This is a genomic window from Amycolatopsis sp. ATCC 39116 (assembly GCF_000231075.2).
GTDB classification, from domain to species: Bacteria; Actinomycetota; Actinomycetes; order Mycobacteriales; family Pseudonocardiaceae; genus Amycolatopsis_E; species Amycolatopsis_E tucumanensis.
Genome location: NZ_AFWY03000025.1, coordinates 53,481 through 97,334, shown reverse-complemented (window position 1 = coordinate 97,334; position 43,854 = coordinate 53,481). Strand labels below are relative to the sequence as shown.

42 protein-coding genes (1 of these 42 cut by a window edge) are annotated in these 43,854 nt (G+C 73.9%); 25 read left to right on the top strand and 17 right to left on the bottom strand.

Annotation, left to right across the window (positions count from 1 at the left end; genetic code table 11):
- Positions 1–200: 200 nt before the first annotated feature.
- Together AMY39116_RS0324015 and ppk2 are read left to right on the top strand one after the other, a co-directional pair.
- Complete coding sequence (locus tag AMY39116_RS0324015) at positions 201–998, top strand: universal stress protein (RefSeq protein WP_020420175.1); 798 nt, start codon at positions 201–203, stop codon at positions 996–998.
- On the top strand, positions 995–1,777 hold the full coding sequence (ppk2, locus tag AMY39116_RS0324010) for a polyphosphate kinase 2 (RefSeq protein WP_039791727.1): 783 nt from the start codon (positions 995–997) through the stop codon (positions 1,775–1,777). Before AMY39116_RS0324015 ends, ppk2 begins: the two co-directional genes overlap by 4 nt.
- A 48-nt stretch (positions 1,778–1,825) precedes the next feature.
- Here ppk2 and AMY39116_RS0324005 read toward each other — a convergent pair whose 3' ends face one another.
- Positions 1,826–2,272, bottom strand: coding sequence for a universal stress protein (locus tag AMY39116_RS0324005; RefSeq protein ID WP_020420173.1), 447 nt, complete (start codon positions 2,270–2,272; stop codon positions 1,826–1,828).
- 151 nt (positions 2,273–2,423) lie between these two features.
- Between AMY39116_RS0324005 and ppsA the strand changes: the two genes are divergently transcribed.
- The 5 genes from ppsA to AMY39116_RS0323980 all read left to right on the top strand — a co-directional run bounded on the left by ppsA (position 2,424) and on the right by AMY39116_RS0323980 (position 10,406).
- Positions 2,424–4,667, top strand: coding sequence for a phosphoenolpyruvate synthase (gene ppsA, locus AMY39116_RS0324000; protein WP_020420172.1), 2,244 nt, complete (start codon positions 2,424–2,426; stop codon positions 4,665–4,667).
- A gap of 114 nt (positions 4,668–4,781) precedes the next feature.
- Positions 4,782–6,188 (top strand): DUF4389 domain-containing protein, encoded by a 1,407-nt coding sequence (locus AMY39116_RS0323995; protein ID WP_020420171.1) that lies wholly within the window; start codon positions 4,782–4,784, stop codon positions 6,186–6,188.
- A 6-nt stretch (positions 6,189–6,194) separates the two neighbouring features.
- On the top strand, positions 6,195–7,571 hold the full coding sequence (locus AMY39116_RS0323990; RefSeq protein WP_020420170.1) for a wax ester/triacylglycerol synthase family O-acyltransferase: 1,377 nt from the start codon (positions 6,195–6,197) through the stop codon (positions 7,569–7,571).
- Positions 7,572–7,656: 85 nt separating this feature from the next.
- The gene (locus tag AMY39116_RS0323985) at positions 7,657–8,127 is read left to right on the top strand and encodes a DUF6069 family protein (RefSeq protein ID WP_051123590.1); all 471 of its coding nucleotides are present in this window, start codon (positions 7,657–7,659) and stop codon (positions 8,125–8,127) included.
- Entirely contained in the window at positions 8,124–10,406 is a 2,283-nt protein-coding gene (locus tag AMY39116_RS0323980) for a heavy metal translocating P-type ATPase (RefSeq protein WP_020420168.1), read from the top strand. The genes AMY39116_RS0323985 and AMY39116_RS0323980 overlap by 4 nt, the downstream gene beginning before the upstream one ends.
- Positions 10,407–10,731: 325 nt before the next feature.
- Here the strand turns inward: AMY39116_RS0323980 and AMY39116_RS0323975 are convergent, their stop codons facing one another.
- The gene (locus AMY39116_RS0323975) at positions 10,732–11,724 is read right to left on the bottom strand and encodes an NAD(P)H nitroreductase (RefSeq protein ID WP_020420167.1); all 993 of its coding nucleotides are present in this window, start codon (positions 11,722–11,724) and stop codon (positions 10,732–10,734) included.
- 137 nt (positions 11,725–11,861) lie between these two features.
- On the opposite strand from AMY39116_RS0323975, the gene AMY39116_RS0323970 reads away from it, so the two are divergent.
- Positions 11,862–12,317: a universal stress protein gene (locus AMY39116_RS0323970; RefSeq protein WP_027936189.1), complete on the top strand. Its 456-nt coding sequence runs from the start codon at positions 11,862–11,864 to the stop codon at positions 12,315–12,317.
- 69 nt (positions 12,318–12,386) lie between these two features.
- Here AMY39116_RS0323970 and AMY39116_RS0323965 read toward each other — a convergent pair whose 3' ends face one another.
- On the bottom strand, positions 12,387–13,061 hold the full coding sequence (locus AMY39116_RS0323965; protein ID WP_020420165.1) for a response regulator transcription factor: 675 nt from the start codon (positions 13,059–13,061) through the stop codon (positions 12,387–12,389).
- Between the two features lie 168 nt (positions 13,062–13,229).
- Between AMY39116_RS0323965 and AMY39116_RS0323960 the strand changes: the two genes are divergently transcribed.
- The 5 genes from AMY39116_RS0323960 to AMY39116_RS0323940 all read left to right on the top strand — a co-directional run bounded on the left by AMY39116_RS0323960 (position 13,230) and on the right by AMY39116_RS0323940 (position 20,558).
- Positions 13,230–13,664 (top strand): pyridoxamine 5'-phosphate oxidase family protein, encoded by a 435-nt coding sequence (locus AMY39116_RS0323960; RefSeq protein ID WP_020420164.1) that lies wholly within the window; start codon positions 13,230–13,232, stop codon positions 13,662–13,664.
- A 358-nt stretch (positions 13,665–14,022) separates the two neighbouring features.
- The gene (locus AMY39116_RS0323955) at positions 14,023–14,628 is read left to right on the top strand and encodes a DoxX family membrane protein (protein WP_020420163.1); all 606 of its coding nucleotides are present in this window, start codon (positions 14,023–14,025) and stop codon (positions 14,626–14,628) included.
- Between the two features lie 16 nt (positions 14,629–14,644).
- Positions 14,645–15,280: a CBS domain-containing protein gene (locus AMY39116_RS0323950; protein WP_027936188.1), complete on the top strand. Its 636-nt coding sequence runs from the start codon at positions 14,645–14,647 to the stop codon at positions 15,278–15,280.
- 146 nt (positions 15,281–15,426) lie between these two features.
- The gene (locus AMY39116_RS0323945; protein ID WP_039791726.1) at positions 15,427–17,976 is read left to right on the top strand and encodes a cation-transporting P-type ATPase; all 2,550 of its coding nucleotides are present in this window, start codon (positions 15,427–15,429) and stop codon (positions 17,974–17,976) included.
- Complete coding sequence (locus AMY39116_RS0323940) at positions 17,973–20,558, top strand: HAD-IC family P-type ATPase (protein ID WP_020420160.1); 2,586 nt, start codon at positions 17,973–17,975, stop codon at positions 20,556–20,558. Before AMY39116_RS0323945 ends, AMY39116_RS0323940 begins: the two co-directional genes overlap by 4 nt.
- A 10-nt stretch (positions 20,559–20,568) precedes the next feature.
- Here AMY39116_RS0323940 and AMY39116_RS43505 read toward each other — a convergent pair whose 3' ends face one another.
- The gene (locus tag AMY39116_RS43505; protein ID WP_202961456.1) at positions 20,569–21,726 is read right to left on the bottom strand and encodes a nitroreductase/quinone reductase family protein; all 1,158 of its coding nucleotides are present in this window, start codon (positions 21,724–21,726) and stop codon (positions 20,569–20,571) included.
- A gap of 241 nt (positions 21,727–21,967) precedes the next feature.
- On the opposite strand from AMY39116_RS43505, the gene AMY39116_RS43500 reads away from it, so the two are divergent.
- The 4 genes from AMY39116_RS43500 (at position 21,968) to AMY39116_RS0323915 (ending at position 26,139) form a co-directional block, all read left to right on the top strand.
- Positions 21,968–22,783, top strand: coding sequence for an alpha/beta fold hydrolase (locus AMY39116_RS43500; RefSeq protein WP_020420159.1), 816 nt, complete (start codon positions 21,968–21,970; stop codon positions 22,781–22,783).
- 82 nt (positions 22,784–22,865) lie between these two features.
- Positions 22,866–23,828, top strand: coding sequence for an ABC transporter ATP-binding protein (locus AMY39116_RS0323925; RefSeq protein ID WP_020420158.1), 963 nt, complete (start codon positions 22,866–22,868; stop codon positions 23,826–23,828).
- A gap of 2 nt (positions 23,829–23,830) precedes the next feature.
- Complete coding sequence (locus AMY39116_RS0323920) at positions 23,831–24,988, top strand: ABC transporter permease (RefSeq protein ID WP_020420157.1); 1,158 nt, start codon at positions 23,831–23,833, stop codon at positions 24,986–24,988.
- Positions 24,985–26,139, top strand: a complete 1,155-nt coding sequence (locus tag AMY39116_RS0323915; protein WP_020420156.1) for an ABC transporter permease — start codon at positions 24,985–24,987, stop codon at positions 26,137–26,139. The genes AMY39116_RS0323920 and AMY39116_RS0323915 overlap by 4 nt, the downstream gene beginning before the upstream one ends.
- A 275-nt stretch (positions 26,140–26,414) precedes the next feature.
- Here the strand turns inward: AMY39116_RS0323915 and AMY39116_RS0323910 are convergent, their stop codons facing one another.
- Positions 26,415–26,720, bottom strand: coding sequence for a winged helix-turn-helix domain-containing protein (locus AMY39116_RS0323910; protein WP_051123592.1), 306 nt, complete (start codon positions 26,718–26,720; stop codon positions 26,415–26,417).
- A 203-nt stretch (positions 26,721–26,923) separates the two neighbouring features.
- Here AMY39116_RS0323910 and AMY39116_RS0323905 point away from each other — a divergent pair, with 203 nt between their 5' ends.
- Both AMY39116_RS0323905 and AMY39116_RS0323900 read left to right on the top strand, forming a co-directional pair.
- The gene (locus tag AMY39116_RS0323905; protein ID WP_020420154.1) at positions 26,924–27,898 is read left to right on the top strand and encodes a TerC family protein; all 975 of its coding nucleotides are present in this window, start codon (positions 26,924–26,926) and stop codon (positions 27,896–27,898) included.
- 104 nt (positions 27,899–28,002) lie between these two features.
- Entirely contained in the window at positions 28,003–29,412 is a 1,410-nt protein-coding gene (locus AMY39116_RS0323900; protein ID WP_020420153.1) for a Gmad2 immunoglobulin-like domain-containing protein, read from the top strand.
- Positions 29,413–29,436: 24 nt separating this feature from the next.
- On the opposite strand, the gene AMY39116_RS0323895 is transcribed toward AMY39116_RS0323900, so the two are convergent.
- The 8 genes from AMY39116_RS0323895 to gap form a co-directional block, all read right to left on the bottom strand.
- Complete coding sequence (locus tag AMY39116_RS0323895) at positions 29,437–30,357, bottom strand: hypothetical protein (protein WP_020420152.1); 921 nt, start codon at positions 30,355–30,357, stop codon at positions 29,437–29,439.
- Positions 30,354–31,775: a glycosyltransferase gene (locus tag AMY39116_RS0323890; protein WP_020420151.1), complete on the bottom strand. Its 1,422-nt coding sequence runs from the start codon at positions 31,773–31,775 to the stop codon at positions 30,354–30,356. Before AMY39116_RS0323890 ends, AMY39116_RS0323895 begins: the two co-directional genes overlap by 4 nt.
- Positions 31,750–33,171: a wax ester/triacylglycerol synthase family O-acyltransferase gene (locus tag AMY39116_RS0323885; protein WP_020420150.1), complete on the bottom strand. Its 1,422-nt coding sequence runs from the start codon at positions 33,169–33,171 to the stop codon at positions 31,750–31,752. The genes AMY39116_RS0323890 and AMY39116_RS0323885 overlap by 26 nt, the downstream gene beginning before the upstream one ends.
- 9 nt (positions 33,172–33,180) lie before the next feature.
- Entirely contained in the window at positions 33,181–33,858 is a 678-nt protein-coding gene (locus AMY39116_RS43495) for a hypothetical protein (RefSeq protein WP_020420149.1), read from the bottom strand.
- A gap of 11 nt (positions 33,859–33,869) precedes the next feature.
- A complete protein-coding gene (gene ftsH / locus AMY39116_RS0323875; RefSeq protein WP_027936186.1) occupies positions 33,870–35,744 on the bottom strand; it encodes an ATP-dependent zinc metalloprotease FtsH in 1,875 nt (624 codons plus the stop codon).
- A 117-nt stretch (positions 35,745–35,861) separates the two neighbouring features.
- Positions 35,862–37,028 carry a site-2 protease family protein gene (locus tag AMY39116_RS0323870; RefSeq protein ID WP_020420147.1) on the bottom strand — a complete coding sequence of 389 codons (1,167 nt, stop codon included), beginning with the start codon at positions 37,026–37,028 and terminating at the stop codon, positions 35,862–35,864.
- Between the two features lie 10 nt (positions 37,029–37,038).
- Positions 37,039–37,605, bottom strand: a complete 567-nt coding sequence (locus AMY39116_RS0323865) for a fructose 1,6-bisphosphatase (protein ID WP_020420146.1) — start codon at positions 37,603–37,605, stop codon at positions 37,039–37,041.
- 13 nt (positions 37,606–37,618) lie between these two features.
- A complete protein-coding gene (gene gap, locus AMY39116_RS0323860) occupies positions 37,619–38,641 on the bottom strand; it encodes a type I glyceraldehyde-3-phosphate dehydrogenase (protein ID WP_020420145.1) in 1,023 nt (340 codons plus the stop codon).
- A 197-nt stretch (positions 38,642–38,838) separates the two neighbouring features.
- On the opposite strand from gap, the gene AMY39116_RS0323855 reads away from it, so the two are divergent.
- Positions 38,839–39,348 carry a hypothetical protein gene (locus tag AMY39116_RS0323855; RefSeq protein WP_051123589.1) on the top strand — a complete coding sequence of 170 codons (510 nt, stop codon included), beginning with the start codon at positions 38,839–38,841 and terminating at the stop codon, positions 39,346–39,348.
- A gap of 60 nt (positions 39,349–39,408) precedes the next feature.
- Here AMY39116_RS0323855 and AMY39116_RS0323850 read toward each other — a convergent pair whose 3' ends face one another.
- A complete protein-coding gene (locus tag AMY39116_RS0323850) occupies positions 39,409–39,672 on the bottom strand; it encodes a 2TM domain-containing protein (protein WP_027936184.1) in 264 nt (87 codons plus the stop codon).
- 177 nt (positions 39,673–39,849) lie between these two features.
- Here AMY39116_RS0323850 and AMY39116_RS0323845 point away from each other — a divergent pair, with 177 nt between their 5' ends.
- Genes AMY39116_RS0323845 through AMY39116_RS0323830 form a run of 4 tightly spaced genes read left to right on the top strand, consistent with a single transcriptional unit; the run spans position 39,850 to position 41,884 of the window.
- Positions 39,850–40,743: a universal stress protein gene (locus AMY39116_RS0323845; RefSeq protein ID WP_020420143.1), complete on the top strand. Its 894-nt coding sequence runs from the start codon at positions 39,850–39,852 to the stop codon at positions 40,741–40,743.
- Positions 40,744–40,755: 12 nt separating this feature from the next.
- The gene (locus AMY39116_RS0323840) at positions 40,756–41,361 is read left to right on the top strand and encodes an HPP family protein (RefSeq protein WP_063710180.1); all 606 of its coding nucleotides are present in this window, start codon (positions 40,756–40,758) and stop codon (positions 41,359–41,361) included.
- Positions 41,362–41,409: 48 nt separating this feature from the next.
- The gene (locus AMY39116_RS0323835; protein WP_020420141.1) at positions 41,410–41,634 is read left to right on the top strand and encodes a hypothetical protein; all 225 of its coding nucleotides are present in this window, start codon (positions 41,410–41,412) and stop codon (positions 41,632–41,634) included.
- Positions 41,624–41,884: a DUF1918 domain-containing protein gene (locus AMY39116_RS0323830; RefSeq protein ID WP_020420140.1), complete on the top strand. Its 261-nt coding sequence runs from the start codon at positions 41,624–41,626 to the stop codon at positions 41,882–41,884. The genes AMY39116_RS0323835 and AMY39116_RS0323830 overlap by 11 nt, the downstream gene beginning before the upstream one ends.
- A 23-nt stretch (positions 41,885–41,907) precedes the next feature.
- On the opposite strand, the gene AMY39116_RS43490 is transcribed toward AMY39116_RS0323830, so the two are convergent.
- From AMY39116_RS43490 to AMY39116_RS0323815, 3 genes are all read right to left on the bottom strand, one after another.
- Positions 41,908–42,222: a hypothetical protein gene (locus AMY39116_RS43490; protein ID WP_020420139.1), complete on the bottom strand. Its 315-nt coding sequence runs from the start codon at positions 42,220–42,222 to the stop codon at positions 41,908–41,910.
- Positions 42,219–42,467, bottom strand: coding sequence for a PLDc N-terminal domain-containing protein (locus AMY39116_RS0323820; protein WP_020420138.1), 249 nt, complete (start codon positions 42,465–42,467; stop codon positions 42,219–42,221). Before AMY39116_RS0323820 ends, AMY39116_RS43490 begins: the two co-directional genes overlap by 4 nt.
- 569 nt (positions 42,468–43,036) lie before the next feature.
- On the bottom strand, positions 43,037–43,591 hold the full coding sequence (locus tag AMY39116_RS0323815; RefSeq protein WP_020420137.1) for a TetR/AcrR family transcriptional regulator C-terminal domain-containing protein: 555 nt from the start codon (positions 43,589–43,591) through the stop codon (positions 43,037–43,039).
- A gap of 112 nt (positions 43,592–43,703) precedes the next feature.
- Here AMY39116_RS0323815 and bioB point away from each other — a divergent pair, with 112 nt between their 5' ends.
- Positions 43,704–43,854 carry the 5' portion of a biotin synthase BioB gene (bioB, locus tag AMY39116_RS0323810; RefSeq protein WP_020420136.1) on the top strand. Its footprint extends 911 nt past the window's final position, so 151 of the gene's 1,062 nt are visible here — the first part of the coding sequence; its start codon is at positions 43,704–43,706; the stop codon falls past the right edge of the window.

Genomic DNA, 43,854 nt, shown 5'->3' with positions numbered 1-43,854 from the left:
CCTGGCCACGCTGTTCCGGGACGAGGGTGAGCCGCACACCTTGCTGCGCCTGGGTTTCGGCTTCACCACGCCCGGCTTGCCGCGACGGCCCGCGGACGAGGTCACCACGGTAATCGAGGAGCCCGGAAGGGCCGAAGGGCTCTCCGGGTGAGGCCGCCCGGCCCTGGCCGCCGCCGGATCCGGCACGCGAGAGTCGGGGCATGGCGCGTGAACAGAAGGCGGTGCTCGCCGGTGTCGACGGTTCGGCCCCGGCGCTGGACGCGGTGCGCTGGGCGGCGCGGGACGCCGCATTGCGGAAGCGGCCGTTGCGGCTGATCCACGTCGGGGAGGACGCGGACTGCCTCGCCGAGGCCGAGACCGCGGCAGCGGCGGTCCCGGACGGGCAGATCCGCGGCGGCGCGCGAACCGGCCACCCCGCGGAACGGCTGATCGAGGAATCGGCCACGGCCGTGGTGGTGGTGCTGGGCTCGCACGGGCTCGGCGGGTTCCCCGGCATGCTGCTCGGATCGGTCGCGGGCGCGCTCGCGGCGCACGCGCACTGCCCGGTCGTCGTGGTGCGCGGCGCTCCGCCCGCGGACGCGCCCGTGGTCGTCGGGATCGACGCCTCGCCCGGCGGCGACGCCGCGCTCGCGTTCGCCCTCGACGAGGCGAACCTGCGCCGCGTGCCGCTGCTCGCGGTGCACACCTGGACCGACATGACGATGGGGGAGACCTGGTCGGTGCTGCCGATGGACGCCGACTACGGCGCCATCGCGGAGGACGAACGCCGTCTGTTGGCCGAGCGGCTCGCCGGGTGGCGGGAGAAGTACCCGGACGTCGACGTGCGCCCGGTGGTGGTGCGCGACCGTCCGGTGCGCGGGCTGCTCGCGGCGGGCCAGGACGCCCAGCTCATCGTGGTGGGCTCCCGTGGGCGCGCCGACTTCGGCGGCGTGGGGCTGGGCTCGACGAGCCAGGCGCTGCTGCACCACGCCCCGTGCCCGGTGGCGGTGGTCCGGTGAGCCTGCGCAAGGACGCCTACCGGCGCGAGCTGGTGCGGCTGCAGGGCGAGCTGGTGAAGATCCAGGAGTGGGTGCGCGCCGAGCGCAGGCGGCTTGTGGTGATCTTCGAGGGCCGGGACGGCGCCGGCAAGGGCAGCACCATCAAGCGGGTCACCGAGTACCTCAACCCGCGGGTGGCGCGCATCGTCGCCCTGCCAAGGCCGGACGAGCGTGAACGCGGCGAGTGGTACTTCCAGCGCTACGTGGCGCAGCTGCCCGCCGCCGGGGAGATCGTGCTGATGGACCGCAGCTGGTACAACCGCGCCGGCGTGGAACGGGTCATGGGGTTCTGCACGACACCGCAGTACCAGCTGTTCCTGCGGCAGTGCCCGATCTTCGAGCGGATGCTCGTCGAGGACGGCCTCCTGCTGCGCAAGTACTGGTTCTCGGTGAGCCAGGACGAGCAGGAGCGCCGCATCCGCGCCCGGCTGGACGACCCGATGCGCCGGTGGAAGCTGTCCCCGGTGGACCTGGACTCGCTGACCCGGTGGGACGACTACTCGCGCGCCAAGGACGACATGCTCGTCCACACCGGCATCGCGGAAGCGCCGTGGCACCTGGTGGACAGCGACGACAAGCGCGCGGCGCGGATCAACATGATCCACCACCTCGTCACCAGCGTCCCGTACACCGAGGTGCCGCCGCCCGCACTGGAGGTCCCGCCGCGGCCGCCGTCGAACTACGTGCGGCCCGCGGCGAACCCGGGCAGTTACGTCCCCGACCACGCGAGCACGCTGTGAGCGCCCAGCGCGGCGGGGACCGTCCTTTCCGGATCGCCGTGCGACGCGCTACTGCGCGGCGTGGGCGGTCATGACGACGACGGGGCAGTGGGCGTGCCGCACCACCTGGGTCGCGACGCTGCCCAGCAGCAGTTCGGTCAGCGGCCGCGCGCCGTGCGAGCCGACCACGAGCAGGTCGGCGTCCGCGGAGGCCTTGTTCAGCTCGGTGGCCGGGTCGCCGCTGAGCACGACCTCCTCCACCTCCGGCGCCCCCGGGCCCCGGGTCTCCTGGACCGTCGAGTGCAGCAGGCCGGCGTAGGCGCTGTCCTCGCCGACGGGGATCCGCCCGTGCGGCTGGATGGCGTAGGACGTGCCGGGCAGCAGTTCGTCGCGGACGCGCACCAGCATCGCGCGCACCCGGTCTCCCGGCCGCGCCTCCTGCAGCGCCCACCGCAGCGCGGCGCGGCTCTGCGCCGAACCGTCCACGCCGACCACGATCGTGCGGGATTCGCTCATCGGACTTCCTCTCTGTCAGTCATGGACAGCGTCGCGCGCGGGGGCGCCGCTCCGGCAGGGCAGAACGGACCGGGTGGCGGGGACTTCCGGCCCTCCCTGCCGTCTGCGCGGCTCCGCCACCGTGGAACGGACGCGAAGAGAGGCGAGGACCATGACTTTCGTACGGGAGCTGTCCGCGATCCGGGCCGACGACGACCTTTCGGCCGGCGGCAAGGGCGCGAACCTGGGTGAGCTCACCGCGGCGGGATTCCCGGTGCCGCGCGGGTTCGTCGTGCTGCGCGAGGGCTACTGGGCGACCACCGAGTACGACGGCGTCCGTGACGAGCTCGCCCACCTGCACGCCGAGGCGCTCGGCCTGGCCGACGACCCCGAGCGGCTCGCCGAGCACTGCGACCGCATGCGGGACTTGGTGCGCAAGGCCACCCTCGACCCGCGGGTCCGCGCCGAGGTGGTCGCCGCCTACGCGCAGCTGGGGCCGGACGCCGTGGTCGCGGTGCGGTCGTCGGCGACCGGGGAGGACGGCGCGGACGCCTCCTTCGCCGGGATGAACGCCAGCTTCACCAACGTCGTCGGCGAGCACGCGCTGCTGGAGCGGCTCACCGACTGCTGGGCCTCGCTGTTTTCCCCGCGTGTGGTCGCCTACCGGGCAGGCCGCGGGTTCACCGGCGAGCCGGCGATCGCGGTCGTGGTGCAGGAGATGGTCCGGGCCGAGCGCGCCGGTGTGGCGTTCACCGCCGACCCGCGCACCGGCGACCGGGGAGTGGTCGTGGTCGAGGCGGTGTTCGGCCAGGGCGAGACGCTGGTGTCGGGCGCGGTGTCCCCGGACACCTACGTCGTCGGCAAGGACGACCTGAAGGTGCGCGAGGTGCGCATCGGCGACAAGACCCACAAGATCGTCCACGGCCCCGACGGCGACACTCGCGTCGAGCTGTCCGCGAGCGCCGCGCACCAGCGCGTGCTCGGCGACGTCACGGTGGTCGGGCTGGCCCGCCTCGCCCGGCGCGTGGAGGAGCACTACGGGCGGCCGCAGGACCTGGAGTGGGCGGTGGACGGCGACCGGACCTGGCTGGTCCAGACGCGGCCCATCACCACGCTGGGCCCGGAGCCGAAGCCCGCCGGGCAGGTGCTGCTGCGCGGTCTGGCCGCGTCGCCCGGCCGGGCGGGTGGCGCGGTGCGCGTGCTGACCCGGCCCGACCAGGGCAAGGCCCTGCGCAGCGGGGAGATCCTCGTCGCGCCGATGACGAACCCGGACTGGGTGCCGACACTGCGCCGCGCGGCGGCGATCGTCACCGACGGCGGCGGGATGACCTGCCACGCCGCGATCGTGGCCCGCGAGCTGGGCGTCCCATGCGTCGTCGGCGCGGGCGGCGCGACGACGCTGCTGACCGACGGCGAGGAGGTGACCGTCGACGGCAGCACCGGGGAGGTCCGCAGCGGCATCACCGCCGCGCCCGCCCGCACGGAGCCCGTCGCGGCCCCCGCGGTGGCCGCCGAGCCCCTCGCCACCCGCCTGTACGTCAACCTCGCGATCGCCGACCAGGCCGAGCGCGTCGCCGCGCTCCCCGTCGACGGGGTCGGCCTGCTGCGCGCGGAGTTCCTGCTCACCAGTGCGCTCGGCGGACGCCACCCCCGGGACCTGCTGGCCCGCGGCGAGGGCGAGTCGTTCGTGACAGCCATGAGCGAGTCGCTGCTGACCATCACCCGCGCGTTCGGCGCCCGCCCGGTCGTCTACCGGGCAACCGACCTGCGCAGCAACGAGTTCCGCGGCCTGACCGGCGGGGAGCGCTACGAGCCCGCCGAGCACAACCCGATGATCGGCTACCGCGGCTGCTTCCGCTACGTGCGCGAGCCGGACCTGTTCGACCTCGAACTGCGGGCGCTGGCGCGGGTGCGGGAGGAGACCCCGAACCTGCACCTGATGATCCCGTTCGTGCGCACGAAGTGGGAGCTGGAGGAGTGCCTGCGCCTGGTCGACGCCAGCCCGCTCGGGCGCTCCCGCGGTCTGCGCCGGTGGGTGATGGCCGAGGTGCCGTCGGTGGTGCACTGGCTCCCCGAGTACGTGGGCCTCGGCATCGACGGTGTCTCCATCGGCAGCAACGACCTGACGCAGCTGGTGCTCGGCGTGGACCGCGATTCGCGGGAGTGCGCCGAGCTGTTCGACGAATCCGACCCGGCGGTGCTGGACGCGATCGGGCGGATCGTGACGACGGCCCGGTCGCTGGGCATCACGTCGTCGCTGTGCGGGCAGGCGCCGTCCAACCGGCCCGAGTTCGCCGACCACCTGGTGCGGCTGGGCATCACGTCGATCTCGGTCAACCCGGACGCCGTGCCCGCCGCCCGGACCGCGATCGCCTCCGCCGAGCGGCGGGTGCTGCTGGAGCGCGCCCGCTCCTGACCACCGCCCGGCGGGGCCGGAATGCCCCGGGACCCGGGACCTTCGTGCCTGGTGACCACGCCACCCCCGCGCGCAGCGTGGGTTTTCGACCGATTCTTCTGCCGGAGGTGTCCGATGGACGTCCGCATGACCTACCCGGTCCGGGTCGAGGGGAACCTCGACGCCGGCCTGTCCCGATGGCTGTGGCTGGTGAAATGGCTGCTGGTCATCCCGCACCTGGTGGTGCTTTCGTTCCTGTGGCTCGCTTTCTTCGTGCTCACCGTGGTCGCGTTTTTCGCGATCCTGGTGACCGGCCGCTACCCGCGCGCGATCTTCGACTTCAACGTCGGCGTGCTGCGCTGGTCGTGGCGGGTGCAGTTCTACTCCTACAGCGCGCTCGGCACCGACGCCTACCCGCCGTTCACGCTCGCCGACGTGCCCGCCTACCCGGCGCGGCTGGAGATCGACTACCCGGAGCGGCTGTCCCGCGGGCTGGTGCTGGTGAAGTGGTGGCTGCTGGCCATCCCGCACTACATCATCGCCGGGTTGTTCGCCGGCGGCGGCACCTGGCTGATCGGGTACACCGACGACGACGGGTTCACCTGGGCGGCCGGCGGCCTGGTCGGCATCCTGGTGCTGGTGGCCGGGATCGTGCTGCTGTTCAGCGGCCGCTACCCGAAGCCGGTCTTCGACTTCGTGCTCGGAATGGACCGCTGGGTGCTGCGGGTCGCCGCGTACGCCGCGCTGATGACCGACGCCTATCCGCCGTTCCGCCTCGACATGGGCGCGCACGACCCGGCGGGGCCGGTCACCGAGCCGTCCTCGCCCGAGCACTGGCAGCCGGCGAACCACCGCTGGACCGGCGGCAAGGTGGCGTCGGTGATCACCGGCGCGGTGCTCGCCCTGACCGCGACGGGCCTGCTCACCGGCGGCAGCACGCTGCTGTGGGCGGACCGCGCGCAGCGGGACTCCGACGGCTACCTGTCGGCCTCGAACAGCCTCAGCGCCACCGGCTACGCCATCGCCACGGAGGACATCGAACTGGCCGGCACGGCCGCCGACTGGAGCGGCATCCAGCGCCTGGTCGGCGACGTGCGGGTGCGGGCGACCGCGGCCGACCCGGCGACCCCGGTGTTCGTCGGCATCGCACCGTCCGCCGCCGCGGCCGGTTTCCTCGCCGGCGCCCAATACGCCACGGTGACCGACTGGTCCACCGACCGGTTCGTCGTGCACCCGGGCAACCGCACCCTGCCGGCGCCGGAAACCGCGGGCATCTGGACGGCGCAGGCGAGCGGCGGCGGAACCCAGACGGTGGTGTGGCCGATGCGCAGCGGCGACTGGACGGTCGTGGTGATGAACGCCGACGGCTCACCCGGGGTGAACGTGGTGGCCGAGATCGGCGCGACGGTTCCCGCGCTCGACGACATCGCCTGGATCGTGATCGGCGTCGGGCTGGCGCTGCTGGCCGGCGGCGTGGCCCTGATCGCGGTGCCGGTGCACCGGGCCGCGCAGCGTCCCGTCAGCGCGCAGACGGAGTCCTGACGCGACGTGGAACGTCTGTCCCCGCTGGATCTCGGCATGCTGTGGCCGGACGACTTCGGCTGGCCGGAGGACATCGGTGTGCTGGCGGTCCTGGACGGGAACCGGACGGCGGGGCGCTTCTCGCTCGACCTCGCACGCGAGGTCGTCGGGAAGCGCCTCCCGCTGGTCCGGCGGATGCGGCAGGTCCTGCGGGTCCCGCGGTTCGGGCTGGGGCCGCCGTACTGGACCGATGCGTCTACAGTGGACCTGGAGTACCACGTCCGGGCGGCCGAGGTGCCTGCCCCGGGTGACGACGAGCAGCTCCTGGTCGCGGTCGAGCGGATCCGGCGGCGCAGGCTGGACCGATCGCGTCCGTTGTGGGAGATGTGGCTGCTGACCGGGCTGGCCGGCGGCCGCACCGGGCTGTTCGTCCGCCTCCACCACACGATCGCCGACGGTGTCGCCGCGGTCGCCCTGCTCGGCGAGTTCTTCGACCCCGGGCCCGAGGTGCGTGCCCTCGCGGCGCCCTGGCCGGTACCGGAGCCGGAGCCGACGGCGGTGCAGTTGCTGGCCGACAACACCCGGCGCCGGTGGCAGGCGGTGCGCCGGGGCGTGTCCGTGCCGGCCCGCCTGCCGGCAACCGTTTCCGCGCTGCGCCAGGCGTGGCCGGCCTTCCGGGAGCTCCTGACCGAGGAACGGGCGCCGCGGACGAGCCTCAACACGCCGATCGGGCCGGGACGGCGGTTCGCGCTCGTCCGCGGCGACCTGCCGCTCGCGAAGCGGATCGGCGCCGCGCACGGCGCGAAGGTCAACGACGTGCTGATGGCGGCGATGTCCGGCGGGCTGCGGGAGCTCCTGCGCGCCCGGGGCGAGCCGGTGGACGCGCTGGCGCTCCGCGCCTACGTGCCGGTGTCCCTGCACCAGGAGCCGCGGGACCGGCTCCGCGGAAACTTCGACGGCATGATGCTGGTGCGGCTGCCCGTCGGCGTGGCCGATCCGGTGCGGCGGCTTGAGATGATCGCCGCCGAGACCACGGAGCGCAAGAAGCACAAGCGTTCCGCGGGCGGCGGCGTGCTCTTCCGCGTCAGCGCGTTGCAGCGCGCGGTCCTGCGCAGGATGGACCGGCAGCGGTGGGCGAACGTCTACGCCGCGAACGTGCCGGGCCCGCCGGAGCCCTTCCACTTCGCCGGCGCGCGCGTGCTCGAGTTGTTCCCGATCGTGCCGCTGATCGGCAACATCACCCTCGGCCTCGGCGCGCTCTCCTACGCGGGGCAGCTGGCGATCACCGTGGTGGGCGACGCCGACGCCTGCCCGGACGTCGAGGTGTTCGCCCGCGGCGCCGAGCAGGCGCTGGAGGCGCTTGCGGGCTCCCGCGGCAGGGACTTTGGTCCGGCCGATCGGTGACGCTCGGCCGCGTCGCGGGGCCGGGCGCACGCGGTTCGCTGGGAGGCGCCGGAAACCGGCATGCGAAATTCCGTGGGAGGCTGACATGAACGAACCTGGAACCGGCGCCACGTCACGGGTGCTCGGGGGGCGCCTGTGGGCCGGTGGCGCGGCGAGCGCGTGCGTCGCCGCACTGGTCGCCGTCGTCGGCATCCTCGTCGCCCGCGGCCTGCTGGACATCCCGGTGCTCGCGCCGCGGCGGGCGGGTACCTGGGGCGGCGCGAGCACCCTGACCTACGCGCTGGTGTCCGCCGCGGTCGCGCTGGCCGCGACCGCGCTGCTGCACCTGCTGCTCCTCACCACCCCGCGGGCCCGCGCCTTCTTCGGGTGGATCATGGTCCTGCTGACCGCCATCGCGGTGGTGGTCCCGCTCGGGCTGTCGGCGGCGCTGGACGCCCGCCTCGCCACCGCGATCCTCAACCTGGCCATCGGGTTGTCGGTCACGGTGACCCTCAGCGGCGTCGCGGGGTCGGCGATCGTCCGCGACACCGCCCCGACGACCTACCCGTACCCGTGACGCGGCGCGAACCGCTGCTGCTCGGCGCGGTCGCCGCGCTGCTGACAGGCGGCGGCCTGGCCTGGCTGCTGGACGCTCCCCGCGTCGCGGACGGGCTGTGGGGCGGCGCCACCGCGGTCGCCCTGGTGCCCACGCTGGTCTGGGTCGCGGCGGACCTGCGGGCCCGTCGCTGGGGCGCCGACGTGCTCGCCGTGCTCGCGCTGGCCGGCACGCTCGCGGTCGGCGAGTACCTGGCCGGCGCCGTCATCGCGGTCATGGTCGCCACCGGCCGGGTCCTGGAGTCGGCCGCGCGGGCCCGCGCCGGGCGTGACCTCTCGGCGCTCCTGCAGCGCAGTCCACGGCAGGCGCGCCTGCGCCGCGACGGGCGGCTCGACACCGTGCCGGTGGACGAGGTCCGCCCCGGCGACCGCGTGGTGGTGCGGCCGGGGGAGATCGTCCCGGTGGACGGGGAACTGCTCGAACCGGGTGTCTTCGACGAATCGGCGCTCACCGGGGAACCGCTCCCGGTCCCGCGGCCTGCCGGTGAGGCCGTCCGCAGCGGCGTGGTGAACGCGGGCGCGGCGACCGACCTGACGGCGCGGTCGAGCGCCGAGCAGAGCACCTACGCCGGTGTGGTCCGGCTCGCCAGGGAGGCCGCGGCGTCGTCCGCGCCGGTCGCCCGGCTCGCGGACCGCATCGCCGTCTGGTTCCTGCCCGCGGCGCTGCTCATCGCCGCCGTCGCGTGGATCGCCACGGGCGACCCGGACCGCGCCGTGGCCGTGCTGGTCACCGCGACCCCGTGCCCGCTGCTCCTCGCGGTCCCGATCGCGATCACCGGCGGCATGTCCAGCGCCTCCCGCGCCGGCGTCGTCGTCAAGGGCGGCGCGGCCCTGGAACTGCTCGGCCGCGCCCGGACCCTGTTGCTGGACAAGACCGGCACGATCACCGAGGGGGCCCCGCAGGTCCTGGACATCGTCTGCGCGCCGGGCACCACCCCAGCCGAGGCGCTCGCGCTGGCGGCCGGCGTGGAGCAGTACTCGCCGCACGTGCTGGCCGGAGCGGTGCTCCGGGCCGCGCGGCGCGCCGGTGTCCAGCCCGCTGCCGCCGAGCAGGTCACGGAAGAGCCCGGCCGGGGCGCCTCCGGCCGGGTCGGCGACAGCGTCGTCCACGTCGGCAAGCCACCGGACGACTCGTTGCCGGAGTGGGCGATGGCCGCGGCTCGGCGCGGCAGGCTCGACCTGGCCACCGTGATCTGGGTGGCGCGCGACGACCGGCTGCTCGCGGCGCTGCTGGTCCGCGACCGGATCCGGCCGGACGCGGCGCGGACGCTGCGGCGGCTGCGCGGCATCGGGCTCGACCGCGTGGTGCTGCTGACCGGCGATCGCGTCGACAACGCGCGCGAGGTGGGTGAGCAGCTGGGCCTGGACGAAGTCCTGGCCGGGGCCAGCCCGGCGGACAAGATCGCCCGCGTCCGCCGTGGCCCCGGGGTGACCGTGATGGTCGGCGACGGCCTCAACGACGCACCCGCCCTCGCCGCGGCCGACGTCGGCATCGCGCTCGGCTCGCGGGGTTCCACCGCCGCGGCGCAGGCCGCGGACGCGGTGATCCTGGACGATCGCATCGACCGGCTGGCGGAGTCGGTGGAGATCGCGCGCCGGGCGCGCAGGTTGGCCGTGCAGAGCGCGGCGGCCGGCACCGCGCTGTCGGCGCTGGCGATGGTCGCCGCCGGGTTCGGGTTGCTGGTCCCGGTCGCCGGTGCCGTGGTGCAGGAAGCCATCGACGTGGTGGTGATCCTGAACGCGCTGCGGGTCGTGTGGTGGCGGCGGCCCAAGCCGGAGCCGGCCACCGACGTCCTGTTGCACCGCTTCGCGCACGAGCACGAGGAACTGCTCCCGGCGCGCGCCGCGGTCCGGCAGGCCGCGGACGCGCTGACACGGGGGGCCGGCCCCGAGGCCGAAGCCGCGGTCCGGCGCGCCCACCGGATGCTCCTCGACCGGCTGCTGCCCCATGAACTGGCCGAGGAGACGCAGCTCTACCCGGCGCTGGCCGGGATGCTCGGTTCCGAGAGCACCGTGCCGATGAGCCGGGGGCACGCCGAGATCACCCGCCTGACCCGGCGCCTGGGACGGCACCTCGCCGAGGCTCCGGATGGGCTGCGCCCCGACCAGATCGACGACCTGCGCGCGACCCTCTACGGCCTGGACGCCGTGCTCACCCTGCACTTCGCCCAGGAGGAGGAGGCGTACTTCTCGCTGGCCGCGCCGGGCGAGTCGTCAGGGGACGGCAAGGCCGGGCGGTAGCGCCGCGCTGCGACGGAAGGGACCGCCGGCCCGTGTGGCCGGCGTTTTCTTGTGTGGCGGGTGTTCATGTGGAGGACCGTTAGCCCGGAGGCGGACCTCACACTGGCCGCGTCGGGTGGGGCGTTAGCGCCGCGCTGCGACGGCAGGGGGACGCCGGCCGTGTGGACTGGCGTCCCTTCGTGGCGGGTGGCGGGGGCTGTTTCGCCCCGGAGGAGCCCCACTTCCAGCTGCCCGGAAACGGCGGGGCGGCAGGAGTGGGGTTTTCCCTCCCCGCACGAGAAGGGCGCCGGCCACGCGGCCGGCGCCCTTCTCGATGGTCGGTTCCTCAGGTGGCGGACTGCGTGCTGAGCGGGGTGACGACCTCGGCCAGCGGGCGGCGCGGTGTGGCGGGCAGCGGGTCGGCGTTGACGGGCGCCCAGCCGACGCGCAGGACCATCTGCGGCATGGTGCCGCCGGTGACGCGGTCGCGCACCTGCTGCCGGGTGCCGGTGATCTCCAGCGGCTCGGTCAGCGGGCAGGAGGCCAGTCCGAGGTTCGTCGCGGTCAGCAGGACCGCGCTGGTCGCCTCGCCGGCACGCAGCCGGGACAGCGGATCGTCCGACGCGGTGCCCAGCACCAGCAGCACCGTCTCGTCGTCCTCGCCGTTCGTGCCGGGCGGTTGCGCGAGCTGGGGATCGGCGAACGGGCGGCCGGGCAGCGCGCCCGGCGTGGGATCGGGCGCGGGGGCGTTGACCGCGGGCACGCCCTCGGTGGAGAAGTGCCGTCCGCTCCACGCGGCCAGCTCCATCCGGTAGGCGGGGTCGGCCGCGTGGCGGCGCGCCGCCTCGAAGACCGCTTCGGCCAGGTGGTAGCGGGCCGAGCCGGTGGCCTCGCGCAGGATGACGCCCTCGTCGGCGGCGCGCGCGGCCATGGTTTCGATGTGGCTGTCGGGCACCGGCCAGGAGCTGTGCCGCCGCCGGTCGGTGCGCCGTCGCGGGATGGCCGCGGCCAGGGCGATCTCTTCCTGCCCCGGTTCGTGGCGGTGCAGCTCGACGGCGGCGAGGTGACCGGGTTCGGCCGGGTTGGGCAGCCGGTGCACCTCGGCGCGCCAGCCCAGCGCCGCGAAACCCACCCGCAGGTGGTGCAGCGCCGCGCCGCAGCTGAGCAGCAGGTCGCGGCCGTCCGGGTCGGTCTCCGGCAGCTGCCGGGCCGGGTCGGCGTAGAGGTGGACGGTGCGGTCGCCGATCCGCCACCGCCAGGGCTGGGTGTTGTGCACCGACGGCGCGCGCACGGCCAGCGCCAGTGCCGCGTTCACGGTGTAGTCGTCGGGAAATGTCATGCCTCCAGTGCAGCTCAGGCCGGGCGTGGCGGGCAGGGCCGGGATGCCCGCGTGGCGGGGACCAACGGCCCTTCCTGCCGTCCCCGGCGCCGCACGACGCTGGACGCGGCGAAAACGGCGTGCGGAAGGACGACGTGGTGGCATCGATCGTGGTGGGAGTGGACGGTTCGGCCGGCAGTGCGGAGGCGCTGCGCTGGGCGATCACCGAGGCCGCGCCGACCGGGCGGGACGTGGTGGCGGTCAACGTCTGGAGCTACGCCGGCGGCGGCGAGACCGCCGAGGCGGTTCGCGCGGCGCACCGGCACGCCCTCGACGAGCTGATCGACCGCGTGCACACCGGCGCCCCCGAGGTCCCGGTGCAGCGCGAGATCGTGGAGGGCGACCCGGTGCGGATGCTGCTGTCGGTGTCGTCGGACGCCGCGATGCTCGTTCTCGGCAGCCACGGTTACGGCCGGCTGTCCCGGGCGCTGCTCGGGTCCGTCGGGGCGCAGTGCCTGCGCCACGCGCGCTGCCCGGTCGTGATCATCCCGGCCAGGCGGACCGCCGGTCACCGGCCATCCGAAGTGGACGCGCACGTCGGCCGCGTGAGCTGAACTGAGCAGTAAAAAGGGCCTCCGGCGGATCGCCGGAGGCCCTTCCCCCTCGCCCTCGCGGGTGGTCTGTCAGCGCACTACGGGCGCCCCGGGCCGGGGTGCGTCGGCGTGCTCGCCGGTGCGGAGTTTGGCGGCGAGGACGGCGGCCTGGGTGCGGCGTTCGAGTCCGAGTTTGGCCAGTAGCCGGGAGACGTAGTTCTTGATGGTCTTTTCGGCGAGGTACATGCGCTGCGCGATCTGGGCGTTGGTGAGTCCTTCGCCAATCAGGTCGAGCAGGGTGCGTTCGCGTTCGGTGAGCCCGGCCAGCGGCCCGTCGTCGCGGGTGCGGTCGCGGAGTTTGGCCATGAGGGTGGCGGCGGCGCGGGTGTCGAGCAGGGAGCGGCCGGATCCGACTTCGCGTACGGCCGACATCAGGTGCAGCCCGGCGATGTCTTTGATGGCGTAGCCGCCGGCGCCGGCGAGGATGGCGTTGAGCATGGCCTCCTCGTCGGTGTAGGAGGTCAGGATGAGGACGTTGAGCTCGGGGATCCGGGACCGCAGCTCGCGGCACAGCTCGATGCCGTTGCCGTCGGGCAGGCGGACGTCGAGCACCGCGACGTCGGGCTTGAGCGCCGGGATCCGGGCCATGGCCTGCGCGGCGGTGGTGGCTTCGCCGACGACCTCGAGTTCGGGGTCGGTGCCGAGCAGGTCGGCGACGCCACGGCGGACGACCTCGTGGTCGTCGACCAGGAACACGGTGATCACGGCACGGCCCCTTCCGCAGATGACCTTCCCAACCTAGAGGCCGCCGCACGTGCCGCGAACCGGCGGAAGTCACCTCCGGCAGGGACCAACGTCACTTGTCACCCCGATGATCGATCCGGTGACCTTCGGCCCTGTCCGTCCGCGCGAAGCCGGGGCGACGATGACGGGGTGATCGATCAGACCTCGCCGAGGGCCCCGCGTGAACTGGGCCGCGCCGAGTCGCTGAGCCTGTTGGGCAGTGTGGGCGTCGGCCGCGTCGTGTTCACCCACCAGGCGCTGCCCACCATCCGGCCGGTGAACCACGTGCTCCACGACGGTTGCGTCATCGTCCGGACCCATCCCGGCGCGGCTTTGCTGTCCGCGATCGGCACCGTGGTCGCCTACGAGGCTGACTTCATCCACGAAGGTGACCGGATCGCGTGGAGCGTCATCGCGGTCGGGTACGCGCGCCGCGTCGGCGCTCGCGAGCTGACCCGGTTCCGGACGCTGCCGCGCCCGTGGGTGGCGGGCGAGATGACCGAGGTGATCCGGATCGATCCGGAACTCGTCACCGGCTTCGCCCTCGACGGCGGCGACGAGCTCCCGGCCGAACGGCCCGCCTAGCTGTGCTACTGACGGTGGCCGGTGACAGGCTGGGCTTGGGACTTCTGTCGCAGCCTCTCATAGGGGGTTTGGCCGCCGAGGCCGGCGTGGGGTCGGTGGTAGTTGTAGTAGTCCTCCCATTCCTTAGCGGCACGTCGCGGCCACATGGCCGCTGACCTCCTCGGCATGACGAAGCACAGCCAGACGCCGGTTCGCGCGCCTGACCAGGTCCTTCTCACTCCACACTCGCTCAGCCGAGAAGCGCTTTCCAGAACCAACCGAAAGGCCCGCCGTCCCGGGACTTTGTCCCCTCACCGGCCGAGTCCGCGACCAACACACTCGGGGCATCTCAACGGAATCCGAGTGAAGGGCGGACACCATGTCCATCAAGGACCAACCGGGACTGACCGAAGCGATGCAGGTTCCGCCGCGGGACGCCGCGGAATCCGCGCCGGCGCACGGCGCGGTCATGACTCCCACCGCCGCGCGGCTCATCGCGGTGCTGCGGATCGCCACCGGGCTGGCGTTCCTGTGGGCGTTCCTGGACAAGACCTTCGGCTGGGGCTACGCGACGACGAGCGAGCAGGCCTGGATCAACGGCGGCTCACCGACCCGCGGGTTCCTCAGCGGCGTCGACGTCGGCCCGATGGCGTCGACCCTGCGCTCGTGGGCGGGCGACGCTTGGGCGGACTGGCTGTTCATGGCCGGCCTGCTCGGCATCGGTGTCGCCGTGACTGTCGGCATCGGCCTGCGCCTGTCGGCGATCACCGGCACCGTGATGATGCTGCTGATGTGGGCCGCGGAGTGGCCGCTGGACCGCTTCACCGAGGCGGGCGAGCCGAGCCGGTCGACCAACCCGATCATCGACTACCACCTGCTCTACGCGCTGGTGCTGATCGTGCTGGCCGCCGTCTACGCGGGCAACACCTGGGGCGCCGGGCGCCAGTGGGCCACCGTCGCGCGGCACAACCGCTGGCTGCTCTGAGGACCCGGGGGACGTGATGCGCACATTGACGGCAGGCTCGGTGATGACGAGGGACCTCGTCACCGTCACGCCGGACACCGAGTTCAAGGAGATCGCCGCGTTGATGGCCGGTGCGGCCGTCAGCGCGGTCCCGGTCGTCGGTCCGGACGGCGCACTGGCCGGCGTGGTGTCCGAGGCGGACCTGCTGCCCCGCGGGGAAGCCGCGGGCGGGCGGGTGCGCGGACGCGCCCGCCGTCGCAAGGCGGCGGCGCTGCTGGCCCGTGACCTGATGACCTCGCCGGTGCGGACGGTCGACGTCGGCGACCCGCTGCCCGCGGTCGCGAAGCGGCTCGCCGGCCACCACCTCCGCCGGCTTTTCGTGCTCGATGGCGGCAAGCTCGTCGGGGTGATCGCCCGCCGCGACCTGATGGGGGTCTACCTGCGGCCGGACACCGACGTCCAGGCGGAGGTCGAGGCGGAGGTGTTCGACCGGGTGCTGCGGGCAAGGCCGGGGTCCTACCGGGTCAGCGTGACCGGCGGGTGCGTGACGCTGCTGGGCCTGCTGGAGCGCCGCAGCGCGGTGCGCATCGCGGGTCAGCTGACGGCACAGGTCCCTGGCGTGCTGGAGGTCCGCAACCGGCTCGACTACGTCTGGCAGGACCAGGCGCGCTGAGCCGGACGTCCACAACGGACTGACCAGGGCCGTTCCGCCGCAACGGGAAGGGACCAAAGTCCACCCCGTCGCGGCCGGGCGGCCCTGCCGCCGTGCCGTCCGGCGGCGTTGGCTGGACCCGGACGACGAGAAGAGGGGTGCACACCATGCAGGTCGCCGGGCGGACGACGACGGGAGAACGCGGGCTGACCGCCGCGGAAGCGGCGGAGCGGCTGCGGCGGGACGGGCCGAACGCCCTGCCCGCGGCACGGCGGCGCAACCCGGCGGTCGAGTTCGTCAAGCAGCTGGTGCACTTCTTCGCCCTCATGCTGTGGGTCGCCTCGGGCCTGGCCCTGCTCGCGGGCATGCCGGCCCTCGCGATCGCGATCGCCGTGGTGGTCGTGGTCAACGGTGTGTTCTCGTTCGTGCAGGAGTACCGCGCCGACCGGGCCGCCGAGCGGCTGCGGGACCTGCTGCCGGTGCGGGCGACCGTGCGCCGCGACGGCAAACCCCTGGTCGTGAACGCGACCGAGCTGGTCACCGGCGACGTGCTCCTGCTGGAGGCGGGGGACCGGGTCTGCGCCGACGCCGAGGTCCTGGCGGGCGGACGGCTCTCGGTCGACGAGTCGCTGCTGACCGGGGAGAGCGCGCCGGTGCGCCCGGAGCCGGGCGGCGTCGTCCACGCGGGCACCTACCTGGTCGAGGGACACGGCGCGGCCGTCGTCACCGCCACCGGCAGCCGCACCCGGCTGGCCGGCATCGCCGCGGTGACGGCCGGGGCCACACGACCGCGCAGCCCGCTGACCGGGCAGCTGCAGCGCGTGGTGCGGATCGTCTCGGTGATCGCGGTGTCGGTCGGCGTGCTGTTTTTCGGTGTCGCGCTGCTCCTGGACTTCGCGCCGAGCGAAGGATTCCTGTTCGCCATCGGCGTCACCGTCGCGCTGGTGCCCGAGGGGCTCCTGCCGACCGTGACGCTGTCGCTGGCCCGCGCGGTGCAGAAGATGGCCGGCCGCAACGCGCTCGTGCGCCGCCTGGAATCGGTCGAGACGCTCGGCGCCACCACGTTCATCTGCACGGACAAGACCGGCACCCTCACCCGCAACGAGATGTCGGTGGTCACGGTGTGGACCGGCGCGGGCAGCGCGACCGTGGAGGGGGAGGGCTACCGGCCGGAGGGCCGCCTGCTCGGCGACCCGGACGCCGTCGCGGCGGCCGCGGCCCTCGCCGACTCGGCGGCCCGCTGTTCGCCCGACTCCCGCGCCGTCGAGCAGTCGGGGGTGTGGCGGCCGGTCGGCGACCCGATGGAGGTCGCGCTGCACGTCCTCGCCACCCGCGCCGGCCGCGCTGCCCGCCCGGCGCCGCGGGACCGGCGCCCGTTCGACCCGTACCGCCGCCGCTCGTCGGTGTCCGACGAGGACGGTCTGCACGTGACCGGGGCGCCGGACAGCGTGCTGCCGCTGTGCCGGGACGTGCCGCCCGGCGCGGCGGAGGCGGTCCACGAGCTCAGCGCGCGGGGTCTGCGGGTGCTCGCCGTGGCGCGCGGCGACGGCGACGACGAACGCGAGCTGGCGTTGCTCGGCCTGGTCGGTCTCGAGGACCCGCCGCGGCCCGACGTCGCCGGCGCGATCGCCGCGTGCCGGACCGCGGGGATCAAGCTCGCGATGATCACCGGCGACCACCCGGGCACCGCCGCCGCGATCGCCGCCGAGGTCGGCCTGCTCGGGCCCGCCTCGGTGGTGGTGGAGGGCAAGGACCTGCCCGCCGACGACGCCGCGCTGGGCGAGCTGCTCGACGCCGACGGTTCCGTCGTCGCCAGGGTGACGCCGGAGCAGAAGCTGCGCATCGCACGGGTGCTCCAGTCCCGCGGGCACGTGGTGGCCATGACCGGCGACGGGGTCAACGACGGGCCCGCGCTGCGCACGGCCGACATCGGGGTGGCGATGGGCGCGTCCGGCACCGACGTGGCGCGCGAGGCCGCCGACCTGGTGCTGCTGGACGACCACTTCGCCACCATCGTCAACGCGATCGAACTGGGCCGCGCGACGTTCGCCAACATCCGCCGGTTCCTCACCTACCACCTGACCGACAACGTCGCCGAGCTCGCGCCGTTCGCGGTGTGGGCGCTCTCCGGCGGCTCGATCCCGCTGGGACTGACCGTGCTGCAGGTGCTGGCGCTGGACATCGGCACTGACCTGGTGCCCGCTCTCGCGCTGGGCGCCGAGCCACCCAATCCGCGCACGATGCGCGGGCGGGCGCGCACCGGCAACCTCATCGACGGCCGGCTGGTGCGCCGCGCGTTCGGCGTGCTCGGCCCGGCCGAGGCGCTCGTCGCGATGGGCGCGTTCGTGGTGGTGCTCGTCGCGGGCGGCTGGCGGTGGGGCGCCGAACCCGGGGCCGCGCTGCTGGCCACCGCGTCCGGAACCGCGTTCACCGCGATCGTGCTCGGCCAGCTGGCCAACGCGTTCGCCTGCCGCAGCGAGTCCAGCTGGGTCGGCCGCCGCGGTTTCGGCGGCAACCCGCTGCTGCTGTGGGCGACCGCGCTCGAAGCCGCGATGCTCGCAGTGTTCCTCCTGCTCCCGCCCCTGCCCGGACTGCTCGGCGGAGACCTGCCCAGCCCGCTCGGCTGGGCGCTGGCCGCGCTGGCCGTGCCCGCGGTCTGGGCCGCCGACGCGTTGCACAAGGCGATCCGGGCTCGACGACCGAAGGACATTCGATGACCACCACGGAGCAGCCCGGCCTGCGGGCGCACGCGGCGACGGCGGAGACCGTCGCCGCGTCCCTGGACACCGACCCCGCCACCGGTCTGTCCACACCGGACGCGGACCGGCGGCGGGAACGGTACGGGCGCAACGTGCTCACCGCGCCACGCGGGCCGGGCGTGATCCGCCGGCTGGCCGCGCAGATCCACAGCCCGCTGGTGTACGTGCTGCTCGCCGCCGGCGTGGTGACGGCGGTCTTCGGCGGTTACGTCGACGCCGCCGTGATCGGCGGGGTGGTCGTGCTCAACGCCGTGATCGGGTACGTGCAGGAGTCGCGTGCCCAGCGGGCCCTGGACGCCCTGACCCGGCTGGTCCGCACCGAGACGACCGTGCTGCGCGACGGCGCGCCCGTCCGCGTACCGGCGGAGGAACTCGTGCCGGGCGACGTCGTCGAGATCGCCGCGGGGGACCGGGTGCCCGCCGACGGCCGCGTGACCGAAGCGCACCAGCTGGAGGTCGACGAGTCCGCGCTCACCGGCGAGTCCGCCCCGGTGGCCAAGCACGACGAGGTCCTGCCCGCGGAGACGGCCGCCGCCGACCGGGTCAACATGGTGCACTCCGGCACCCTCGTCACCCGCGGGACCGGCCGCGCGGTGGTCACCTCGACCGGCGCGCACACCCAGCTCGGCGACATCCAGCGGCTGGTCGCCACGACCGCCACCGTCGCCACCCCGCTGACCCGCAAGCTCGGCGTGTTCTCCCGCCAGCTGAGCGTCGGGATCGTGGTGGTCGCGGCCTTCGCGTTCGCGCTCGGCCTGCTGCGCGGCACCCCGGTGGCGGAGATGTTCACCGCCGCGGTCGCCCTCGCCGTGGGCGCGATCCCGGAGGGGCTGCCCGCCGCGGTGTCGATCGTCCTCGCGATCGGCGTGGTGCGGATGTCCCGCCGCCGCTCGGTGGTGCGCCACCTGCCCGCGGTCGAAACACTGGGCAGCACCACGGTCATCTGCACCGACAAGACCGGCACGCTCACCGAGAACCGGATGACGGTCGTCGCCGTGCACGCCGCCGGGCGCACCGTGGACGAGTGGGCCGATCCGGGCCCGGCCGTACGGGAGTGCCTGGTCGCGGGGGTGCTGTGCAACGACGCGAGCCCCGCCGAGGGCGATCCGACGGAGATCGCGCTGCTCACGGCCGCGGCCGGCCTGGACCCGGCCCGGTTGCGGGCGGAGCGGCCACGCCTCGACGTCGTCCCCTTCGACTCGGAAACCCGCCTGATGATCACCGCGCATCGCGGCGCCGCGTACGTGAAGGGCGCGGTGGAGGAGGTGCTCGCCCGGTGCTCGGCCGAACTCGGCGAGGACGGCGCCGAGCGGCCGCTCGACACGGCGGAGGTGCACCGCGCCCAGGCGGAGTTCGCCGCACAGGGACTCCGGGTGCTGGCCTTCGCCCGGTTCACGCCCACCGGCGGGCCGCTCGCCGGCCAGGGGGAGTGGACCTTCCTGGGATTGCAGGCGATGCAGGACCCGCCGCGGGCGGAGGCCGCGCGCGCGATCGCCGCCTGCCGGGACGCGGGCATCGCGGTCAAGATGATCACCGGCGACCACGCGGTCACCGCGGGGGCGATCGCCGGGCAGGTCGGCCTCGCGCGGCCGGGCGAGGCCACCGTGCTGACCGGCCGCGACCTCGACGAGCTGGACGACGGCGCACTGGACGAGGCCGCCGCCCGCGCGGACGTGTTCGCCCGTGTCTCCCCGGCGCAGAAGCTGCGCCTGGTGCGGGCGCTGCAGCGGCGCGGCCAGGTCGTCGCGATGACCGGGGACGGGGTGAACGACGCGCCGGCCCTGCGCCGCGCCGACATCGGCGTCGCGATGGGCCGCGGCGGCACCGACGCGGCCCGGCAGGCCGCCGACATGGTGCTCCTCGACGACGACTTCGTGGCGATCGAGTCCGCGGTCGAGGAGGGCCGCGGGGTGTTCGACAACCTGCGCAAGTTCATCGCCTGGACGCTGCCGACGAACATCGGCGAGGGCATGGTGATCCTGGTGGCCGTCGTGCTCGGCGCGGTCCTGCCGATCGTGCCCGTGCAGATCCTGTGGATCAACATGACCACCGCCGTCTTCCTCGGGCTGACGATGGCGTTCGAGCCGAAGGAACCCGGGCTGATGCGGCGGCCGCCGCGCCCGCCGGCCCGTCCGCTGCTCACCCGGAACCTGGTGCGGCGGATCGGGCTGGTGTCGGCGCTGCTCGTGGCCGCGGCCTTCGCCGGCTATCACTGGGAGCTGGCCGACGGCGGGTCGCTCGCGCAGGCCCGCACGGTGGCGGTCAACGTGTTCGTCGGGGTGCAGATCGCCTACCTGTTCAGCTGCCGCTCGCTGGACCACAGCCTGCTGCGCGCGCGGCCGGGGCGGAACCGCATGCTCGGCGTCGGCCTCGGCATCACCGTGCTGCTGCAGGCGCTGATCACCTACGTGCCCGGGATGAACCGGATGTTCCACACGGCGCCGATCGGGTGGGACTCGTGGTGGCCGGTGCTCGCCGCCGCGGCCGCCGCGTTCGTGGTCGTGGAGGCCGACAAGCTGATCCGGAGCCGGATCGGGTGAGGACGCCGGCTCAGCCCGCCGCCCGCGGCCCGATGCGGAACACCGGGTGACGGTGTGCGACTTCCGCGATCTCGGCCAGGCCCGGTTTGCCGGTGATCCCGAAGAACGCCAGGGCATCACCGGCGACCCGGGCCGAGTCGGGTCGCTGTCCCGTGCGGAGCAGTTGCGCGCGGATCACCGGAGCGCGCTCGCCGGCCGGAATTTCGGTGAGCAGCACTGGCCATTTGCGCCGCCCCCGGGCGAGCACCGCGCGCCCGCCGGCGGCCCGCACGTTGCGGACCCATTCGGATTCGCCCGTGATGGACACGAGGTGCCCGGCGCCGTCGTGGTCGGTGCGCAGCAGGGTGGTGCGCCGGATGGCGCCGGTGCGGCGGCCGGGCACTTCGAGGGTGACCACGTCGCGCGGCGTGAGCCCCAGCCGTGTGAGCAGGCGGCCGGTGCCCTGCAGGCGGGTGTAGAGACGGGGTGGCGGCCGGTAGTCGCCGTCCGATGTGGACGCCTGCGGTCGCGCCGCGCGCTGCCACCAGGTGAGGCGGGTCGCGAGGGCGGCCAGTTCGTCACCGGTGACCGGGACCGGGTCGCCGTGACCGGGCGCCAGCAGCCGCGGGCGCAGCGCGGCCAGCCCGGCGAGGGAGCGGCTGGCGCGCACCGGGTCCCAGGTGGTGTAGCGCGGCGGGCCGGACAGTCGTCGCCGGCCGGTCAGCACGCCGGTGAGCGCGTTGAGGTCCACGGTCAGCGCGGCGTCGCCGGAGAGCAGCACGCCGTCGGCCCGGTGGTAGGCGACGTGACCCGGCGTGTGCCCCGGTGTCGGCACCGCGGTCCAGCCCGGCAGACCGGGCAGGTCCGCGGGATCGCCGAACGCGCGGGTCACGTCGCTGATGTCGCCGGCCGCCTCGATCCGGTCCCGCACCCGGGCCGGGAGCAGGCGCAGGAGCGGCACCACGGCCCACCGGTCCAGGGGCATGCCGAACGCGGGCAGGTACCGGCCGTGGGCCATCGGCAGCTCCGCGGCGGCGACGTGGACCTGGACGTGCCACTGCCGCGCCAGGGTCCCGGCCGCGCCGGAGTGGTCGGGGTGGATGTGGGTGAGCAGTATCGCCCGCGGCGGGTTCCCTCGCCGAACAGGGTGGCCGCGGCCGCCCGGATAACCGGCGCGCTGGACGCCCATCCCGCGTCGACGAGCGCCCAGCCGCCCCCGGTCGCGACGAAGTACACATTGGACGCGAGCGCGTGGCGGCCCAGCCGCAGCCGGTGCACGCCCGGCGCGATTTCCTCTGGAGCGATGCCCATCCCGGCGAGGCTAGCCGGGGCCGGGGTGGCGGAGGAGTGCCGTTCGACCCTTCTCCCGCCGGACGGGAGCCGTCAGTGTCGAAGGCGGATCACCCGCGCAAGCGAAGAGGAGCCGCCTGATGTCGTCCACCTCGACGGAGCCGCGGCGGCTCGGGCCGGCCGGGCTGGCCTGCCTCGTGACCGGCAGCGGCCCGCCGCTGGTGTTTCTCCCGGGGCTGGGCCCCCACCACCGCCCACCGGCGGGCCTCGACCGCCGGTTCCAGCTCGCCCAGGTCCGGCCGTTCGCCCGGCGGCGGCGGGTGTGGTGGGTCCAGCGCCGCGAAAACCTGCCCGCCGGCACCACGATGGCCTCGATCGCCGCCGACTACGCCGCCGCGATCCGGCAGCGGTTCGGTGGTCCGGTCGACCTCGCCGGCTCCTCCACCGGGGGCAGCGTGGCGCTACAGCTCGCCGCCGACCACCCCGATGTGGTGCGGCGGGTGGTGCTGCTCTCGTCGGCCTGCCGGCTGGGCGACGGCGGCCTGGCCGTGCAGCGGGAACTCGCCGCCGCCGTGCGCGCCGGCCGCCGTCGCCGGGCCGGCGCCCTGATGTTCGCGACGCTCGCCGGGGGACGGGTGGCACACCGGGCGCTGGCCGTGGCCGGATGGCTGTCCGGCCCGGTGATGCTGCGCGGCGACTGCGCCGACATGCTGACCGTGATCGACGCCGAGGACGCCTTCGACCTCACCGCCCGGCTGCCCGCGATCGCCGCGCCCGTGCTCGTCGTCGGCGGGGGCGGCGACCGGTTCTACGGCGCCGCGGTCTTCCGGGAGACCGCGGACGGGCTTCCGAATGGCCGGCTCCTGCTGCACCCCCGGCTGGGGCACGTGGCGGCGCAGAGCGCCAAAGCGACGGTGGCGGCGGTGGACCGGTTCCTGGCGGAACCGCCGGGCTGAGCCGCCGCGGCGGGCGGAAGTCACCGGCTCGCGGGACCTTCGCCCCTCGCCCCCGGCGGTGTCCGCCGCCACGGTGGAGCCCATGACCTCCACGGTGCTCACCGGGACCGCCGACGTCCTCACCGTGACCGGTCTGCGCAAGGCGTTCGACGGCCGGATCGCGGTGGACGACGTCGGTTTCCACATCGCCCCTGGCGAAACCTACGGCCTGCTCGGCCCCAACGGCGCGGGCAAGACCACGACGCTGCGGATCCTGTGCGGGCTGCTGGCCCCCGAGGCCGGCAGCGCGGTGATCGGCGGCTTCCCCATGAACAGGTTCGCGCGGGAGGCGAAGGCCCTCGTCGGCTACGTGCCGCAGGAGGTCGCGCTCTACCCGGACCTCACGGCGCGCGAGAACCTCCGGTTCTTCGGCCGCCTGTACCGGCTGCGCGGCGCCACGCTCGCCCGGCGGACCGACGAGGTGCTCGAGCTCGTCGGCCTGGCCGACCGGGCTGGGGAGAAGGTCGAGACCTTCTCCGGCGGCATGCGGCGCCGGCTCAACATCGGCGCCGGCCTGCTGCACCGCCCTACCCTGCTCGTGCTCGACGAACCCACCGTCGGCGTCGACCCGCAGAGCCGCCACGCGATCATGGAAAGCGTCCACTCGTTCGGCGCCGCCGGCCTCGCCGTCCTCTACACGACGCACTACATGGAGGAAGCCGAGCGGTTGTGCGACCGGGTCGGCATCATCGACCACGGCAGGCTGGTCGCCGAGGGCACCCGCCGGGAACTCGTCGCCCGTCTCGGCGAGCGCGACCGCATCACGCTCACCGTGGACGGCGACGTCGCCGCGCTCGCCGCGGCCTGCCGCGAGTTGTCCGAAGTGGACAGTGTCGACGTGGCGGGCGGTGAGCTGCACCTGATCGTGCGCGACGGCAGGCGGCTGCTGCCCACGGTGTTCGACGTCGCCGAACGGCTGCGGTCCGGGATCCGGTCCGCCGAGGTCACCGAACCGGACCTGGAAGCGGTGTTCCTGCACCTGACCGGCACGGCCCTGCGGGAGTGAGCATGCATCCGGCACTCGTGATCGCGGGAAAGGACCTGCGCCAGCGCCTGCGCGACCGCTCGGCGTGGATCCTGGGGATCCTGGCGCCCGTCGGTGTCGCGATGCTCATCAGCTTCGCCTTCCGCGGCGCGGAGACCTTCCACACCACGGTGGCGGTGGCCGATCTGGACCGGGGACCCGTCGCGGCCGCGTTCACCGGGTTCCTGACCGGGCCGGAGCTGGACTCGGTGCTGGCCGTCGAGACCGTGCCCGGGGTGGCCGAGGCGAGGCAGCGGGTCGACGACGGCGGCGCGAGCGCGGCACTGGTGATCCCCGCCGGGTTCTCCGCGGCCGCGCATTCCGGGGCCGCGGTGCCGGTCACGGTGCTGACCGACGTGGACGCGCCGCTGGCGGGCGAGGTGGCCCGCTCGGTGGCCGCGGCGTTCGTGGCCCAGCTCAACGCCGACCTGCTCGCCACGCGGACCGCGCTGGCGGCCGGCGCGGATCCGGCCGGGCTCGCCGAACGGGCCGCCGCCCTGCGGCTGCCGGAAAAGGTCGTCAGCCGGGCCGGCGGCACGGCGCAACAGGCCGGAGTCAGCTACTACGCCCCCGCGATGGGCATGTTCTTCATGTTCTTCTCCATCGGGTTCACCGCGCGCGGCTACTTCACCGAACAACGCAGCGGGTTGCTGGACCGCGTCGCGGCCGCGCCGGTGGCGCCGGGCACCGTGCTCACCGGGAAGGCGCTGGCGACGTTCGCGTACGGGACGGCCAGCCTGGGCACCGTCGCGCTGATCACCACGCTGGGGTTCGGCGCCGACTGGGGGCCGCCGGGTCCGGTCGCGCTGCTGATCGTCGCACTGGGCCTGGCGCTGGTGTGCCTGACCGCGTTCGTCATCACGCTCGCCCGCACCGAGCGACAGGCCGAGGGGCTGGCCGCGATCGTCACGTTCGGGCTGGTGCTGCTCGGCGGCAACTTCGTCTACCTCGGCGGCGCGCCGGACGTCATCCGCACCCTCACCCTCGCCACGCCGAACGGCTGGGCGCTGCGCGGGTTCACGGACCTCTCCGGCGGCGCGGGCTGGCCCGCGGTCTGGCCGCCGCTGCTGGCGATCCTGGCGTTCTGCATGGTTCTCGGCGGGGCGTCCGCGCTCCTGGCGCGACGGGATGCGGCCCGATGACCGCGCTGCTGTTCACCGGCGTGGCGCTGCGCCGGCTCGCCCGCGACCGGGTCGCGATGTTCTTCATCGTCCTGCTGCCGCTGGTGGTGATCCTCATCGTCGGCGCGACCATCCGCGGCCAGGACAGCTTCCGCATCGGGGTCGTCGAGCCGGGCACCCCGCTGGCCGCCGGGTTGTCCCGCGCCCTGGACACCTCGCCGGCGCTGGAGACCCGGACCTACTCCGACGAGGACCCCGCCACCGCCGCGTTGCGCCGCAACCAGGTCGACGCCGTCCTGGTGCTGCCGGACGGCTTCGACGAGCGCCTGCTGTCCGGCGCCCCGGTCGAGCTGCCGCTGCTGAGCACCGGTTCGGCGGGCACCACGCAGGGCGCGTGGTCGGCAGTGTCCGCGGTCGTGGCCGACCACGCGGCGCTCGTCCAGGCGGCCGGGTTCGCCGCCGAGCGCACCGGGACCGATCCGGCGCGGTGGTTGCCGCTGGCCGGATCGCTCGCCGCCACGGGTGACCGGATCACGGTCCGGACCGAATCCGCGGGCGGCGCCCCGGACGAGCGGGCGGGCGGGTTCACCGGCAGCGCGCCGACCATGCTGGTGCTGTTCGTGTTCGTCAACACGCTCGCCGCCGGGGCGGCCGTGATCGAGACCCGCAAGCTGGGCGTCTACTCGCGTTCGCTGGCGGCACCGGTCCGTCCGCGCGAGATCGTGTTCGGCGAGGCGCTCGGTTACGTTGTGCTCGCGCTGGGCCAGTCGGCGCTGATCATCGGGGCGTCGGCCGCGTTGTTCGGGGTGTCCTGGGGCGATCCGGTGGCGGCGCTGCTGCTGACCGGGCTGTGGGCGGTGGTCGGCGCGGGCGCCGGCATCCTCAGCGGCACCCTGTTCCGCACCTCCGAACAGGCCTCGGCGATCGGGCCTGCCATCGGCATCGCGTTCGGCATGCTGGGCGGGTGCATGTGGCCGCTGGAGATCGTGCCGCCGGCGCTGCGTGCGGTGGGGCACGTCACGCCGCACGCGTGGGCGGTGGACGCCTGGACGACGGTGCTCTCCCGCGGCGGCGGGGTCGCCGACATCGCGGGCCAGCTGGCGGTGCTCGCCGGGTTCGCGGCCGTGCTGGTCGGCGCGGCGTCGTGGCGCATGGCGCGGAAACTGGCCTGAACGCGGCGCTCCGGGCGCTCAGCGGGCGTCGAGGAGAATCACGGCGGTCGCGACCGCGAAGGCGACGCTCGCCGCCACACGTCGGGAGCCGTGGACCACCGCGGCGGCGTCCCCGTGGGACCGCTTGCGCCGCAGGGCGTAGCCGGGCGCCTGCGATCACCGGGACGCCGCGCTCGGCCCAGTGCGGGAGGAGGGCGGATCCCTGGCCGGCCTGTTCCCCGAAGCGCGGGCAGCCGCTGGGCGCGGCTCCCGCCGCGGCGGTTTCGAGCGGCGCGTCAGGCCGGGCCGAGCGCGGCGATGAGGTCGGCGACCCGGTGGTGCGCCTCCAGCGGGTGGCGCAGGTGACCGTCGCCGTTGACGCGGTAGTGGTTGCGGCGGCCGACCTTCGTCCGCTCGACGTAACCGCCCTCGATGAGGTCGGCGAGGATGAGCTGCACGGCGCGGGTGGTGATGCCGACGCGCGCCGCGATCGCGGGCAGCGTCTGGTCCGGATCGGCCACGAGGCACAGCAGCACGTGGGCGTGGTTGCTCAGGAAGGTCCACGTGCCGCCGCCGGTGCCAGGGTGATCGCTCGCCGCCATGGCGCCGAGCATAGGGCCCGCGTCCTTGACAGGCGAACTCTGTTTCGTCATTCTGGTGGTGCGGAGGGGAGTACCCACCCCGTCCGGGATCGTCACTACGGCAGCGGATGCGGCTGCCCGGTCCCGGCGCCACCCGCCCCGGCTCGCGGAGCCGGGTGGTCGGGGAGACCTCCGGTTCGTCGGACTGAACCGGAGGTGTGACAGTGGTCGTCGAGGTGTGGGTGTGGGCCGCCGTGCTCGGCGTGATCGTCGTGATGCTAGCCGCCGACCTGTTCGCCCACCGCCGAGCGCACGTGGTCGGCGTGCGGGAGGCCGCCGCCTGGTCGGCGGTGTGGGTCGCGCTCGGCGCGGGGTTCGGCGGGATCGTCTGGTGGGTGTGGGGCGGTGAGTTCGCCGCGCAGTACTTCGCCGGGTACCTGATCGAGAAGTCGCTCGCGGTCGACAACGTCTTCGTCTTCACGATCATCTTCGGCTACTTCGCGGTGCCGCGGGAGCACCAGCACCGGGTCCTGTTCTACGGGGTGCTCGGGGCGTTGGTGTTCCGGGCGGCCTTCATCGCCGCGGGGTCGGTGCTGATCGCGAGCTTCGCCTGGATCCTGTACGTGTTCGGCGCGTTCCTGGTCGCCACCGGAGTTCGCCTGGCGCGGCACCGCGACGAAACCGTCGACCCCGGGCACAGCCTGGTGCTCCGGCTGTTCCGTCGGTTCGTCCCGGTCACGGCCGACTACCACGGTTCGAAGTTCCTCGTCCGGCAGGGAGGCCGGTGGGTGGCGACCCCGTTGCTGGCCGTGCTCGTGCTGATCGAGGTGACCGACATCGTATTCGCGGTCGACTCCATCCCCGCGATCTTCGCCGTCACCCAGGAGACGTTCCTGGTGTTCACCTCCAACGCCTTCGCCATCCTCGGCCTGCGCGCGATGTACTTCCTACTCGCCGACCTGGTGCACCGCTTCGTGTACCTCAAGCTCGGCCTCGCGCTGGTGCTCGTGTGGGTCGGCGTGAAGATGCTGCTGCTGGACCTGGTCAAGATCCCCACCGTCGTGTCGCTCGCCGTGGTCGCCGTGCTGCTCGCCGCGGCGGTCACCGCGAGCTGGCTGCGCACCCGCGGCGCCGCCGGGGAGCGTGCGAATGACGCTCCGGGCGAGCTGGTCCCGCCGTCGGGACAGCGGGACACCTGACCGCCGCGCCGGCCGGGAACTTGGTCCCCGCGGCAGTGGCCTTCCGGCCGTTCCGCGCCGCGGGGGCCGGTTCCTAGCGTCGGTGGGAAAACGGGGAGGTACCCATGAACACCGTCAGCAAGCGCCGCCTCTGGGCCACCATCGGCGCACTCGCCGGCGTCGTCCTGGTCGCTGTCGGCGTCACCTTCTTCGCCATCCGCGACCGGGCCGCCGAACCCGGCGGGCCACCCGGGCCGACGCCGCCGGGCGGCGACACGATGGTCGTGCGCGTGTACTTCCACCAGGGCCAAGCCGACGACCCCGCCCGCGTCGTGCCGGTCGAGCGGACCGTGCCGCGGAGCGAGCAGGTGGCCACCGCGGCGCTCGGGCAGCTGCTCGCCGGCCCGACCGCGGCCGAACGCGCCGCCGGCTACCACTCGTTCTTCAGCTCCGCCACGGCGGACGCCCTGATCAGCGTCCGCGTCGCGAACGGCGTGGCCCGCGCGGACTTCAAGGACTTCAGCCGGATCATCCCGAACGCCTCCTCCAGCTACGGCAGCGCCGCGCTGCTGGCCGAACTCGACGCCACCCTGAAGCAGTTCCCGACGGTGAAGTCCACTGTGTACTCCTTCGAGGGCGACGTGGCGGCCTTCTACGAATGGCTCCAGCTGACCCCGCCCACCGACGACAGCGGACAGGACGCGGCCGTGACCGAAGCGGCTCGCGCCTTCCTGACCGATGTGGCCGGCATGAACCGGCCGGTGCCCGGACCGGTGACCCGCACCGGCAGCGGCACCGCCGAGGCCACCTTCTACAGCCGCACGCCCGACGGCCAGCCCAACAAGGCGCTGGCGACCATCGTGTCACTGCGGCGTGGCGGCGGCGGGTGGTCGGTCACCGGGACCCGCACCGCGAACATCCTGGTGGACCAGCCCCGCGCCGGGCAGGCGATCACCTCCCCGGTCACCGTGACCGGCAGGGCGGTCGCCTTCGAGGGCACGGTGACGGTGCGGGTGCTCGCCGACGGCAAGGGCGAGATCGGCCGGGGGTTCGTCACCGGTGGGGGCGACGTGATCCGGCCGTTCAGCGGGCCGGTGACGTTCACGCCGCCCGCGGCCGCCGGGTCCGGCTGGCTGGTCTTCTTCGAGGAGTCCGCGGCCAACGGCGAGGTCATCAACGCCACCTCGGTGCGGGTGTCCTTCGCCGGGCAGCCGGCGGCGCCCACGATCGGCGCCGTGACCTGGCAGCCGCCGATCCCGGCCGGCGACGGCTGGCTGCGGCTGCCGGACGGGCCTGGGACGCTCACCGTCACCGCCGAGGTCACCGGAGCCGACCGCGTGGAGTTCTACAGCACCCCGACCGGCACGGAGACCGAGTCCCTGGCGAAGCTGCTCGGCACCGGCGTGGTGCAGAACGGCGCCTGGACCCTCACCTGGGCCTACCCGGACGAGCCGCTGCTGGCGCACTTCAGCGTGGTGGCGATCGGCCCTGGCGGCCGCACCGAGATCATGCCGTTCAACCTGTACCACGACTGACGACCGCGAGTGGTTCCCCCGGGTCTACGCCGGGGGAACCGCCGGAATCGCGGCCCTGGCGCGCAGCCGTCGGGCGGCGTCCTCCGGCATCGTGGTCACCACCGGGATGCCGGTGGCCAGTTCCAGCCCGGCGGGCACAGCCAGGCGCGGCACGATCCGCATCGACCAGCACAACCACGGCGCGTGCTCCAGACCGGACGGCGCCGTGTGCAGGAACAGGTTGTACGGCGGGTCGCCGAGCTCGTCGCGCAGTGCGCGCAGCATCGCGCGGACCGTGGCCGCGGCGGAGGTCAGCTCGCCGGTGCTCACACCCGCGAAGTCGGCCGCCGGGCGGCGGGGCGCCACCCGGACCTCGAACTCCGCGGTGGGCGCGAACGGCGCGAACGCGACGGTCTGCCCGTCGTCGAGGACGACGCGCGAGGTGTCGGACACCTCGCCTGTGTACGGCCTGCCCTGCCGCTCGTATCGCTCCCGCTGGGCGGACAGCTCGCGCCGCGCCGACGCGGACAGCACCGGCAGTCCGACGACCTGGGAGTGCGGGTGGTCCAGCGACGTTCCGGCGGCGGCGCCGCGGTTGCGGAACACCACCACCTGCGCCGCGTCCGTCCGGAGCGCGCGCAGCCGGTCCCGCCACGCGAACAGCACGTTCGCCGCCTCCGCGTCGGTGCCGGTAGCCAGGTCCCAGTCGTGGCGCGGCGATTCGATGATCACCTCGTGGTGGTCGGACAGCGCGTACCGGTTGCGCACCGACCGCACGAGCCAGCCGCCGCCCGGCGCGGGCGGCCGCCACGTTTCGGGCGGCGTGTCCTCCGACGGGCCGGGGCAGAACGGGCAGCCCACGGCGCCGGTGTGCGGGCGGCGGGCGCGGTGCGGCGCGAGCACGGACCAGTCGCCGGTGAGCGGGTCCTGGCGGAGTTCTCCGCCGTGCCAGGATGTCGCGGTCATGCGGAAACCTCCTTCCGCCGGGAGCGGAAGGCGTCCCGGCACCGGTGCGAGCAGAACCGGTAGTGCCTGCCGTCCTGGTCGAGCGGGATCCCCGGCCCGGCGGCGACGGTCATGCCGCACTCCGGGTCCCGTCCGTCGCCGGCGGTGCGCAGGGAGCCGGGGCGATTCCCAGCACGCAGTCCCGCGAGGAGGGTCAGCTCGTCGAGCAGCAGGCGCGGCAGCAGGAAGTGCTTGCGCACGCGTTCCCGCCCGGCGGCGGCGAGCACCGCCGCGCGCGCCCGCCCGGTGAGCAGGTCCACGACCGCCTCCGCGCACCCGGCCACCGAGTCGACCAGCAGCCCGCCCGCGCCGTCGGCCATCTGCAGCGGAATACCGCCCGCCCGGCCGGCGACGACGGGGGTGCCCTTCCACATCGCCTCGGACACCACCAGGCCGAACCCCTCGCGCAGCGACTTCTGCACCATCACGTCCGACAGCCGCTGGAACGCGTTGACCTCGACGTTGCCGACGCCGGTGAGGTTGGTGAACAGGTGGATCCCCGGATCGGACTGGGCTGCCTCGCTGATCGTGCGGTAGATGTCCCACGCCTCGGGGTCGTCCAGCGCCATCGAGCCGGCGAGCGCGAGCTGGACCCCGGGCACCTCGGCGCGGACGAGGCGGTAGGCCTCGATCACGCCGAGCGGGTCCTTCCACGGGTCGAAGCGGGAGATCTGGGTGATCAGCGGGCGGTCGGTCTCGATGCCGATCCAGTTGAGCACCGCCCGCGCCGTGCGGTCGTCCAGCGACATGTTCTTCGGGCTGAGCGGGTCGATCGCGGGCGGGATGATCTCCACCCGTCCCGGGTCGAGGTCGGGCGGGACGAACTCCGCCATGGTGAACACGGCGGCGTCGTAGTGGTCCGCGAACCCCGCCAGGTAGGACCAGGTGGCGGGGTCGGGTTCGGAGGTGTCGATGTGGCAGCGCCAGATCCACGACCGGTGGTCGCGGCCGGCGTAGGCGAGCAGCGGCACCGGCTGAGGGTCGTGCACGAAGACGAAGTCGGTGCCGGCGAACTGCGGGTCGGCGGCCAGTTCGGCGGCGTTGCGCTCGGCGGTTTCCTCGTACAGTGCGATGTCCGCCGTGGTGAGCGGCTCGAGGGAGCCCTGCAGGGCGTTGTGCATCTTCTTGGTGACGGTGAAGAACGGCGGCCGGCCGCTGATGATCTTCCACGTCGCGGGCAGCCCGAGGTCGGTGTAGAGCGGCACGGCCGAGCGCAGCAGCTCCGACACCCCGCCGCCGTAGGGGGTGGCGCTCACGTGCAGGATCCGGGCGCCGCGCAGCTCGCGGGCGAGGTCGAGCAGCGGGTCCATGATCTCGTCCGGGACCACGTGGCGGTACGCGGAGACGGCGAGGTCACCGACGTCGACGGTGTGCAGCACGGCTGCCTTCCTTCCCGGGCACGGCCTTGCCCAGCTGGTCCAGGTCCTTCTCGATGGCGCGGACGACGACGTCCACGTCGGGCACGCTGTCGAAGTCGGCGGTCACGCCGAACGCGAGCCGGTCGTGGTAACTGAGGACGGCCACGCCGATCCGCAGCCGCAGGGCGATCGGCACGTAGGGGTAGAGCGCGACCACCGGACGGCCGAGCAGGTGCAGCTGCTCGCGCGGTCCCGGCACGTTGGTGGTGACGGTGACGAGCATGCGCTCGACCAGCCACGGCGCGGCGTGCATCGCCCAGGACACCGGGGGATAGGGCTCGTGCCCGGCGAACGACAGCACCGCCTGGCCCGCTTCCCGTTCCCTGCTCGCCTTGTGCACGGCGAGGCGTTCGTGCACGGTGCGCAGCCGCTCGACCGGGTCGGCGACGTCCACTGGCAGCATGGGCAGCATGAGCGACACGTGGTTGTCCAGTGTGGACTGGTCGGAGCGCGACCGGACGCTCACCGGCACCAGGCTGCGCACCGACGTCGCGGAGGGCTCCTCGCCCCGCTCCAGGAGCAGCTGCCGCAGGCCCGCTGTGATCGTGGCGAGCACGACGTCGTTGACGGTCACGCCGAACCCGGTGGCGATCCGCGCGACCTCGCCGAGCGAGGTGCCGGTCATCGCGTACCGCCGGTCGGCGTGGATCTTCCCGCGCAGCGACGAGGCCTTCAGCGGGACCAGGGCACGGGCGAGCGAGGCCAGGCCCCGAACCGCGCCGGTGACCTGGGCGGCCATCCGCCGTGGCGATCGCGCGGCGCCGGCCAGCACGCGCATCTGCTCCACCGGGACGGACAACGCGGTGCGCAGGCCGCCCGCCAGCAGGCGCAGCCCGCCCGGCTCCGGCGCCGTCTCCGCGGCCGGCCAGGCTTCAGGCCGGGGCGGGGGCTCGTCACCGAACATCGCCTCGTGCAGCGCGTTCCCGCCGATCCCGTCGGTCAGGCAGTGGTGCACTTTGGACAGCATCGCCCACCGGCCCTCGGCCAGCCCCTCGATCACCCAGCACTCCCACAGTGGACGGTCCCGCGGCAGCCGTTCGGACATGACGAGGCCGACCACCTCGCGCAGCGCGGCGTCGTCGCCGGGCGACGGCGCGGCGACCCGGTGGAAGTGGGTGGCGGGGTCGAACCCGTCCTCCTCGACCCACGCCGGGGCGGCCAGGTCCAGCGGGTACCTCCGCAGGCGCTGCCGGTACCGCGGCAGGGACCACACCCGTGGGGTGAGGTCCCGCACGATCTCGTCCTGCGGCGGGGCCGGTGCCTCCAGCACGGCGATCGAGGCGATCGCGAGCGAGGCGGAGGGGTCCTCGTCCTCGATGGCGAGGAACAGGGCGTCGAGCGGGCTGAGCCGGTCCATGGCGCACCTTCAGTGGGCGACGTCGACGACGACCCGGCGGTAGGAGTCGTCGAGCACGGTGAACACACGGAACGGCAACCGCTCCCGCACGCCGGCGGCGAAGGTGCTCTGTCCCTCGAACGAGCCCGCGAAGCGGACTTCGTGCAGCGCAGCCCAGTCCCGCAGCTGGTCGGTGGTGTAGAGGCGGTCGCCGACGGCGGCGAGCAGGCGTCCCGGCGCGTGCCCCGACGAGTCGTAGCCGAGCGCGGGCGCCCGCACCACGATCTCCAGCGCCGCGCCGCCCGCGACCGGGACCGGCTCGCCCGAGCCGTCCGCGGTCACCACGTCGGTGTAGCGCAGCGCGTACCCGGCTTCCTCCGGGCCGTTGACGTCGAACACCAGCCGGTCGAAGCAGCCGTGCTGGCCTGCCCGCACCAAGTACAGCGCCTCCGGCGCCATCGCGCCGGCCTCCTGCGGCCAGGTGGTCCAGCCGGCGGTGATCCCGCAGCCGCCTGGCCCGGGTGGCGCCGTCCGCATCGGGCCGCGGCCCATCGGTCCCGGGCCGGGCGGCTGGGGGCTGGTGACCGGCGCGGGGATCGAGCTGCCCGCGGGCGCGCCGGGCCGGGGCGCGGGCGGCGGATCAGCGCCGCACCCGGTGGTCAGCGCCAGCGCGACGGCCGCCGCGACCGTGATCAGGAGTGTGCGCATGCCGTGTCCTTTCACGACGCCAGGGTTCGCTGCGATCGTTCGGCGCGCAGGGCTTCGGTGACCGCGCTGCCGTCGACGGTCTCGTGCTCCACCAGCTGGGCGGCCAGGTGTTCCAGCGCCACACGGTGGTCCTGCAGGGTGCGGACGGCGAAGTCTTCGGCCTCGCGGAGCAGCCGGGCCACCTCGGTGTCGACGATCCGCTGGGTCTCCTCGGCGTAGTGCCTGGCCGTCTGTGGCGGTCCGCCGAGGAACGCCGGTGTCGCGGTGGGGTAGCCGACCGGGCCCAGCGCGGGGGAGAGGCCGAACTCGGTGACCATCTTGGTGGCGAGTTCGGTGGCGTCGGCGATGTCGTTGGCGGCGCCGGTGGAGCCCTGCGCGAAGGTGACGATCTCCGCCGCCCGGCCGCCCATCCGCACGGCGAGCAGGTCCCGGAGGTAGGCCTCGCTGTAGAGGTGCCGTTCGGCCTCGGGCAGTTGCTCGGTGCTGCCCAGCGCCATGCCGGCGGGCAGGATGGTCACCTTCGCGACGGGATCGGCGTGGTCGCACAGCGCCGCGATCAGGGCGTGCCCGGACTCGTGCACCGCGACGGCGCGCCGTTCCTCGGGGAGCAGCGCGTTGGAGGTCTCGCGGCGGCCGAGCAGCACGCGGTCGCGGGCGGCGGCCAGGTCGGCGGCGCGGATGACCGTGCGGTTGTCCCGCACCGCGTTGATGGCCGCCTCGTTGACCAGGTTGGCCAGGTCGGCGCCGGAGAAGCCTGGCGTGCCGCGGGCGACGACCTCCAGGTCGACGTCCTCGCCGACGTGCTTGCCGTCGACGTGCACGCGCAGGATCGCCAGCCGCTCCTGCTGGTTGGGCAGCGGGATGGTGACCTGCCGGTCGAAGCGGCCGGGCCGCAGCAGCGCCGGATCCAGCGACTCGGGCCGGTTGGTGGCGGCGAGCACGACGATCCCGCTGCTCTGGTCGAATCCGTCCATTTCGGACAGCAGCTGGTTGAGGGTCTGCTCGCGCTCGTCCTGCCCGCCGAACCCGTTGAGCCCGCGGCGGCTGCCCACGGCGTCGATCTCGTCGATGAAGATGATCGCCGGGGCGCGGTTGCGGGCTTCGGTGAACAGGTCCCGCACCCGGGAGGCCCCGACCCCGACGAACATCTCGACGAACGCCGAGCCGGTGACCGACAGGAACGGCACGCTGGCCTCGCCGGCGACCGCACGGGCGATCAGGGTCTTGCCGGTGCCGGGCGGGCCGACCATGATCACGCCGCGTGGCCCCTTGGCGCCCGCTGCGGCGTAGCGGCCGGGGTTGCGCAGGAAGTCGACGACCTCGCCGATCTCCTGTTTGACGCCCTCGTAGCCGGCGACGTCGGTGAAGCGGGTGGTCGGGCGCTGGGCCTCGATGATCTTGGCCTTGGCGCGGCCGAACCCCATGACACCGCCGATCGGCGAACCCTGCGCGCGGCGGCCCATCCAGAAGAACAGGCCGATCAGCAGCACCACCGGCAGGAAGGTGACCAGCAGCGAGGTCCACGACGTGTGCAGCTTGCCGGAGACGGCGACGCCGTGGTCGGCCAGCCTCCGCTCCAGCCCGGTGTCGCCGAGCGCGGTCGGGACCTGGCTGCTGAACGCGGTGCCGTCGCGGAGGGTGCCGGTGACCGTGCCGACGTCGTCGACGGTGACCTTCTCGACCTGGTTCGCGTCGACCTTGGCCACGAACTCGGTGTAGGGCAGGGTCGATCCGCCGGGCGAGAACAGCCAGATGGGCCCCAGCACCGCACCCAGCACGACCAGCCACAGCAGGGGCGACAACCAGCGCTGCCAGGCCGGCGGCTTCGGCGGCTGGGGTTTGGGCGCGGGATCGGGCGGGGGCCCTGGCTTCGCCGCACGCGACATGTCGGGTGTCCTCTCCTCCGGTGGGTCTCCGGTTCAGCCAACCGCGATCTCCCCGGCGCGGGGGAGCGGCGAAAGTCCCCGGCCGCGGTGGCGGAAGGCCCTGCCTCCCGGGCGGCGTCACGCCTGGGAGCGCGGCTCGGCGGCCGGCGCCTCCGCCTGCTTGCCGAGGACGGCGAGTTCGACCGTGCGGACGAGGTCGTCCGCGGTCACGGCGCCCGCGAGCCTGCCGTGGTCGAGGACGACCAGCAGGTCCCGGCCGGGCCGCAGGGCGGTGCGGGCGAGCACGTCGGCGAGCCGCTCGTCCGGGCCCGCGGTCACCGCGGCGTCCAGCGGCCGCGCGACGTCGGCGAGCCGGGTCTCGAAGCGCAGCCGCGCGGGCAGCCGGGCCAGCTCGCCCAGAGTGACCACACCGAGCGGGGCGCCGTCGAACGAGACCACCGGGAACACCCGTGTCCTGGCGGCGACCGCGACGGTGTCGAGGAACGCCTCCACGGTCAGCCAGCCGGGCGCGGTCACCGGGGCGGGATCCAGGACCGCTCGCACCGTGCGGTCGCCGAGCAGGGACCGGGTGGTGTCCCCGGTCAGCTCGGCCTGCGCCGCGGACACCAGGAACCACCCGATGAGCGCCAGCCACAACCCGCTCAGCTGCCCCAGCACGAGCACTTCACTGACGCCCAGCACCATCAGCAGGACGCCGAGCACCTGGCCGGTGCGCCCGGCGACGAGCGCGGCGCGGGCGCGGTCGCCGGTGCGCTTCCACACCGCGGCACGCAGCACCCTGCCTCCGTCCAGCGGTGTGCCGGGCAGCAGGTTGAACAGCGCCAGCACGACGTTGGTGATCCCGATCCAGGCGATGCCGGTGGCCACGAGCTCGGGCAGGACGCCGGCGGCGAGGAACGCGGTGCCCCAGCACAGGCCGCCGAGCACGAGGCTGATCGCAGGCCCGATCGCGGCGATGACGAAGTCCGCGCGCGGGTTCGGCGTGCTGCCTTCCAGTTCCGCCGCGCCGCCGAGCAGCCAGAGCGTGATCCGCTTGACCCCGACGCCGTAGTGCCTTGCGGTGACCGCGTGCCCCAGCTCGTGCGCCAGCAACGAGGCGAGGAAGCACACCGACGCCGCCACCGCCGTCCCCCAGTACGCGCCGGTGGCGTGACCGGGGGCGGCGGCGGGCAGGACGGACGTCGCGATGACGTCGGTCAGCAGCACCAGGATGACCAGCACCGACCAGTGCGCGCCGACCGGCACACCGGCGTACCGCCCGAGCGGGATCGTGCCCCGGAGCACCGCGGGCTCCTCAGTGCCCGGCCGGCACGGGCTGGGCGGGCAGCGGCTGCCAGCGGTCGATCAGCCGTTCCTCCAGCGCGTGCATGGTGGTGTACTCCAGGTCCTCCAGCGCGAGGCGGTGCGGCTCGAACGGCCCGTGGCGGCGCAGGTAGTCCATGATCTCCCCGGCCTGTCGACGCGCTCCGTCGAACCGCGCCGGGTGCGACTCCGACACCGGCACGACGGGCGCGTGGTGCGAGCCGCGCATACAGCCGACCAGGGAGTGTGGAAACGCGATGAGCAGGTCGTAGATCCGTTCCGGGCAGTCGAAGACGATGCGGCTCTCCTCGTAGAGGTCGTAGACCTCGAAGGAGAACCCGGAGCGCATCTTGTGCGGCCGGAGGTTCCATGCGCCGGGCCCGGTCTTGTCCGCCAGGAAGCGGATCACCGGCTCCGCGTATCCGGCGCCTACGCCGCGCAGCTTGCCGCTGAACGCGTCCGAGAGCAGGTCCTGCGCGGTGGAGAGCATCTCGGGGTGCACTGCCGAGTGACCGACGAACCCGCCGGTGTCGGCCTTGATGCTGCTGCACGCGGTCATGGCCGGCTCTTCCTCACAGGCTGTGGCCGATGAGCTCGACCAGGTCGAGGGTGCGCTGGCTGTAGCCCCATTCGTTGTCGTACCAGCCGAAGACCTTCACGAGGTTGTCCTCGGTCTTGGTCAGGCTCGCGTCGAACACGCAGGATGCGGGGTCGCCGATGATGTCGCGGGAGACGATGGGGTCCTCGGTGTACCGCAGAATCCCCTTGAGCTCGCCGTCGGCGGAGACCGCGAAGGCGCGGTTGACCTGCCCGGGCGTGACCGGCTCCGAGACCTCGACGGCGAGGTCGGTGAGCGAGCCGTTCTCGACCGGGACGCGGACGGCGACCCCGTCGAGCTTTCCTGCCAGGTCGGGCAGGACCTCGCCGACCGCCTTGGCGGCGCCGGTGCTGGTCGGGATCATGTTGACCGCGGCCGAGCGCGCGCGGCGCAGGTCCTTGTGCGGGCCGTCGAGCAGCGCCTGGTCGTTGGTGTAGCTGTGGATCGTGGTCAGCAGGCCGCGCCGCACCCCGAACGCCTCGTGCAGCACCTTGACCATCGGCGCCACGCAGTTGGTGGTGCAGGAGGCGTTGGAGACGACGTCGTGCGCATGCGGGTCGTAGTCGTCCTCGTTGACGCCCATCACGATGGTGGCGTCGACACCCTTGCCGGGCGCGGAGATCACCACTTTGCGGGCGCCCGCGGCCAGGTGCGCCGCGGCGGCCTCCCGTGTGCGGAACCGGCCGGTCGACTCGATGACGACGTCGGCGCCGAGCGCCTCCCAGGGCAGGTCCGCCGGGTCCGGGCAGGAGCTGACGTGCACCCGGTGCGCGCCGACCTCCAGAACCGGCCCGAAGTGCCCGCCATCGTGGACCTCGACGGGCTGCCGGAGCGGCCCGAACGTCGAGTCGTAGCGCAGCAGGTGCGCGAGCGTGGTGGCCGAGGCCACGTCGTTGACGCCGACCACTTCGATGTCGCTGCCCGCGCGGTCGAGCACTCCGCGCAGGAGGTCCCGCCCGATCCTGCCGAATCCGTTGATGCCCACCCGGACCGTCATGCTTGGCTCCTCTCCCGGAAAAGGCCGATGCTGCTGCTCCCGCGGCGGCCGGCCCAGGGCCGAAGTGCCCGTCCGCCACGGGCGGTTCCGTCCTTCCTGCCCGGGACTTCGGGCCCTGTTCCGGGGACCACCGGCTCTTTCGCCGCTTTCCGCTCCCGGCGGTTGATAAGGCGGGGGACAGCAGAAAGGGGACCGCCATGACCACAGTCGCCCGGACCGCCGCCGCGGTGGCCGCGCTCGTCGGCGCGCTCACCGCGTGCGGCGGGGACGACAACCCGCCGCCCGCGCCGCAGACCAGTTCCGCGCAGCCGGCGGGCCCGACCTCGCCGAGCGGGCCTGGCCCGGCGACCACGACGAGGAAGACCACCACCGCACCCCAGACCCCACAGACCACGAAGACCGCGCAGACCCCCGCGCCGGGCACGACCATCGCCGGGGAGGGCATGTCCGCCGCGGACGCCGCCGCCCTGCAGCAGTCGGTGGACCAGGGGCACCAGCCGTGGCGGCTGGACGTGGCGGCCGTGGCCGAAGCGTTCGTGCGGTCCCGGCTCGGCTGGAGCGGCGCGGACGTCGCGCTCGCCGACCCGCACACCGCGGAGGTGATCAACACCGCGACCGGCCGCATCGTGAGCCTGCAGCTGCGGCAGCCGGCACGCGCCGGCGACGGCGGGATCTGGGTGGTGGACAGCGGCGTGTGGATCAGCTGAGCCCGGACGACGCCCAGTCCGATGTGGCCCGCGGAGCCGCACGGGGCCGGTGCGACGCGGTCACGGCATCCGGTCCATCTCCCTGCGGATCCGCCTCTCGCTGGGCGAGTTCGGCGCGAACGTGTCCCAGGTGTGCATGATCAGGCCGAAGCCCCAGAGGGCGAGCGGGAACATCGGCCAGAAGAACCCGGCGCCGGTGAGCGCCCAGATCCCGACGGCGAATCCGTTGAAGAGGACGAAGACGAGCGCGTGCGCGTAGTAGTCGTGCTTCCGCTTGAGCCGCGCCAGTGCGAGCCGGCGACGGTCGGGTTCGGTGTCGGTCACGGTGACCACCTCCTTGGCGCTTCCACCGTGCGCCCGCGGCTCGCGCGTGCACGACGGCCGCTGGTCCCCGGTCCCCGGGACCTTGGGCCCGGCGACCAACGGCAGGGCCGGAAGTCCCTCCGGCCGGTGACCATGGCCTGCTGCCCGCGGGCGCCTCGTCTCCCTACGTTCGTGGGCATGACCATGAGCAGCGCGCAGGACGCGATCGTCGCCGGGATCGACGGATCCGAACATTCCCTCCGGGCACTGCGGTGGGCCGCCGCGAACGCGCGGCGCCGCCACGAGCCACTGCACGTCGTGTACGCGTTCGCCCCGCTCGCCGGGTTCTACGGGGCCGGGATGCCGGTGCTGCAGAACGCCTACGACGAGCTGGTGCGGGTGGGCGAGAAAACACTGGCGGACGCGGCGCGCACCGCCCGCGAGGTCGCCGGCGACGAAGTCACGATCACCTCGGAGATGCCGGACGAGCCGGCGGCGCCCCTGCTGGTGTCCCGGTCCCGCGGCGCCCGGATGATCGTCCTCGGCAGCTCCGGCGCCGGCGGCTTCACCGGCATGCTCACCGGATCGACCACGGTCGAGGTGTCGGCCCACGCGCAATGCCCCGTCGCTGTCGTCCGCGGCCGGGACACCGAAGACGGCCCGGTGGTCGTCGGCGTGGACGGCAGCGCGAACAGCGAGCGGGCGCTGGACACGGCGTTCGAGGAGGCGTCCTGGCGGGGCGCGCCGCTGATCGCGGTGCACGCGTGGAGCGACGACCAGTTCACCGGCTACTACGGGGCCCTGCCGCTGGCGGTGGACTGGGACGAGATCGAGCAGGACGAGCAGCGGTTGCTGGCCGAGCAGCTGAGCGGTAGGCAGGAGCGGCACCCGGACGTGAAGGTCGAGCGGGTGGTGGTGCGGGACCGGCCCCGGCACCAGCTGCTCGAGTGGAGCGCCCAGGCCCAACTGGTCGTGGTCGGCAGCCGCGGGCGCGGCGGGTTCGGCGGGCTGCTGCTCGGTTCGACCAGCCAGGCGCTGCTGCACCACGCCCAGTGCCCGGTGATGGTGGTCCGTCCCGAACACGAGCGCTGAAACGAGAATCCCATGCGAGCGAAAGACATCATGAGCACCCCGGCCGTCACGGTCGAGCCGGGCACGCCCGTCAAGTCGGCGGAGTGGCTTATCGCCCAGCGCGGGTTCACGGCCCTGCCAGTCACCGAGGAGGACCGGCTCGCCGGGATCGTCACCGAATCCGGCTTCGTTGCCGACCGCTTCCGCGGCGAGGGCACGAAGGTCGCCCGCCGGGTCGGCGAGGTGATGACCACCGATGTCGTCACGGTCGGTCCGGAGACCGACGTGACCGAGGTGGGCCGCATGATGGCCGGCCGCGGGATCCGCGCCGTCCCGGTGGTGGACGGCAACCGGATCGTCGGCGTGATCACCGCGCGCGATCTGGTCCGCGTGCTGGCCCGGCCGGACGCCCTGCTGGAACACGACATCCGCGCCCGCCTGGCCGTGCTCGGGCGGGCGGACCGGTGGTACGTGGACGTCAAGGACGGCCGGGCGCTGATCCTCGACAGCGAGGGCGGGCAGCGGGACGACGAGATCGCCGCGGCGCTCGCGGAGGGCGTGCCGGGCGTGATCGAGGCGCGGTGTTATGCGGGAGACGTCGAGCACTTCGACGCCGTCGAACGCGTCCCGAGGGCCTGAACCCCTGGCATGCGGCACCAAATCCGACCTGAGAACGAGGCCCCACTGATGTCCTGCCACCCCGCCGGCCCGATCGTGGTCGGCTGGACCGCGGCCGAGGCACGACTGCGGCGGCTTCCGCTCAACCTGCGGGTGCTCGCCGGGACAGCGATCGAGCGCAACTCCACGATCGTCTTCCCGGCGCAGCTGATGAGCAGCTTCCGGTCGCTCAACTCGTTCACGGGGTCCGAGATGGCCGGCGACGGAGGGGAACCGGTGGATCATGCGCGCTGAACCAGGGGACTGGCTGGTCATCAAGTCGCCCGTGATCGGGCAGCCGGCGCGGCGCGGCCAGATCATCGAGGTGCGCTCGCCCGACGGTGCGCCGCCCTACCTGGTGCACTGGCTGGAGGACGACCGGATCACGCTGGTGTTCCCGGGGCCGGACGGGCACGTGGCGGCCGCCGCCGAGCAGGCCGCGGCCGACGAGCGTGCGCGGCACCGGTTCGAGCGGCTCCAGGAGGAGATCGCGCACCACCGGTGAGCGGGCTTCCCGAGCCGCCGTGGTCAGGACTTCCGCCGTCGCCGCCTGGCTGGTGCCGTGAACACGGGGCGGCTGAAGATCGAGCTCATCAGGGCGATGCCGAAGACGAAGCCGAAGTTGTACCAGTTGCCGTTGTTGTGCACCTCGTAGATGCCGACACTGTCGTCGAACAGCGAGACGATGAACGCGATCGGGCAGATGATCCCGTGCCACAGGCCGAGCCAGAACCCGGCCGGGTCGGGCGTGCTCGCCGCGGCGTCGTTCGGTCCCGCCGCGCACGCGGCGACCAGCAGAGCGGTGACCAGGACCAGCCCGGCGATCCGGGCGCGGCCCCTCACGGGTGCGCCGGTTCCGGCTCGATGACCGGCTTGCGGCCGAAGCGCCGGTAGGCCAGCGGGCCGAGGAAGTTCACGGCGATCGCCAGCGCCCAGGCGCCCTTCGGGCCGCGCACGGATTCGGCCGGGCGGCGGGACAGGTCCCACCACGCGTCGGCGGCCAGGGCCACCTGCAGGGCTGCCGCCGCGACGATGGCTCCCTGCTCGGTCCGGCTCAGTTCGCGCCAGTGCCGGTGCGTGTGTCGCATGGTTCCTCCTCGTCGGCTCTACGGGTTCAGCGTGTGCGAGCGGCGCCGCCGCGGGAAACGGGCGTAAGCCACCCGTGGCGAGGACCTAAGTCAGCACCTGCGCCGGGCTTCTGTCCGATGTGGCCGCCGCTGCCCGCGCCGGCGCACTGCCGCCGTGACGCTGTTGTCCGAGGGTGAACTGCACGTGCACCGGATGCACGCAGCGGGCGTGGACCGGGCGCGGGCGGGGACACCCGGCTGATTGGAGAACGCCCGCTCCACCGAAGCCTGGCGATGGGGCGGCCGGCCGCCGGGCGAACGGCTCGAGCACGTGAACGGCGGATTGGAACCGGCGTGTCTGGACCGGGATTCCACTGGCGCGATCGAGCAGCACACGCGCGGCCTTGGCCGGGTCGATCGGGTCCGGCGGCAACGTGCTGCGGTTCGCGTTGGACGTGACCGACCACGAGCGGGCCGAGGCGGCGGTCGCCGTTGCGGAGGAGTCGAAGTTCGGGCACTCCGTCCCGGACTTCGCCGCACTGCTGGAGGAACTTGCCGCGGCCGTCCTGGTGAGCTGCTCCGGAGAGTGGTCAGCGGCGGACGCGCGAGCGGATGCCGTCCAGCAGCAGTTCGATTCCCTGCTCGAAGTCGCCGGGGCCGCCGGGTTCCCGGTCGATCGCCCCGGCGCTGGAGGCCTGCAGCGCCGCCTGTTCGTCCGCCGTGTGGCCGAAGACCAGGTGCAGCAGCGCCCGGGTGCCGACGTCGGCGAGGTCGTCCGGCAGGCCGCCGTCGCGCAGGGCCTCCCGCAGCTGCGCAGCCGGTTCGCCCGCGCCGAGGCCGAAGGTGTGCGCGGTGGCGACCACCTCGGCGCCGTCCCGGTAGGCCAGCATCGCGTCGCGCAGTTCGGCGCAGATCTCCACCGCCCGCTGGTCCCACTCGGCGGCCCGGCGCTCACGCTTGCCGCGTTCGAGGATTTCGTCGGCGACCGCGGCCAGCAGCGTCTGCTTGTTCGGCACGTGGTGGTAGAGCGCGCTCGGTTGCAGCCCGAGTTCGGCGGCCAGCCGGCGCATGGTGAGCGACTCCAGGCCGTACTCGTCGAGGACCTCGATCGCGCGCTCGACGACATCGCGCCGCTGGTAGCGCACGCCGGACTCCTCCCGTTGACCTGTTCGCGGCGCCCAGTGTACCGTCAGCGCCGCTCACCCGAACACCGTTCAGGTTGTAATCGAATAGTCACTCTGAGTCAGGAGAAAGTGGATGGGCTCCAGGTTCGAGCAGCTCGCCGACGCGGTCCTCGCCGGGGTACCCGCCGGGCCCGGCGACGCCCTCGCCGTGCTGGGCGCCGACGACGCCGAAGTGCTGTCCGTCGTCACCGCGGCGGGCAGGCTGCGCCGCGCGCACTTCGGCA

Bases quoted from the DNA above. Each gene is read 5' to 3' on its own strand.
- AMY39116_RS0324015 (WP_020420175.1), top strand. From the start codon at position 201: ATGGCGCGTGAACAGAAGGCGGTGCTCGCCGGTGTCGACGGTTCGGCC.
- AMY39116_RS0324005 (WP_020420173.1), bottom strand. From the start codon at position 2,272: ATGAGCGAATCCCGCACGATCGTGGTCGGCGTGGACGGTTCGGCGCAG.
- ppsA (WP_020420172.1), top strand. From the start codon at position 2,424: ATGACTTTCGTACGGGAGCTGTCCGCGATCCGGGCCGACGACGACCTT.
- AMY39116_RS0323995 (WP_020420171.1), top strand. From the start codon at position 4,782: ATGGACGTCCGCATGACCTACCCGGTCCGGGTCGAGGGGAACCTCGAC.
- AMY39116_RS0323985 (WP_051123590.1), top strand. From the start codon at position 7,657: ATGAACGAACCTGGAACCGGCGCCACGTCACGGGTGCTCGGGGGGCGC.
- AMY39116_RS0323975 (WP_020420167.1), bottom strand. From the start codon at position 11,724: ATGACATTTCCCGACGACTACACCGTGAACGCGGCACTGGCGCTGGCC.
- AMY39116_RS0323955 (WP_020420163.1), top strand. From the start codon at position 14,023: ATGTCCATCAAGGACCAACCGGGACTGACCGAAGCGATGCAGGTTCCG.
- AMY39116_RS0323950 (WP_027936188.1), top strand. From the start codon at position 14,645: ATGCGCACATTGACGGCAGGCTCGGTGATGACGAGGGACCTCGTCACC.
- AMY39116_RS0323945 (WP_039791726.1), top strand. From the start codon at position 15,427: ATGCAGGTCGCCGGGCGGACGACGACGGGAGAACGCGGGCTGACCGCC.
- AMY39116_RS0323940 (WP_020420160.1), top strand. From the start codon at position 17,973: ATGACCACCACGGAGCAGCCCGGCCTGCGGGCGCACGCGGCGACGGCG.
- AMY39116_RS43505 (WP_202961456.1), bottom strand. From the start codon at position 21,726: ATGGGCGTCCAGCGCGCCGGTTATCCGGGCGGCCGCGGCCACCCTGTT.
- AMY39116_RS43500 (WP_020420159.1), top strand. From the start codon at position 21,968: ATGTCGTCCACCTCGACGGAGCCGCGGCGGCTCGGGCCGGCCGGGCTG.
- AMY39116_RS0323925 (WP_020420158.1), top strand. From the start codon at position 22,866: ATGACCTCCACGGTGCTCACCGGGACCGCCGACGTCCTCACCGTGACC.
- AMY39116_RS0323920 (WP_020420157.1), top strand. From the start codon at position 23,831: ATGCATCCGGCACTCGTGATCGCGGGAAAGGACCTGCGCCAGCGCCTG.
- AMY39116_RS0323915 (WP_020420156.1), top strand. From the start codon at position 24,985: ATGACCGCGCTGCTGTTCACCGGCGTGGCGCTGCGCCGGCTCGCCCGC.
- AMY39116_RS0323910 (WP_051123592.1), bottom strand. From the start codon at position 26,720: ATGGCGGCGAGCGATCACCCTGGCACCGGCGGCGGCACGTGGACCTTC.
- AMY39116_RS0323900 (WP_020420153.1), top strand. From the start codon at position 28,003: ATGAACACCGTCAGCAAGCGCCGCCTCTGGGCCACCATCGGCGCACTC.
- AMY39116_RS0323895 (WP_020420152.1), bottom strand. From the start codon at position 30,357: ATGACCGCGACATCCTGGCACGGCGGAGAACTCCGCCAGGACCCGCTC.
- AMY39116_RS0323885 (WP_020420150.1), bottom strand. From the start codon at position 33,171: ATGGACCGGCTCAGCCCGCTCGACGCCCTGTTCCTCGCCATCGAGGAC.
- AMY39116_RS43495 (WP_020420149.1), bottom strand. From the start codon at position 33,858: ATGCGCACACTCCTGATCACGGTCGCGGCGGCCGTCGCGCTGGCGCTG.
- ftsH (WP_027936186.1), bottom strand. From the start codon at position 35,744: ATGTCGCGTGCGGCGAAGCCAGGGCCCCCGCCCGATCCCGCGCCCAAA.
- AMY39116_RS0323865 (WP_020420146.1), bottom strand. From the start codon at position 37,605: ATGACCGCGTGCAGCAGCATCAAGGCCGACACCGGCGGGTTCGTCGGT.
- gap (WP_020420145.1), bottom strand. From the start codon at position 38,641: ATGACGGTCCGGGTGGGCATCAACGGATTCGGCAGGATCGGGCGGGAC.
- AMY39116_RS0323855 (WP_051123589.1), top strand. From the start codon at position 38,839: ATGACCACAGTCGCCCGGACCGCCGCCGCGGTGGCCGCGCTCGTCGGC.
- AMY39116_RS0323845 (WP_020420143.1), top strand. From the start codon at position 39,850: ATGACCATGAGCAGCGCGCAGGACGCGATCGTCGCCGGGATCGACGGA.
- AMY39116_RS0323840 (WP_063710180.1), top strand. From the start codon at position 40,756: ATGCGAGCGAAAGACATCATGAGCACCCCGGCCGTCACGGTCGAGCCG.
- AMY39116_RS0323835 (WP_020420141.1), top strand. From the start codon at position 41,410: ATGTCCTGCCACCCCGCCGGCCCGATCGTGGTCGGCTGGACCGCGGCC.
- AMY39116_RS0323830 (WP_020420140.1), top strand. From the start codon at position 41,624: ATGCGCGCTGAACCAGGGGACTGGCTGGTCATCAAGTCGCCCGTGATC.
- AMY39116_RS0323820 (WP_020420138.1), bottom strand. From the start codon at position 42,467: ATGCGACACACGCACCGGCACTGGCGCGAACTGAGCCGGACCGAGCAG.